The organism is Plantactinospora sp. BB1 (assembly GCF_003030385.1).
Classification (GTDB): domain Bacteria; phylum Actinomycetota; class Actinomycetes; order Mycobacteriales; family Micromonosporaceae; genus Plantactinospora.
The window spans coordinates 1151212-1208882 of record NZ_CP028159.1 but is presented as its reverse complement, the minus strand read 5'-3'; the positions used below and the strand labels follow the sequence as shown (position 1 = coordinate 1208882).

Below are 57671 nucleotides of genomic sequence, written 5' to 3'. Positions count from 1 at the left end.
CGGCGTCTTCTGCGGCATCGGGATCTGCTTCGACTGCCTGGTCGTCTGCAACGGCGAGCCGGGTGTGCGGGCCTGCCTGCGCCCGGCCGAGCCCGGCGACGTGGTGGAGACCGGCGCGGAGCCGGGGGACCCGTCCGGGTTGCGTGCCGGAGAGGGAGTCCGATGACCGGCGGCGGAACCGGCCGGCTGGCCGTGGTCGGCGCCGGTCCGGCCGGACTCGCCGCCGCGTTCGCGGCGGCGGAGGCCGGTGCCGAGGTCACCGTGGTCGACCTGGGCCAGCGGCCCGGCGGGCAGTACCTGCGCCAGCCGACCGTGCGAGGTGTCCGGCCGGCCCGGCATCCGGCCCGCTTCGCCGACCTGCTGCGCCGGGCCGGCACCCATCCTCGGATCACCGTCCGCTCCGGAGACCAGGTCTGGTCCGCCGAACCGGCCGGTGCCGACGGTGGGGCGACGCTGCGGCTCTCCGGCCCGGCCGGGCCGACCACCCTGGCGGCGCCCGTCGTGGTGCTGGCCCCCGGCGGGTACGACCGGGTGCTGCCCTTCCCCGGCTGGGACCTGCCCGGCGTGGTCACCGCCGGGGCCGCCCAGGCGCTCGCCAAGGGGCAGGGCGTACTGGTCGGCCGGCGGGTACTCCTCGCCGGTACCGGCCCGTTCCTGCTCGTCGTCGCCGCCGGGCTGGCCGCGGCCGGTGCCGAGGTCGCCGGGGTGGTCGAGGCGGCTCCGCTGCGCCGCTGGTACCGGCACCCGTTGGCGGTCGCCGGGGCGCCGGGCAAGCTCGCCGAGGCGGCCCGGTACCTCGGCGCGCTGCGCCGGCACCGGATACCGCTCTGGCGCGGCCAGGCGGTGACCGAGGTGGTGGAGGAGGGCACCGGGCTGCGCGCCACGGTGCGCCGGGTGGACGCCGACTGGCGGGCCGGCGAGGTGACCCGGAGCGTGCCGGTCGACGCGGTCTGCGTCGGACACGGCTTCACCCCGTCGGTGGACCTCGCCGTCGCGCTCGGCTGTGCCACCCGGACCGACCCGGCTGACGGCAGCCTGGTGGTCGCCGTGGACGAGCTGGGCCGTAGCGGGGTACCGGGGGTGCTGGTGGCCGGCGAGGCGACCGGGATCGGCGGTGCCGACCTCGCCGTCGACGAGGGGCGGCTGGCCGGACTCGCCGCCGCGCACCGGCTGGGGCTGCTCGACGACGCCGGGCTGGCCCGGGCCGCCGCGCCGGTCGTACGCCGCAGCGCCCGGCAGCGCCGCTTCGCCGCCGCGATGCACCGGGTGCACCGGGTGCCGGACGGCTGGACCGGCTGGCTGCGCGACGAGACCGTGGTCTGCCGGTGCGAGGAGGTCACCGCCGGCCGGCTCCGCGCCGACGTGGCCCGGTACGGCCTGGACGACGTCCGCGCGCTGAAGCTCGTCACCCGGGTCGGGATGGGGCTGTGCCAGGGCCGGGTCTGCGGCCGGGCCGCCGCCTGCCTGCTCGCCGCCGCCTCCGGCCGGGACCAGCCGCTCGAAGACTTCGCCAAGCGTCAGATCGTCATGCCGGTACCCCTGGGTGCCGTCGCCGAGGAAGGACCAGCCCAGTGACAGCTCGCAAACCATGGCAGGGTGTCGTCGTCGCCATCCCCACCCCGTTCCGCGACGACCTCTCCGTCGACTTCGACCGGTTGCAGGAGCACGTCCGGTGGCTGGCCGAGGAGGGCTGTCACGGCGTGACCCCGTGCGGTTCGCTGGGGGAGTACCAGAACCTCTCCGACGCGGAACGGGCCGACGTGGTCCGCGCCACCGTCGAGGCGGCCCCGGCCGGCTTCTCGGTGGTCCCCGGCGTCGGCGGGTACGGCAGCCGGCAGTCCCGGCACTGGGCCGAGCAGGCGCTCGCGGCCGGCGCGCACGCCGTACTGGCGCTGCCGCCGAACACCTACGCGGCCCGGGACGTGGACGTGCTCGCGCACTACCGGGAGGTGGCCGCGGTCGGGCTGCCGGTGGTGGCGTACAACAACCCGTTCGACACCAAGGTGGACCTCACCCCGGGACTGCTGGCGGCGGTCGCCGAGACCGACGGAGTGGTGGCGGTGAAGGAGTTCAGCGGGGACGTACGCCGGCTGCACCGCATCCGCGACCTCGTCCCGCACCTGGACGTACTGGCCGGCGCCGACGACGTACTGCTGGAGCTGGTGGTCTGTGGGGCGACCGGCTGGATCGCCGGCTTCCCGAACGCGCTGCCCCGGCTCTCGGTACGCCTCTACGAGCTGTGCCGGGCCGGCGACCTGGCGGCGGCGCTGCCGCTCTACACCGAGCTGCACCCGATCTTCGGCTGGGACTCGAAGCCGGAGTTCGTCCAGGCCATCAAGCTCGGCATGGAGCTGGCCGGCCGGTACGGCGGCCCGTGCCGGCCACCCCGGGGCGCCCTCGCCGAGCCGGCCCGGATCCAGGTGACCAAGGAGATGGAGCGGGCGTTGAAGGCCGACGCCGATGCGTAGCCGGCTGGTCCTGCATGCCGTCGACTCGCACACCGAGGGGATGCCGACCCGGGTGATCACCGGCGGTGTCGGGGTGCTGCCCGGCGACACCATGCTGGAGCGCAAGCGGCTCTTCGAGCGGGACCGGGACGGGCTGCGCCGGCTGCTGATGTGCGAGCCGCGCGGCCACTCGGCGATGTCCGGGGCGATCCTCCAGCCGCCGACCCGGCCGGACGCCGACGTCGGGGTGCTGTTCATCGAGGTCTCCGGCTGCCTGCCGATGTGTGGGCACGGCACCATCGGGGTGGCCACCGTGCTGGTGGAGACCGGCATGGTGCCGGTCATCGAGCCGGTCACCACGATCCGGCTGGACACCCCGGCCGGGCTGGTCAGCGTGGACGTCGCGGTCCGGGACGGCCGGGCGACCGGGGTGACGCTGCGGAACGTGCCGTCGTTCCTGCTCGCCGCCGACCGGAAGGTCGAGGTGGGCGGGGAGATCGGCACCATCCGCTACGACATGGCCTTCGGCGGCAACTTCTACGCCATCGTGGACGCCGCCGACCTGGGGCTGCCGGTCGAGCCGGCGGCGGTGCCGGAGCTGATCGCGCGCGGGCTGCGGATCATGGATGCGATCAACGAGCAGGCGCCGCCCCGGCACCCCACGATCCCGGCGATCGACGACTGCCGGCACGTCCAGGTGGTGCAGGACGGCACCGACGGCGCGGATGCCCGCAACGCGGTGGTGATCCACCCCGGCTGGGTGGACCGGTCACCGTGCGGCACCGGCACCTCGGCCCGGATGGCCCAGCGGCACGCGCGTGGCCTGCTCGGGCTGGAGACGCCGTTCGTCAACGAGTCGGTGATCGGGACCCGGTTCACCGGCCGGCTGGTCGGCACCACCACGGTCGGCGAGCTGCCGGCGGTGGTACCGACGGTCACCGGCCGGGCCTGGATCACCGGTACCGCGCAGTACCTGCTCGACCCGGAGGATCCGTTCCCGGAGGGCTTCCGGATCTGACCCGCCGGTCCCGGACCGTCCGATTCGGCCGGTCCGGGCGGACGGCTTCGGCAGGTGTCGGAACCGGTCGGGGCACCCGACGACATCTGTAGGGTGACGTCGCGGATCGGGCCGCATAGATTCGCGTCGCGTGATCATGGATGATCGGGCCGGAGGTGTCGGGAGAGGAGCCCAACCGGTGCCACCAGCACGGGGAGGGTGTCCCGCGCACCGCAGTGGAGCGCCGTCGGCGCACCCAGGGAGAACGAGAGGTGACTGGATGCACCTACTGTCCACCAGACGCACCGCGTGGCGGTCGGCGCTGGCGGCGACGCTCGCGGCGGCACTGGTCGCCGGTGTCGCCACGACGCCGGCCTCGGCCGCACCGGGCAACCCGGCCGGCGGCACCGGCCCGTTCGACGTGCTCGACCCGCAGTCCTGGGAGAACCCGGACGGCATGACCTGGGACGACTACGTCACGCCGCCGAACACGAACTGGGCCGACCCGACCGTGGCCGGCTCGGTCCGCAACTTCAAGATCGCTCTGGTCACCCTCGACTATCCGGACCAGCCGTTCGTGGTCACCCAGCGGCCCCGGTCGACGGTCTTCGGCAACCCCCAGTCGACGGCGGCGAACATCCCGCGCGACCAGGTCGCGGGCTTCTACACCGACTTCCTGAACAAGCCCAACGAGCTGAACAAGGGCCACACCCTGCACGAGTACTGGATGCAGGACTCCAACGGCCGGTACGGGGTGGACCTGACCGGCTTCGGCCCGTACGAGATGCCGGCGAAGTCCTACCAGTACGGCATCGACAACGGCTTCAACCCGGGCGCCTGCCCGAGCGGCGAGCAGTGTGCCAAGAACATCCGGACCGACGGGCTGGGCGCCTGGCGGGCGGCGGTCGGCGACGAGGTGGCCGACTCGTTCGAGCTGGTCTTCATCCTCTCCGCCGGGCAGGACGAGTCGTCCACCTGGCAGGAGTTCGGCCAGATGATGTTCCAGACCAAGGAGGACGTGCCGGACGCCTGGGGTCCGCCGGACCCGAACCTGCCGAACTACGCGCGTACCCGGTATGTCGAGTGGACCTCCTGGAAGGCGGCCTCGACCATCTGGCCGAACGCCGGTGGCGGCTCCTCGACCCAGGCCGAGAGCTCCGGCATGGGCGTGTACGCGCACGAACTGAGCCACCTGCTCAGCATCGGCGACAACTACAACAACCCGTACGGCACACCGTTGCGGCGGGCGTACACCGGCATCTGGAGCATGATGTCGCGCGGCTCGTTCAACGGGCCCGGCGGTCCGCACACCCGGTGGCAGATCCCGCCGGTGAACGGCGGTTCGATGGGTTCGCTGCACACCGTCCGGGACAAGATGAAGATCGGTCTGCTCGGTGAGGAGCACCTGCTGCGGCTGAGCCGGGAGGCGCTGGCCACCTCCGGGATGGTGGTGGCGACGGTGACCGCCCGGGCGGTGGACGCCGGTCCGAAGGGGCTCACCGGGATCAACATCGCGATGAACCGGGACCGGTCGCCGGCCTGCGACACCAGCACCGACCCGCTCTGCGACGGCGGCAGCTTCAACAACTACACCGTCGAGGTCGTGGACCGGATGGGTGCGGACTCGTTCACCCCGGACAGCGGCGTGCTGCTCTCCAAGACGAAGAACGCCGACAGCGCTCCCTTCGTCTGGGTGGTCGACGCCAACCCGCAGGACATCGACATGATCGACTTCTACCAGCCGGACGGCACCCCGCAGAAGATCACCATGGGGGACTACCGGCAGCTCTCCGACGCGCTGTTCCACGCCGGCACCCGGTCGGGCAGCGAGTACGAGTACGTGGACGAGGCCAACCGGCTGCACTTCTACGTCCTCGACCTGAAGCGCAACGGCGACGGCGTGCTGTCGTACACGGTGGCGGTGCGCTCGCTCGACGGCGCCGGACCGAGCAGCCACGGCGTGGCGCTCTCGGCCGGCGAGGTGACCACCGCGACCCGGCCGACCAACCGGGGCGTCACCTGCTCGTTCACCCTGACCAACACCGGGGCGTACGCGGCCGGCGGCCAGGCGCACCCGGAGAACGCGACGGCCTACCTCAAGTCGGACGTCTACCGGCTCACCGCGGAGGTGAACGGCAAGGGCTGGCGGGTCGAGGTGCCGAACGCGCTGGCCACGGCCGGGTTCGGCAAGTCCACCCCGGTCCGGGTCTCGGTGGGGGCGACCCCGTCGGCCACCCAGACCGGCGTCGTCAAGCTCACCGCCACCTCGGAGAGCGACCCGACGAAGACCGTCACCAAGCAGTGCCGCGTCCAGAAGTCCTGACGCGCCCGGCGGGACGCCCGGGAGGTGGTGCACCCCGCACCGCCCCCCGGGCACCTCGCTCCGACCATCCCGGAGGAAAGATGCGGCGGGTCCGCTACCGCCACCTGCTGGCGGTACTGCCGCTGCTGCTGCTCGCACCGCTGACCGGGTGCGGCGACGACGAGGAGCCACGGGCCGCGATGACCGTCCGGGTGCTGGTCCGGGACATCAACATCCGGCCCGAGGGCGTCGAGTGCGCCGGCACCGGGCCGTACACCCACTTCCACAACAGGGCGGCCTACCGGGTGGTGGACGGCGACGGCGAGACCCTGGCCGAGGGCGAACTGCCGCCCGGCACGTCGGTCCGGACCTTCGCCGAGGACCTGGAGGTGCCGCGCATCCCGACGTACTGCGAGTTCGCCGTCCCGGTCTCGGTGGCCGACCGGGACGCGTACCGGCTGATCGTCGACGACCGCCGGCCGATCCCGCTGACCAGGGACGACAGCGAGGGGCCCGCGCTGGTCGCGGTGGTGCCGTCGTGACCGCCCGGAAAGCCGCCGAGCCCACCGTCGCCGCGTCGCACCGGGCCGGTCGGCCGCGCCGGGGCCGGCTCGCCGCGCTGGTCGGGGTCGCCGTGACGGTCGCGGTGCTCGCCACCGGCTGCACCGGTGACGGCGCGGACCCCGAGCCGACCCCGCCGGTGGCCGGCGGTGCCGCCGGACTGCCCGGCCCGGTGCCGAGCGACCTGGCGCTGCGACCGGCGCCGACCGACCTGCCGGGCGCCCCGAAGGTCACGGGTACGCTGACCGACGGCAGCGCGCTGGCGGTGGCGGAGCTGTGGGCCGACCGGCCGGTGGTGCTGACCTTCTTCAGCTCCTGGTGCAACACCTGCGCCGGACGGCAGGACGCCCTCGGCGAACTGGCCCGCGAGCACCGCGACCGGGTGGTCTTCGTCGGGGTGGCCGGCGAGGACGACCCGGACGCCCTCCAGGAGTACCTGCGCCGGCACCGGGTGGAATATCCGGTACTGGTCGACGGTGACCAGCGCATAGCGCGGGCGTACGCGGTCCGGGAACCCCCGGCGGTGGTCGTCGTCGCCAAGGGCGGCACGCTGCTGCGGGGCTGGCCCGGCGGGGTGGACGCCGCCACCCTCGACAGCACGCTGCGGAAACTGGTACTCGCCCCGTGACCCACACTGGACCGACGGAGACTGGCATGGACACCGACCAGCCGATGAACCCCTACACCGGCGCGCCGACCGGTCATCCGGTGCCGCACACCGGTACCGACGGACTGGACGCGGTCTGCCGGCTGGCGGCCGCCGCCGCACCCGCGTACGCGGCACTGCCGCTGACCACCCGCGCGGACCTGCTCCGCCGGATCGGCGGCGCGCTGGAGGGCTCCCGGGACGAGATCGTCGCCCTCGGCGACGCCGAGACCGGTCTCGGCACGGCCCGGCTGCACAGCGAGCTGACCCGGACCCGGGTGCAGTTGGAGATGTTCGCCGACGCGGTGGCCGAGGGGTCGTTCCTGGAGGCGGTGATCGACCTGCCCGATCCGGACGCGCTGCCGGCGCCCCGACCGGACCTGCGCCGGATGCTGGTCCCGGTCGGCCCGGTCGCGGTCTACGCGGCGTCGAACTTCCCGCTCGCCTTCTCGGTGCCGGGCGGCGACACGGCCAGCGCGCTGGCCGCCGGCTGCCCGGTGGTGGTGAAGGCCCATCCGGGCCACCCCGGACTCTCCGACCTCTGCGGCGCGCTGGTCGCCAACGCGCTCGCCGAGAGGGGTGCCCCGGTCGGCACCTTCGCGGTGGTCCGGGGGATGGAGGCCGGCCGGGCCCTGATCACCCATCCGGCGATCGCGGCCGGCTCCTTCACCGGCTCCGCCACCGGTGGCCGGGCGCTGGCCGACCTCGCCGCCGGCCGCCCCGACCCGATTCCGTTCTACGGCGAACTCGGCTCGCTGAACCCGACCGTGGTCACCCCGGCGGCGCTGGCCGCCCGGGGCAACACGATCGCCGAGGCGTTCGTCGGCTCGGTCACCCTCGGCTCGGGACAGTTCTGCACCAAGCCGGGGCTGCTCTTCCTGCCCGCCGGCCACCAGCTGGAGGGGGTACTCGGCAAGGCGGTCGGCGCGGCGTCGCTCGGCCCGCTGCTGAACGCCCGGATCCGCGACGCGTACCAGGAGGGGGCCGCCGCCCTGGCCGAGGTGCCCGGGGTGCGGACGATCGTCCCGCCCGCCCCGGTCGACGAGCCCGGATACCGGGCCGGTGCCCAACTGCTGGCGGTCTCGGCCGGTGACCTCGTCCGGCAGGCCGAGCGGCTGCTGGAGGAGTGCTTCGGCCCGGCCGCCCTGCTGGTGGAGTACGCCGACGAGGCGGAGTTGCTGGCGGCGCTGAACGTCGTACCCGGCGCGCTGACCGCCACCGTGCACGGCGAGGGCGCCGACGACCCGGTGGCGGCCCGGGTGGTCGACCTCGCGGCCCGGCGGGCCGGCCGGGTGATCTGGAACGGCTGGCCGACCGGGGTCGCGGTGACCTGGGCGATGCAGCACGGCGGGCCGTGGCCGGCCACCACCGGCTCGCTGCACACCTCGGTCGGGGTGACGGCGGTGCGCCGTTTCCTGCGTCCCGTCGCCTACCAGGGGATGCCCGACGAGCTGCTGCCGGCGGCGTTGCGGGCGGCCAACCCGCTGGGCATTCCGCGCCGGGTCAACGGGGAACTGCTGACCTGACCTCGGGGGCAGACCCGGCCGCGACGGATTGTTCGATGATCGCGGCGAGCCGGGTGGCGGCGGCCGCGCTGTCGAAGAGTGCCACGGCGCGGCGCCGGGCGTTGGTACCCCGGGCCGGCAGGCGTCCGGCCCGGAACTCCTGCCCGGCGGTGTCGAGTGCCGCCTCGAGTGCGGCGGCGTCGTCGGCCGGTACCACCCAGCCGGCGTACTCGTCGACGGTCTCGGGGAGTCCTCCGGCGTCGCTGACGATGCTCGGTACCCCCATCGCGCTGGCCTCGACGACCGCGCCGTGCCCCTCGGAGAGCGACGGGCTGACGCTCAGGTCGGCGGCGGCGTACACCTCACGGACCTCGGTGACCGAATCGGTCCAGGTGACGTCGGCGCGCTCGGTCACCCGGAAGCGCCGGATCAGCTCGGCCCGGTGCGCCCGGCCGGCCTGGTTCCATCCGCCGCCGACCAGCAGCAGGTGGGAGCGGGGGTGGCGGGCGTGGAACCGGTCCCAGGCCGTCAGCAGGACGTCGTGGCCCTTGATGCCCCGGCCCCGGTGGACCAGGTGGCGCGGCGGGTAGACGAAGGCGACCATGACGACCAGCAGCACGTCCTCGGCCACCCCGAGGTCCGCGCGGACCTTCCTGCGCAGCTCCGCGTGTGCCGGCCGGTGCGTGGGCTGGCCGCGCTCGCGCAGCAGGTGGTCGACGCTGAACCGTTCGGTGTCCACCCCGTAGGTCACCACCGGCCGCCGGCCCGGTGGGCAGCCGAGTCGCCCGTAGAGCCGGGAGGTGAACTCGGTGCCGCAGACGACGAGATCGTCCATCCGCCACAGGAGTCGCTCGACCCGCCGGATGATCGGCGATTCGAGGAAGAGCGGTCCGGCGACCATGTGGACCTTGCGGACTCCCAGTCCGGCGGCGGCGAGCCGGATGGCCATCGCCGAGGCGTACAGGTGGTAGTGGACGACGTCGGGCCGGAGGTCGCGCAGCAGCCGGCGCAGCCGCCACAGTGCCCGGAGTACGCCGGGCGCCGGCCGGAACCGGAAGTCGAAGGGGGAGGGAACCACCGCAAAGCCCCGGGCCGCGAGTTCCGCCGTCAGCCGGCCCTGGCCGGGCGGGAGGACGATCCGCACGTCGTGGCCGCGCGCCCGGAGCGCCTCGACCTGCGGGACGGTCCAGAGACCGCCGGTGTTGGTCTTCAACACCACGACGATCCGCAGCCGCGCCGACCCGGCACGTTCGTTGGTCACGGAGATGCTGTCCACCGGCGGCCTCCTCAAGCTACCGTTGGACCATAACGGACGTATATGCGTCTTCCATGCTAAGATGGACAAAACTGGGGCGCGTCGCGTCCGATCGGTTCGACGCCGGTGTGCTCGCCGGGACCAGGAGGGGCCGCAGTGACAGTGCGGGTGGCGCACGTCGTCGGTTCCCTGGACCGGGGTGGCGCCGAGACGGTCTCCCTGGACATCTGCCGTGCGGTGCCCGCCGACGAGTTCGCGCAGACCTTCGTCACGCTGGGCGGCACGGAGGGCAGCCTCGCCCACCTGTTCCGGGTCGCCGGCGCACAGGTCAGGCAGTGTCCACTCCGGCCCGCGCGGCTCTTCCTGCCCAGGCTCTGGCACTGCCTGCGGACCCTGCGCCCGGACGTCGTCGTCGCGCACGTCAGCCTCAGCAGCGCCGTCGTGCTCGGCGTGGCCCGGGTGCTCGGCGTACCGGTCCGGGTGGCCCGGATGTGGAGCGAGGGCGACGGCCGGGCCGACCGGCCGGGCCGCCGGCTGCGCCGGGCCGGGTTGCGGCTCCTGCTGCGCCAAGTCAGCACCGACGTGGTCGGGGTGACCGAAGCGGCCCTCGCGTTCGCCGGGCCCCGCCCCGGCGACCGCCGTTACCGGGTGCTCTACAACAGTGTGGACGTCGCCCGGCTGGCCGGCGCCGACCGGGCCGCCGCCCGGCGCCGCTGGGGCATCGCGCCGGAGACGCCGGTACTGCTGCACCTCGGTCGGGCGGCCGAGGCGAAGAACCGGCCGTACCTGGTCGAACTCCTCCGCGCCGCCCGCCGGATCCGTCCGGACAGCACGCTGCTGCTGGCCGGCCCGGGCGGGGTCGTCGATCTCACCTCGGTCTACCCGGAGTTCCCGGAAGAGCCCGGGATCGTGCTGGCCGGCGAGGTCGACGAGGTGACCGAGGTGCTGGCCGCGGCCGACGTCTTCGTGCTGCCGTCCCGCCGGGAGGGGTTGCCCGGCGTGGTGCTCGAGGCGCTGGCCCTCGGCCTGCCGGTGCTGGCCAGCGACCTGGCGTGCCTGCGCGAGGTCGGTGCCCAGGTGGAGGGTGTCACGCTGCTGCCGCTCGCCGCCGGGCCCGAGCGGTGGGCCCGGGTCGCGCTGGATCTCGCGGAGACCTCCGCGACGCAGCGGCACCGGATCCGGCGCAGCCTGCTCGGTTCACCCTTCGTGCTGCCGCGCGCGGTGGCCGAGTGGACCCGGATGTGGGCCCGCTGAACCGGCTGCGCTCCTCGCCGCTGGTCGGGCTGACCGGTTTCGGCGCGCTGCGCGCCGCGCTGGTGGCCGGCGGTGCGGTGGTGGCGACCTGGCTGCTCGGCCCGCACGACCGGGGCCTGATGGTGCTCGGGGTGACCTTCGGCAGCGTCGCCGCGCTGCTGGTCGGGATGGGCACCGGGTCGGCGCTGCGGTCGCGGATCCCCGGCGCCGACGCCGTCGGGCGGCAGCTCCTGGTCGCCTCGTTCGCCTGGTGGACGGTGCTGTCGGCCGGCGCCGCCGGGGTGCTCGCCGTGCTGCTCTGCGCCCTCTCCGCCCCGCTGATCGGTCCCGAACTGGCCGGACCGGCACTGCTGGTCGGCGTCTTCGTCAACGCCGCCGGTCAGGTGGCGCTCACCCAGCTGCCCGACGCCTGGTACGCGGGTGGCCGGTTCCGCGCCGGCAGCGGTTGGGCGGCGCTGGTGGCGTTGGCCGGTGCGCTGGGCGTCGTCGGCGCGGCCGCCCTGGACCGTACGGCGTGGGCGCTGCTGCTCGGTCAGGGTCTGCTGATGGCGGTGGCCGGCGGCTGGCAGGCCGTACGCCTGCGCGCTGCCGGGCTCTTCGCGCTCCCGTCGCTGCCGTGGCGCCGCCTCGTCGAGCTGCCCGGCGCCGGGGTGCGCGCCCTGGGCATGACCCTGGGGCTGGTGGTGGTGATGCGGCTGGACCGCTACGTGCTCGGTGCGGTCGCCGGCCCGGCCGACGTCGCCGTCTACTCGCTGGCGGTGACGATCAGTGGACTGCCCGCCCTGGTGCCGGCCGCGATGGGGCAGCTCGCGCTCCGGGAGGTGGCGGCGGGCCGTGGCCTGGACTTCGTCCGGCGTGCCGCCTGGCGGGCGGTCCGCTGGGCGGCCGCGTTCAGCGTGCCGGTGGCGGTGGCCGGCTGGGTGCTGGTCGTCCCGGTCTTCGGTCCGGAGTTCGCCCCGGTGCGGTTCCTGCTGCCCGCCCTGCTCGGCGCGGGGGTGATCCTGGCGCCGTTCGAGGTGGCGAGCCGGGGACTGCTCGGTGGCGGCTGGATGGGTACGGCCGGGCTGCTGGGTGCGGCGGGCTGCGTGCTGGCGGTGCTGGCGTACACCTCGCTGGTTTCGCTGCTCGGGCTGGCCGGCGCGGCGCTGGCCTGCTGCGTGTTGTACGCGGCACTCTCCGTCGGAGCCTGGACACTGTTGCGGTGGCGGCTGGTACGACGAGCAGCCGAGCAGCCAGAAAATAGTATAAACATGCTCAAAATCACCGTAAAGGGTTAATAGCGACGGTAGCCTGACGTCGTCAACACTGCCGCTCCCGGTACCTCACCCCTCCGTCCGGGAGCCGGAGACCGAGCGCACCCGTCCAGCGGTGCCGCGCCGGTGGATAGGGAGGGGGCCGTGCGATGCGACTTCTCGTGACCGGCGGAGCCGGATTCATCGGGTCCAACCTGGTCGAGTCCGCGCTGGCCGATCCGGCGATCACCGACGTGCGGGTCATCGACGACCTCTCCACCGGCCGGGCCGGCAACCTGCGCGACCGGGACGTCGAACTCGTCGAGGCGTCCATCCTGGACCAGGCGGCGCTGGACCGGGCGATGGCCGGCCGGGACGCCGTCGTGCACCTGGCGGCCCTGCCCAGCGTGCCGCGCTCGGTGCGGTACCCGCTCGACTCGCACGCCGCCAACGCCACCGGAACGGTGCTGGTGCTGGAGGCGGCCCGCCGGCACGAGGTCGGCCACGTCGTCGTCGCCTCCTCCTCATCGGTCTACGGGGCGAACCCGGGACTGCCCAAGAACGAGTTGGACTGGACCAGGCCGCTGAGCCCGTACGCGGCGAGCAAGCTCGCCACCGAGGCGTACACGCTGGCCTACCAGGCGTCGTACGGGATCGCCGCGCTCGCCTTCCGGTTCTTCAACGTGTACGGGCCCCGGCAGCGGCACGACCACCCGTACGCCGCGGTGATCCCCCGGTTCGTCCACGCGGCACTCTCCGGCGAACCCGTGGTCTTCTACGGCGACGGCAACCAGTCCCGCGACTTCACCCACGTGGACACGGTCTCCGCCGTCCTGCTCGACGCCGTCCGGCGCGGCGTGCGGCACGACCAGCCGGTCAACCTCGCCTTCGAGACCCGGACCAGCCTGCGTGACCTGGTCGCGGCCCTGGAGACGGTGCTCGGCCGGCCGATCCCCCGACAGGTCGCCGCGCCGCGTCCGGGCGACGTGCGGCATTCCCAGGCGGACGGCGCGCTGCTCCGCGAACTCTTTCCCGGCGTCGAGCCGGCACCGCTGCCCGACGGGCTCCGCTCGACGGTGGCCTGGTTCGAGATCGAACTCGCCGGCGGTCGGGGTGTCGCCCCGGCGGCACCGGTGCTGGTGCCGGCTCAGGGCGCGACGGGTGGACAGGGGGCGACATGCATGTAGTGATCATGGCGGGCGGCAAGGGTGTCCGGCTGCGGCCGTACACGACGGCACTGCCCAAGCCGCTGGTGCCGATCGGGGACAGCTACGCCGTACTCGAGATCGTGCTGCGGCAGCTCGCCGCGCGGGGCTTCACCCGGGCGACACTGGCGATCAACCACCTGGGTTCGCTGGTCCGGGCCTTCGTCGGGGACGGCTCCCGGTTCGGCATCGAGGTGGAATACCTGGAGGAACACGTCCCGCTGTCGACGGTCGGCCCGCTGTTCATGATGCGCGACCGGCTGCCGGAGCACTTCCTCGTGATGAACGGCGACATCCTCACCGACCTGGACTACGCCGACCTGCTGCGGGTGCACGCCGACTCCGGCGCCCCGCTCACCGTCGCCACGTTCCGGCGTACCGTCAAAATCGACTTCGGGGTGCTCGCCACCGAACACGGCCGGGTGGTGCGGTTCGAGGAGAAGCCCACCCTCGACTACCGGGTCAGCATGGGCGTCTACGGCCTCTCCGCCGCCGCGATCGAGTCCTACCCGGCCGGACTCGCCTTCGGGTTCGACCAGCTCATGCTCGACCTGATCGCCCAGGAGCGGCTGCCGGCCAGCTACGACTTCGACGGCTACTGGCTGGACATCGGCCGGCCCGAGGACTACGACGAGGCCAACCGGTCGTTCGAGATGCTCCGGCCGCTGCTGCTGCCCTCGACCGTGCCGGAGCCGGTGTGAGCACCGTACTGCTCTTCGGGGCGTCGGGGTTCGTCGGGCGGCAGGTCCGGGCCGTACTCGCCCCCGACGCCGAACTGCGCTGCCCGGGACGCGCCGACTGCGACCTCGGCACCGTCGAACTCCGGGAGCTGACCCGACTGGTCCGGGCGGTCGCGCCGGACGCGGTCGTCAACTGTACGGGCGCGCTGGACGGCACCGACGACCAACTCGTCCTGGCCAACACGCTGGTGACGGCGAAACTCGGCGAGGCGGTCGCCGCCGGCGCGCCGGGCGCCCGGCTCGTCCGGATCGGCTCGGCCGGCGAGTACGGCCCGATCCCGCCGGGTGAGGCGGCCGACGAATCCGCCGCCACCCGCCCGATCGGGGCGTACGGCGTCAGCCACCTGGCCGGTACCCGGCTCGTCGAGCTGGCCTGCCGGGCCGGCCGGGTCGACGGGGTGGTGCTGCGGGTCTTCAACCCGGTCGGCCCCGGCCTGCCCACCGGCAACGTCCTCGGCCGCGCCGCTCTACTGCTGCGCCAGGCGCTGGCCCGGGGCGAGGACCGGATCGTGCTGGGCAGCCTCGACGCCCACCGCGACTTCGTCGACGTCCGGGACGTGGCGCTCGCGGTCCGGGCCGCGGTACGGATCCGGGCCCTGCCGCAACGAATCTTCAACATCGGCAGCGGTCGTGCCGTGCCGACCCGGACCGCGGTGCAGCTGCTGGCCCGGGCCGCCGGTTTCACCGGCCGGATCGAGGAGGAGGCGGGCCCGCCCGGCACCTCCCGGTCGGGCGGGGTCGGCTGGGCGTGTGCCGACATCCGCGCCGCCGCCGACCTGCTCGGCTGGCGGCCCAGCTACGACCTGCCGGCCTCCGTCTCGGCGCTGTGGTACGCCACCGCCGGCATCCAGCTCCCGGACCGGGGCGTGGTCCCGTCCGTCACCCCGCCAGCACAGCCAAAGGAGTCGGCGTGTATCCAAGAATCGGCGTCGTAGGACTCGGTTACGTCGGGCTGACGCTCAGCGCGGTCCTGGCCGAGCGGGGCTACCGGGTCTGCGGCGTGGACGCGAACCCCGAGGTGCTGGAGTCGCTGCGGCGCGGCCGGCTGCACCTCTTCGAGCCCGGCCTGGAACGGATCCTCGGTGCCGCGGTAGGCGACTCGCTCAGCCTGCGGACCGAACTGGATCCCGAGGTCGACGCCGTCATCATCTGCGTCTCCACCCCGGTCGACCCGCACAGCCACCGACCCGACCTGACGAACCTGGCCCGGGCGGCCGCCGACGTCGCCCGCACCTGCGCGCCGGAGACGCTGGTGGTGGTGCGCAGCACCGTGCCGGTCGGGACCTGCCGCCGGGTGGTGCTGCCGGCGCTGACCCGGAGCTGGGGGACCGCCCGCCTGGTGATGGCGCCGGAACGCACCATCCAGGGGCAGGCGCTGCGCGAACTCGTCGAACTGCCACAGGTGGTCGGCGGGCTCGACGAGCAGAGCCTGCGGGCCGGCCAGGACCTCTTCGCCGGGATCGCCCGGCAGATCGTGCCGGTCTCCAGCCTGGAGGCGGCCGAACTGGTCAAGCTCTCGAACAACTGCCACACCGACCTGATCTACGCCTACGGCAACGAGGTCGCCCTGGTCGCCGAGCGGCACGGGCTCGACCCGCTGGAGGTGATCCGGGCCGCCAACCTCGACTATCCGCGCCCCGACCTCGCCCGGCCCGGGTACGTCGGCGGCGGCTGCCTCTCCAAGGACCCGTACCTGATGGTGGAGAGCGCCGGGGACGCGCCGCCCTTCCTGGTCGCCGCCGCGCGCCGGCTCAACGAACGGCTGCCCGGACACGTGGCCGAGACGGTGGTGGAGCTGCTCCGCCAGGAGCGGGGAGAGACCGCCGGTGCCCGGTTGGCCGTGCTGGGCTGGGCGTACAAGGGCTGGCCGCCCACCGACGACATGCGCGGCGCTCCGATCGACACCATGATGCCGATCTTCCAGGCCGCCGGGCTGACCGTCTCCGGGCACGACGCGCTGGTCCCGCCCGAGGTCATCCGGCGGCACGGCGGCGAGCCGGTCAGCCTGGACGAGGCGTTCCGGAACTCCGACGCCGTGCTGGTGCTCACCGACCACCCGGACTACTGCGCCATCCAGGTCGAGAAGCTGCTCGGCGAGGTCCGTCCGGCGGTGGTCTACGACTCGTGGCGGATCCTCGACGAGGCGGCCCTCGTCGCCGCCGGTGTCCGGTACGCGGGGATCGGTTACCGGCCGGCGCGCGGACAGGCCGGCGCCCGGACGCTGCCGACGGTGCCGGCATGAGCCGCGCTCTCGTGCTCGGCGGTGCCGGGTTCATCGGACTGCACCTGACCCGCCGGCTCGTCGCCGAGGGCCACGAGGTGACCTGTGTGGACGACTTCTCCCGGGGCCGCTGGGACGACGAGTTGGCCGAGGTGGTCTCCTCGGCCGGCGTCGAGGTCGTCTCGGCCGACCTGACCCGCCCCTCGGCCTGGGCCGCCCTGCCGCACGGGTACGACCAGATCTACCTGCTGGCGGCGGTCGTCGGGGTACGCAACGTGGCGGCCGACCCGAGCCGGGTGGTCCGGGTGAACACGTTGACCGCACTGCACCTGCTGGACTGGCTGACCCCCGGTGACCGGGTCTTCTTCAGCTCCACCAGCGAGGTCTACGCCGGCGGGGTGACCGCCAGCGTGGTGCCGGTGCCGACCGACGAGCGGGTGCCGGTACTCGTGCCGAACGTGGCCGCGCCCCGGTTCGCGTACGGGATCAGCAAGCTGCTCGGCGAGGCCGCCCTGCTGCACGGCGCCGCCGCGAAGGGCTGCCACCTGGTGATCGGCCGCTTCCACAACGTCTACGGCCCCCGGATGGGTGCCGACCACGTCATCCCGGAGATGGTGCTGCGGGCGCTCGGTGCGGAGAACCCGTTCCGGGTCTGGGGCGCCGACCAGTCGCGGGCCTTCTGCCACGTCGACGACGCGGTCGAGGCGGTGCTGCGGCTGATGCGGCTGCCGGAGGCACCCGGCGTGGTCAACATCGGCAACGACACCGAGGAGACCAACATCGCGGACCTGGCCAAGCTGGTGCTGCGGGTGGCCCGGGTCGACACCGCGCTGGCCGCGCTGCCCGCCCCGGCCGACTCGGTCGCCCGGCGCTGCCCCGACCTCGGCCTGCTGCGCCGGCTGACCGGCTTCGAGCCGGAGGTGCCGCTGGAGGAGGGTGTCCGCCGGACCTTCGAGTGGTACCGCGACCACGTCGGGGCGTCCGCCGGGCCGGCCGAGCCGGGGCCGCGGCGATGAGCCTGCGGAGTCGGCTGGGCGGGATCGTCCGGACCGGGCTGGACCCCCGGCTGACCGCGCTGATCGGCTCCGGCTACCTGTCGGTCCGCGCGCGTGGCCGCTGCGTGCTGCGCCACGACGACGGCGACTGGATCCACCGGTACCGCGACGGGGTGCTGGTGAACACCCGGGTCGGTGGCCCGACACCGGCGATGCAGGACCGGATGACCACCGACGTCTTCCTGCACGACTACCGGCCGCAGCCGGGCGACACCGTGCTGGACATCGGTGCCGGGGTCGGCGGCGAGGTGCGGCTCTTCTCCCGGCTGGTCGGTCCGGAAGGTCGGGTGGTCAGCATCGAGGCGCATCCCCGCACCTTCCGCTGCCTGACCCGCACCGTGGCGGAGAACGGGCTGACCAACGTGACGACGCTGCAGTGCGCGGTGGTCGGCCGGCCGGGGCCGGTGCTCATCGAGGACGATCCGGAGCTGCACATCCGCAACGGGCTGACCTCGGACCCGGCCGCCGGGGTGCTGGTGCCCGGGCGGACCCTGGAGGAGATCCTGACGACGCTCGACGTGCGGCGGGTCGACCTGCTCAAGATGAACATCGAGGGGGCGGAGGCGGCCGTGCTGGCCGGCTCGACCGGGGCGCTGGACCGGGTACGCCACCTCGTGGTCTCCTGCCACGACTTCCTGGCGGACCTGCCGGGGCGGGGCTGGCAGCGCACCTTCGACGAGGTCACCGCGCTGTTGAACGCGGCCGGGTACTCCATCCGGACCCGTCCCCGGGACCCCCGGCCGTGGATCCCGTACTACGTCTACGCGTCCCGGCCGGCGCCGTCCGCGCTCGTCCCGCCGTCGCGCGGTCGCGCGGCGGAACCCGAACCGAGCGGTGGACCGTCGTGAGCCGGCGCGGGTCGCGGGGACGGGCCGGCTCCGGCCGTCGTCCCGGCGCTCCGGCGGCGGTCCGGCGGTGCCGGACGTCGTGGTCCCGGTGATGCCGGGCGGCGTGCGGCGGGCCGCCGCCGACCTCCAGGGCGACCTGCTGCTCGCCGCTGCCCTGGTGGGGACGATCACCGCCGTACTGCTGGCCGTCGAGCCGCTGCTCTGGCATCCGTTCGTCGTCCCGGTCGCCGCCTGCGGGGTGCTGGTCGGCGTGGACGTGGCGGCCTGGCTGCGCCGTCGACTGGACGTCTTCGACCCGCGGGCGATGCTCGGTCTGCTGGGCTTCCACTTCTTCTTCCTGGCCCCGCTGCTGCACGTCATGCTCGACTACTGGCCGGCGACTGTGCAGCCGCCGACGAGCTGGCGGGACGCGCTCGGCGCGATGGCCGTACTGAACTGCATCGGGTTGCTGCTCTACCGGATCGTCCTGGTGCTGCCGGCGTACCGGCGCCGGGCCGGGGGCGGACGGTTCCGGGTGGACGAGAAGCGGCTGGTGCGGGTCGTGGCCGTCGCCGTGGCGCTCGGGGTGCTGGCGTTCGGCGTCGAGATCGCCATGTTCGGCGGATTCAGCGGATATCTGACCGCGATGACCGGTGAGCGGGGCGTCCTCTCCGGGACGGGCTGGCTGCTGATCCTGGCCGAGTCGTTCCCGCTGCTGACCTTCCTGCTCGTACTGCTGCGCTGGCGTCGTACCCTCGTCGGCCGTCCCGGCGTGGTGGCGCTGCTGCTGGTCGGGCTGGCGGTCGTGCAGTTCCTGGTCGGTGGCCTGCGCGGCAGCCGGAGCAACACGGTCTGGCCGGTGCTCCTCGGCCTGATCCTGGTGCACCTGCTGGTCGTCCAGGTCTCCCGCAAGGCGCTGGCGATCGTCGCGCTCTTCTTCGTCTGCTTCATGTACCTGTACGGGATCTACAAGAGCGGCGGTACCCAGGCGGTCGACGCCGTGCGCAGTGGGCGCAGCGTCACGCAGCTCTCCGCCGAGACCGGCCGGGACGTGCCCACGCTGCTCCTGGGCGACCTGGCCCGGGCCGACATCCAGGCGGTACTGCTGGACCGCAAGCGCTCCGGCGTCGGTGAACTCGGCTACGGCGTGTCCTATCTCGGCGACCTGACGACGGTGGTTCCCCGGGCGGTGCTGCCGGAACGGGTGCCGAGCAAAATCGACTTCGGTACCGAGGTGATCGCCGGTCCGGGGGCGTTCGACTACGAGTCGGGACGGTGGGTCAGCCGGGTCTACGGCATCGCCGGGGAGGCGATGCTGAACTTCGGTCCGGCCGGCGCCGTCGCCTCGTTCCTGGTGCTGGGCCTGCTGATCCGCGGGGTCACCTCGCTCTACCTGCGGGCCCGGGACGGTGACCGGCTGGCACCCAGGATCCTGGCGCCGTCGTTGTGCCTGGCGTCCGTGCTCATGCTCACCAGCGACCTGGACAACATCACCATCGTCCTGCTCACCCGCTTCGCGCCGGTGGGCCTGGCGGTGCTCTTCGCCACCACGGTGCTGCGGGCGAAGGCCGGGCCGGTGGGCGCCGCCGCTCAGCGGCCGGCCGAGGCGCCGAGGACGACGGCGTCCCGGACCTCGCGGTAGAACCCGTCGCGGCGGCGGGTGAGTTCCTCGTCCAGGTAGTCCCGGGACCGGGCGAGGTTGCGGGCCGAGGCGGTCGACATCCGGTCGGGCTGCGTCAGGTGCGCGCCGATCAGCCGGGCGAGGCCGGCGACGTCGTCCGCGGCCACCATGTCCTCCGGGGGCAGCAGCTCGGGGATGCCGCCGACCGAGGTGGCGACGGCGGGCAGTCCCCGGGCCATCGCCTCGATGAGGGCCTTCGGCAGCCCCTCCGTGCGGGACGGCATGACGAAGAGGTCGGCGGCGTCGAGTTGCCGGCGTACCTCGGCGGCGGCGCTGATCGTGCCGGCGAAGTGCACCTGCCGGCGTACGCCGAGGTCGGCGGCGAGCCGTTCCAGCCGGGGCCGGTACCGGCCGTCGCCGAGGTGCACCAGCCGGACCGGCGTGCCGGCCGCGGCGAGCCGGGGAAGTGCCCGGATCAGGGTGTCGATCCCCTTGTACATCTGCTCCAGCGAGCCGACCGAGATGAGCGTGTGGGCGTCGCGGCAGCGTTCGACGCCGCGCGGCGCGGGCACGTAGGCCTCGGCCGGAAGGTCGACGCTGGAGTAGTTGGCGGTGACGGCGCCGGGGGCGGCCGGATAGCGGGCCTGGAGGTACGCCTCGGTCACGTACGCCACCCCGGTCGCGGTGGCGCAGTGCTGCCGCATCGCCGCCATGTACCGGCGGCGCAGCAGCGGGCGCAGCGGGTGCTCGACCACCCCGGGAGCGAAGACGTCGAAGGGGTCTCCCACCACCTCGATCGCGTACGGCGAGCCGATCCGTCGGCGGGCCGAGACCAGCAGGGTGCCGATCGGCGAGGGGGCCCGGACGATCACCGCGTCGGCGCTGGCGGCGGCCTGCCGGACGGCGCGGAGTACGGCTGCCCGGCGGCGCAGGTACTGCCGGGGGCCGACGTAGTACGGCACCGGGCAGATCGAGACGCCGTCGCCGTCCACCCGGTGGGCGTCGTCCGGCGGCGCGGTCACCTCGGCGACCCGGGCCAGCACCCGGACCTGGTCGAAGCCGGAGAGGTATCGGGCGAAGAATCGCCGGGTCGGACCGCCGTTGGTCCAGACCGCCCCGTCCGGGGTGCGGACGAAGCGGGATTCGGTGGAGACGATCACCTTCACTGGCATTCCTCGCTGTCGCGGCCCAGCCGTGCCGGCTCTGGTCCGACCAGTGCCAACTTTACCGCGTTTGTCGCTTTTGAACCTCGGTACGGGTGGCTGAACCTGTCGCGGAGGCGAAGAACCGGACCTTTGGGATGGAAAGCTCCGAACCCCACCCGCGACCTCCGGAGCATCGGATAAGAGATTTGTAGCAGATTGCCCGCTTACTGCCCGGTCGGGGCCTTCGTCCGACGGGTGCGGGTCGGTCGCCTTTCCGCAGCGAGGAGCCCAGATGCAGCCCACCGAGGACCCGTACCGGTCCGAACCGGTAGGCCGGTCCCGACCGGTACGCCGGTGGCACGCCGTACCACTGCCGGCGGTGGACGCCGCCGGCTGGATCCTGGGGATGACCTGCGCCGCCTGGACCAGGTACGAGTTCGACCTCACCGCCGGCCGGCTGGGCAGCGTACTCGGTGCCGCCCTGCTCGCGGCCGCCATCCACGCCGTACTCGCCGGGCTCTGCGGCAGGTACTGGGCCCGGCATCCGGACGGCAGCCTCCAGGAGGCCCGCACCCTGACCGCCGTCGCGACCGGTACCGCCCTGGTGCTGCTCGGCGCGCTGCTGCCGATGGACGACCGTCCACTGCCGGCCAGCGCTCCCGTGGTGGGTGGTGCGCTGGCCCTGCTGCTGATGTTCGCCGTCCGGGCCGGACACCGGTACCGGCTGGACCGCTCGCTGCGCCCCGGCGCGGGTTCCGCCACCCGGGTGCTGATCTTCGGAGCCGGGCTCGCCGGCCAGCGGCTGCTCCGGGCGATGCTCACCGATCCGGACGGCCGGTACCTGCCGGTCGGGCTCCTCGACGACGATCCCGACAAGCGCCACCTGCGGGTGGACGGCGTGCGAACCCACGGCGGCCGGGGCGACATCGCGACGGCGGTGACCCGGACCGGCGCCGGTACGGTGATCTTCTCCGTCGCGAACGCCGACGCGGAGCTGGTCCGTACGGTCCGGGCCGGCACCCTGGCCGCCGGGGCGGCATTCAAGATCATGCCGCCGATCCGGGAACTGGTCGACCACCGGATCAGCGTGACGGACGTCCGCGACGTGCGGATCGACGACCTGTTGGGCCGCCGGCAGGTGGTCACCGAACTCGGCCGGCCGGAGGCCGTGCTGACCGGCCGGCGGGTGCTGGTGACCGGTGCCGGCGGTTCGATCGGCTCCGAGCTGTGCCGGCAGATCCTGCGGGCCGACCCCGGCGAGCTGATGATGCTGGACCGGGACGAGTCGGCCCTGCACGGCCTGCAACTCTCGCTCTCGGGTCGGGCCATGCTGGACGGGCCGGAACTGATCCTCGCCGACCTGCGCGACGCCGAGGGGATCGACCGGATCGTCCGGGCCCGCCGCCCCGACGTCATCTTCCACTGCGCCGCGCTCAAGCACCTGACCCTGTTGCAGCGGCACCCCGGCGAGGCGGTCAAGACCAACGTCTGGGGCACCCTGGCCGTCCTCAACGCGGCCCGGGACGTGGGCCGGTTCGTGAACATCTCCACCGACAAGGCGGCGGACCCGGTCAGCGTGCTCGGGTACTCCAAACGGATCACCGAACGCCTGACCGCGCACGCCGCGGCCAACTCACCCGGTACGTTCCTCAGCGTGCGGTTCGGCAACGTGCTGAGCAGCCGGGGGTCGGTGGTCACCGCCTTCCGGGCGCAGATCGAGGCGGGACTGCCGATCACCGTCACCCATCCGGACGTCACCCGCTATCTGATGAGCGTGCAGGAGGCGGTGCAGCTGGTCCTCCAGGCCGCCGCGATCGGGAACGACGGCGAGGCGCTGGTGCTCGACATGGGCGAGCCGGTCCGGATCGACGACCTCGCCCGGCGACTCGCGGCGCAGGTCCCCGACCCGCCCGCCATCGTCTACACCGGACTGCGACCCGGCGAGAAGCTGCACGAGGACCTCTTCGGCGCCGCCGAGGCCGACGTCCGGCCCCGGCATCCGCTGATCTCGCACGTACCCGTTCCGGCACTCAGCCCCGCCGAGGTCGCGGCGCTGGATCCGTTCGACGACCCGGAAAAGATCATCGCGCACCTGGCCCGGCTCTGCGCCGAGCCGGGCCAGCCGGCCCGGCCGGTCGAGATGGTGCCGACGGTCCACCGGGCCTGACCCCGCCTGCCGCCCGGGGTCGACGGCGCTCAGCCGGCCGCAGTGGTCGAGGCCGCCGTCGACACCGGGACGGCCCCGAGGGCGGCCCGCAGGTCAGGCAGCGGCCCGATCCGCTGGGTGGTGTCGCCGCCCTGCGGTGTGCCGGTGCTCTTCAACAGGCTGCTCACCGCCGTGGCGGTCAGCACCGGTCGGCCGGTCGCCTTCAGGTAGGACTGGATCGCCACCACCGCACCGGTGACGATCGGCCCGGCGCCGGAGGTGCCGCCGAACGACCGGGTGTAGCGGATGTCGCGGTTCGCCGGGCTGGTGCCGCCCTGGAGGTTGCCGTTGCTGCCGGTGGTGGTGATGTTCTGCCCCCAGCCCTGGAGGTCGAGCCGGGAGCCGTAGACCGAGAAGTTCAGCCGGGACCGGTTCGTCGACGAACCGGCGCCGACCATGATGGCGCCGGAGTCGCGTACCGACCGGTCGAACCGGCCCTGGAACTCCGGAGCGTCGAGGTTCTCGCCCCCGTTGCCGCCGGTCGCCACCACCACCGCACCGAGCCGGGTGAGCAGCACCGTCGCGTCGAAGACCGACTGCACCCACTCGGCCGGCACGTACCGGGTGCCGCCGTTCGGGCCGGAGGTCTGCTGCTCGATCAGCACCGCGTCGCCGGGCCGGAGGAACTGGGCGAGGTGCGACAGCGCTGCCGCCGGCCGGTAGCTGGTCTGGCCACTGCTGAGCCGCTGCATCGGCGAGATGCCGAACATCTCGGCGTCCGGTACGCCACCGGTCACCCCGTAGCCGTTCTCCCGGGCCACGAGTTCGCCGAAGACCGCCGTGCCGTGCTCGTCGGCGAAGCTGGTGTTGCGGGGGAACTGGGTGCCGCCGAGGTCGCTGGACCAGTCGAGTTGAAGGTCCTCGTGGAAGGGGTTCCAGTCGTATTCCAGGTCGACGATCCGGATCCCCGCGCCCCGGGCCCGGGGGTCCTGCCGGGCGTGGTCGGCGTCGACGCCCTGCGGCGCCGGCCGCTGGTAGCCCTGCATCGAGGTGAAGTCGGGGGTGGCGGGCGGTGGTGCCGGCTCCGGCGCCGGATAGGCGTACGCCACGTCGGGCAGGGCCCGCAGGTCGCGCAGTGCCGCCGACACGTCCGCCCCGGCGGGCAGGGTCAGGTGATACCAGGAGGCCATGTCCGGAACGGCCCGGCCGGAGCGGGCTCGCGCCGTCGCCGCCGGGCCGGCGAGCCTGGCCAGTGTCTGCGCCGGCAGCAGCGGGCTGAGTTCGACGGCGCGGTGCCGGTCCAGGACGGTCCGGACCGGGGCGAGGTCGCGACCCCGCTCGCTGCGCAGGGCGCGGTCCGTGCCGCGTACCGCCGCCGTCTCCGCGAACTTGACCTCGAGTACGACGGCGGGCGCCACGCCGTCCGAGCCGCGTACCGACCGGCCGTCGGGGAGTCGACCGGTGACGGTCAGCGCGGTGCTGTCGGCGCCGAGCTGCCCGGTGCTCCGCAGCACCTCCTTGTCGAAGAAGAGCCGCAGATCCGGCCGGCCGTCGGCGTTCACGTCGGTCACGGTGCTGAGGAAGCCGCCGCCGACCCAGCGGGCGACCGTGGCGCCGCCGTTGTCGACCGACCCGGCCGGGCCGAGCCGTACCGTTCCGGGGTCGATCCGGCTGGCGTCCACGGTGGCGGTGCTGACCAGGGTCACCGCCAGTTGTCCCTGGCCGGCCAGGTTGGGGGCCTCGGGCGCGACCATCGGAAGGTCGACGGTGCCGGCCGGGGGACCGTCGGCATGTGCGCCGGTGCCGACCCCCTGACCGGATACGACGAGGGCGCCCACGAGGAGCGCGGTCAATCGCCTGGACATGCCGGACCTCCGAGATGGACCGATAGCGGGCAGCAGTGAAAAGCTACTGACTACAGTGAAGTCGGTCTATCTACAGGTGTCGTGACATCGACGATCCGGCGTCGAACTCCTGTTGCAGGGCGCCGCTGGCCGGGCCAGCCCGACCAGCGGCGACCAGTCCCGCTACGACCCGACGGACCGGGCCGGGGCTCGCGCTTCCCGTACCCGGGAGAAGTGCGCGGCCAGCAGGAAGACCGCGAAGATGACCAGGTTGAGTATCCAGCGAGGGTCGTCGACGTGCAGGGCCGAGCCGAGCCGCTCGCGTTCCGCCTCGGTCAGCGGCGTCGTGGAGCGCTCCGTCTCGGCGAAGTCCAGCCGGGCGGAGGAGAAGACCAGATAGGTCCAGACCCGGTGTACGAAGTACAGCGCCGCGGCGACGACGACGAGGATCCGCCGCCTTCCCGGTCGCCAGCCGAGGACGAGCAGCATCGGAATGACGACCAGTTCGGTCGGGACGTTCCCGAGGATCGCGACCGGGATGCTCGGCAGGAACATCAGCACCAGGGTCTGCCCGGTCAGCGTGGGGCTCTCCAGTGCGGCGTCGAGCATCAGGAGTCCGGCCGCACCGCCGAAGGCGAACAGCGCCATCGTCACGACGCCGAGGGCGACGAGGCCGTCCTCCAGCCAGGCGGCCAGCGTCGCCCTGCCGCGCAGCCAGGTGGCGAGCAGGCCGATCCCGACCCCCCAGCCGAGCGCGACGAGCAGCGCGACCGGGACCGGAAGGAACTCCACCAGGGAGAGTCCCTCGACGACGGCGACGAACGCCACGGCCAGCGCGAGCGGGGGCAGCCATTTCCGGGTACTCCCGACGGGGGTGACCGTCCTCATCGCGGTCCTCCCGTCCCGTGCCCGGGTGGTGGCGCCGACCCGACGACGACGGCGGCGGCGCGTCCGGAGGTCTCCGGCGGGCGTGCGGGGGGCTGGCTCGGCTCGGCATCGCGTCTCATGGTGGTGGCGGGCTCCTCGTCTTCCGGTCACTCGGAGCGGTCGCGATCCGCCTCGGCGGACCGTGCTCCGGTGGGATCGAACGCAGGGGCCCGACGCTAGGCAGCCGACGGTCTGGACCGCGTCTGCCAAATGGCCATGCCGGGGGTTCAGCGGGGGTTTATTCCGTCGTCGACCCGGTCCAGCAGGCCCGCCTGGCGGGCGTGCAGGACCGCCTGGAGCCGGCTCGCCGCCTCCAGCTTGCGGAAGATGCGGTTGAGGTGTGCCTTGACGGTGCCGGGCGCGACGTACAGCGCGTTGGCGATCTCCCGGTTGGAGCGGCCGGCGGCCAACTGGGCCAGCACCTGAAGTTCCCGCTGGCTCAGCGGCTCCACCGGCAGCCGGCGGGACGAGCCGTCCGGCGGTACCGGTCCGGTTGCCGGCGCCTCGGCGGCGTCGCCACCGGCCGGCGGCACGGAGGTCTCCCCGGCCGGAGCGGATCCGTCGTGCCGGACGGACGGCGCCGCCGAGGGCCGGACCGCCCCGTGCGGCCGGCTGCTGGACCGGGCGACGGTCGGGACGGCGCGTACGGCGGCCAGCGCGACCAGCGGGACGAGCAGGCCGAAGGGGAGCATCAGCCACCAGTGCCGGGCGCCGCGCTCGACCAGGGCGAAGGAGAATCCGACCACGACCATGACCCAGACGAAGCAGCCGGTGAGTACCGCGGTCACCAGTACGGCCCGCCGGACGCTCGGCACCCGGAGCCAGTCGACGATCCGCTCACCCGCCCGCCCCCACCGGGAGCGGCCCGCCGTCTCGAACACCGACGCTCACCCCTCGTTCCGTCGTCTGGTCCGGCTCCGCCTGAAGCGACCGGCCGGAACGCCCCCGAACCACGACAGCCGGGGGAGGGGCGGCCGGGAAACGCACCCGGCACACGGACCTGTCGTCGCCCGCACCACACATCATGCCGATCCCGACTGGCATCCGGTACCGCGACCCGCGCCGGCCGGTGTCAGGGCCGGCCGGCCTCGGTCAGGGCCGGCCGGCCTCGGTCGGGGCCGGTCCGGTGGACTGCCGGACGGTGAGGTGGGTGGGGAGCACCACCGAGCGGCGTGGCGGGTGCGGGGTGCTCCGCTCGGCGAGCCGGGAGAGCAGCATGGCCACCGCGACCCGACCGGCCTGGTCGATCGGGGCGGTCAGGGTGGTCAGCGGCGGGTTGCAGAAGTCGGCGCCGAAGATGTCGTCGCAGCCGACCACGCTGAGGTCCTCGGGTACCCGGACGCCCCGGTCACGCAGCCGGGTGAGCATGCCGATGGCGAGCAGGTCGTTGAAGGCGATGCAGGCGGTGGCCCGGGTGTTGACCACGGCGTCGGCGGCGGCGGACCCGGAGGGCCGTTCCGGCGGGAAGGGCCCGACCCGGCGTACCTGGAGGCCGTGACCGGCGGCGGTGGCCCGCATGGCCTGCCAGCGGGCCTCGCTGGGCCAGGAGCGTTCCGGGCCGGAGACGTAGACGATGTCGCGGTGCCCGAGCGAGATCAGGTGCTCGACCGCCTGACCGATCCCGGCCGGGGTGTCGATCACGACGCTCGGCACCCCGCGCGCCTCCCGGTTGATGGTGACCAGGGGTATCTCGGCGGCGAGGCCGATCAGTTCCCGCTCGGAGAGCCGGGACGCGGCCAGGATCGCGCCGTCGAGGGACTGCCGCATCCGGTGCAGCATCTGGGTTTCGAGTTCGCCGGAGTCCTCGACGTCGATCAGCAGGTGCGCGTACCCGGCGGCCTTCAGTTCCTGCTGGGTGCCGCGGATGATGCCGAAGTAGAACGGGTTGGTCACCCCGGAGACGAGTACGGCGATCGTCCGGGTCCGGCCGGAGGTCAACGCCCGGGCCTGCGAGTTCGGTACGTAGTTGAGCTGCCTGGCCGCCGCCTCGATCCGCTCCCGGGTGACCGGGTTGACCCGACCGGGCCGGGTGAGGGCCCGGGAGACCGTGGACGGCGCCACACCGGTGAGCGCGGCGATGTCGGTGATGGTGACCGGGCGGCTGCGCTTGGCTGGCCGAGGACTGTCCACGGAGCACAGACAAGCACAGGTGGCAAAAGTTGGCAAACGATTGCCACCAGATTGCCAGACTGTTACGGTCGCCCTAGTCCGTCGCCGATGTAAATACCTGAATGCCCGCTTCCGTCGCGGCGCATTCCGGCTATCTGCATTTCCTCACGAGGAGCAGGCAACATGACAGCGAAAAGAATCCTCGGCGCGCTGTCCGGCGCGGTCGTCCTTGCCGCGACGTTGACCGGCTGTGGTTCCGACAGCGGCTCGACCAGCGGGGGAGAGACCCTCAACGTCCTCATCGGGGCCAACACCATCTATCCGGAACAGCAGCGGAAATGGTTCGGCGACATCTCCGCCGCATTCGAGCGCGAGTCCGGGGCGAAGGTGAACTTCGAAACGTTCGCCACCCCCAACGACGAGCTGACGAAGATTCAGACCTCCGTGCTCTCCGGGCAGGGCCCGGACATCTACGCGATCGGCACCACCTTCACCCCCACCGTCTACGCCACCGGGGCGTTCCTCGAACTGACCCCGGACGACTGGACCAGGCTCGGCGGCCGGGACCGGTTCCTGCCGGCGACGCTCGGCATCTCCGGCCCCGACCGGGACCACGAGGTGGGGGTACCGTTCACCACCCGGCCGTTCGTGATGGCGTACAACAGGGAACTGCTGGCGGCGGCCGGGATCGACAGGCCGGCGGAGAGCTGGGACGGGCTGCGTGAGCAGGCGAAGCGGCTCACCACCGGCGGCCGTCACGGGATGGCGGTCGCCTACGCCGACAGCTACGACCCGTGGAAGTTCATCTGGGCGATGAGCCTCCAGGCGGGTAACCCGCTGGTCGACGACGGCAGGGCCCGGCTCGACGACCCCGTGGTGCGTACCGCCTACCAGACGTATCTCGGCTGGCTGGCGACCGACAAGGTGGTCGACCCCGCCGCCGTCGGCTGGAAGAACGCCCAGGCGATCGCGGCCTTCGGCGCCGGAAAGGCCGCCTTCCTGCCGATGGTCTCGGCGACCTCCAAGGTCACCCTCGACGCCTCCGCCGTGGCCGGCAAGTACGGCTACGCGGTCATGCCGACCGTCCCGCCCGGCGCCACCACCCGGCCCGCCGGCGGGCAGGACGCCACCAGCATCCTCTCCGGGGACAACCTGGTGGTGGCCAAATACACCAGACACCGCGACCTGGCCCTGGCGCTGGTGAAGCTGCTGACCAGCCCGGAGCAGCAGCGCCGCTACTACGAGACCTTCGGCGAGCTGCCCACCGACGCGAGCGCGGCGGCGGCGTTGCAGGCCGACCCGGCACTGGCCGCGATGGTCGACTCGTCGGCGAGGTCGGTGGCGACCCCGTTCAGCGGGGCGTGGAGCCAGGTGCAGTTGGCCCTGGTCAACGTGGTGGTGCAGTCCGTACCCGGGCTCTCGGCCGGCCGGGTCGACGACGGCCGGCTCGACACCCTGCTGGCCCAGGCGCAGTCGTCCGCGCAGGCGGCGCTCGACAAGGCGAAGTGATGCCGGCAGCCGCCCCGCCACACCGCAGGGTGCGGCGGCACCGTCCGCTGTGGATGCTCGCACCCGGGGCGGTGTTGACCATCCTGGTGGTCGTGGTGCCGCTGGCGGTGGCGCTGCACATCTCCCTGCTCGACCTCGACCAGTACTCGTTCCGGCAGTGGGTGCGGGCGCCCTTCGTCGGGCTGGGCAACTACACCGAGGCGGTACGCGCCTCCGGGGCGGTGCACGCCATCGTGCTCAGCACCTCGTACGCGGCGCTCGTCACCGTGCTGACCCTGCCGATCGGAGTCGCCGCGGCACTCGCCAGCCAGGACCGGTTCCGGGGTCGGGGACTCGTCCGCTCGCTCTTCCTCGTCCCGTACGTCCTGCCGGCGTTCGTGGTCGGCACCGTCTGGCGGATCATCCTCCAGCCCGACGGGGTGGCGAACGCAATGCTGGCCCGGCTCGGCGTCGACGGCGGGCTGTGGCTGAACGGGCCGCGCAGCTTCTGGGCCCTGGTGGTGGTGCAGATCTGGGCGAGCTGGCCGCTGCTCTACCTGCTCGCCCTCGCCGGCCTCCAGGCGGTCGATCCGGTGCTGCACGAGGCCGCCGCGCTCGACGGGGCCGGCTGGTGGACCAAGCTGCGGTACGTGATCTTCCCGCACCTGCGGGGGCCGGTCTCGCTCGCCGTGATCATCGCGTTCCTGCACAACATCAACAACTTCACGCTGCCGTTCGTGCTCTTCGGCGTGCCGAGCCCCCGGGACGCGGAGGTGCTGCCGGTGCTTACCTATGTGGAGAGCTTCCAGAACTTCCGGTTCGGGCTCAGCGCGGCGATGGCGGTGCTCTCCCTGGTGCTGATCGCCGTCCCGCTCGCCGTCTACCTGCGCGCGGTCCGGCTCGACGTCGGCACCGACGGCGCGGCCGAGGGGAGCCGGGCATGACGGTCCGGGAGGAGACGACGACCCGGGGCGCGGTCGCCGCGACACGACGTCCCGGTGGCACCGCCGGGCCCCGGCGCCGCCCCGGTGGTGGCAGCGGCGCGGTCCACCGGCTGCTGCCGGCGCCGCTGCGGGTACTCGTCCTCGCCGTACTGCTGGTCGTGGTCCTCGCCCCGGTGCTCTACATGGTCTTCGCCTCGGTCAGCTCCGACCTCTCGGTGGCCGAGGGCTCCTTCCTGCCCAGCAGCCCCGACCTCGGCAACTACCTGCGGATCTGGTCGACCGTGGAGCTGGGCCGGGGACTGGTCAACAGCCTGCTGGTGGCCGGTGCGGTGGCCACGGCCTGCGCGTTCGTCGCGCTCGGCAGCGCGTACGTGCTGGTCCGGTACGCCTTCCGGGGCCGGCTGGCCATCCTGCGCGGCCTGCTCGCCCTACAGAGCATCCCGGGCACCCTGATGCTGTTGCCGGTCTTCGTGCTCTTCGCCAGCGCCGCGCAACTGCTCGGGGTCCCGGTCATCGGCACCCGGTGGGCGCTGTTCGTCACCTACCTGACCTTCGCGCTGCCCTTCTCCACCTGGGTCATGGTGACCTACCTGCGCGGGCTGCCACCGGAACTGGACGAGGCCGCCCGGGTCGACGGCGCCTCCGCCTGGCAGGTGCTGACCCGGGTCATCCTGCCGCTGAGCTGGCCGGGCCTGGTGGTCGCCGGCATCTTCGCGCTGCTGCTCGGCTGGAACGACGTGCTCTTCGCGTCGGTGCTGACCAACCCCGAGACCCGCACGGCGGCGGTGGCGTTGCAGGTGTTCGGCGCCACCCAGGAGGGCGGGGCCATCCCGGTGTACGGCCAGCTGATGGCCGCCGCGCTCGTCTGCGCCGCCCCGGTGGTGCTGCTCTACCTCGTCTTCCAGCGCTACCTGATCAGCGGACTCACGGCGGGAGGGGTCAAGTGACGACCAGACGTACCGGTGCCGGCGCGGAGCCGGGCGCGAGCCTTCCGCCGATCCCGGTCGCCATCGTCGGCGGCGGTGTCATCGGGCGCAACCACGCCGCCGCCATCCTCCGGCACCCCCGGCTGCGGGTCGGCTGTGTCGTCGACCCGGCGCCGCCGGCCGGTCGCGCGCTCGCCGAGCGGGTGGCGGCGGAGAGCGGCGCCGAGCCGCCGGCCCGGTACGAGTCGCTGACCGACGCGCTCGCCAAGCAGGAGATCGGGCTGGTCGTGGTCTGCACCCCGAGCGGTACGCACGCCGGTCTCACCGAGGAGGCGCTCGGCGCCGGCCGGCACGTCGTGATCGAGAAGCCGTTGGACGTCTCCCTGCCCCGGGCCCGGCGGCTCGCCCGGCTGGCCGCCGAGGCCGAGACCCGGGGACTCGTCTGCTCGGTGATCAGCCAGCACCGCTTCGACCCGGCCAGCCTCGCGGTGCACCGGGCGGTGACGGCGGGCCGGCTCGGCCGGATCACCTCGGCGGTCGCCTCCGTCGCCTGGTGGCGCAGCCAGCGCTACTACGACTCGGCGGACTGGCGCGGCAGTTGGGCGCTGGACGGCGGCGGCGCGCTGATGAACCAGGCGGTGCACACCGTCGACCTGCTGCGCTGGCTGCTCGGGCCGCCGACCGAGGTGTTCGGGTACACCTCCCGACTCGCCCACCAGCGCATCGAGGTCGAGGACGTGGCGGTGGCGACCGTCCGGTTCGCCTCCGGCGCCCTCGCCGTACTGCACGCCAGCACCGGTGCCTATCCGGGGCTCTCGGCCCGGCTCCAGATCCACGGCACCCGTGGCTCGGCGGTCCTCGACGACGACCAGTTGGAGTATCTGCACGCCGCCGACGGGACCGGCCCGGACGGATCGAGCGGCCCGGACGAACCGGCCGAGCCGGGCAACCAGGCGGCCGGGGTGCTGCCGGCGGCGGAGCTGCGCGGCGCGGCGAAGCCGCCGGACAGTTTCGTCCTCGGTCACCTGCGGCAGTACGCCGACATCGTCGCGGCGATCGACGCCGGGCGCCTGCCGAGCATCCGGGTCGAGGACGGGTTCGCCGCGCTGGCCCTGGTCAGGGCGGTCTATCTCGCCGCGACGCTGGGCCGGCCGATCTCGGTCGACGAGGTGGCCCGGGGAGCCTTCGACGACGTACCGGTGACGACGGGGCCGGTGGGCGGCCCGGCCGGGTCGGCGTTGGCCTCCTCGGTCGTCCAGCCCGCCGGTGCGCCGGCGCAGCGGCCGGGGTGGTCGGCGGAGTCGATGGGAGAGCAACGGGAGTGGGAGAGCCGGCGATGAGGTTTTCGGTCTTCACCGCGTCGACCCCGGAGTGGACGCCGGCCGAGGTGACGGCGATCCTCGCCTATCAGGGCTGGGACGGTGTCGAGTGGCGGATCACCGACCAGGACGACGCCCCCGATCCCGGCTTCTGGGCCGGCAACCGGGCGACCTGGCCGCTGACCGGGCTGGAGGAGAGCCTGCCGGCGATCGCCCGGCTCACCCGGGAGGCGGGGCTGGACTTCTCCGCCCTGGGGGGATACGTCCCGTGCCACGATCGGCCGGGCGTCGAACGGATGCTGGCCGCCACCGCGCGGCTCGGCGCCGGACGGGTCCGGGTGACCATGCCGGCGCTCTCCCGGGCCGACTACCGGGAGCTCTTCGCCGCCACCCGTCGGGACCTGGAGTGGGTGGCCGGACGCGCCGCGCGGCACGGCGTCACGGCCCTGGTCGAGCTGCACCACCGCACCGTCGTCGCCTCGGCCTCCGCCGCGATCCGGCTGGTCGACGGGCTCGACCCGGCGGCCGTCGGCGTCATCCACGACCTCGGCAACCTCGTCGTCGAGGGGCGGGAGGACTACCTCGCCGGCTTCCAGATGCTCGGCCCGTACCTCGCGCACGTGCACGTCAAGAATGCCGCCTGGCACCGTACCGGCTACACCCCGGACGGCTCGTCGATCTGGACCGAGGAGTGGGCGACGCTGCGCGACGGGCAGGCCGACGTCGAGGCGTACCTGCGGGCGCTGCACCGGCACGGCTACGACGGGTGGGTGACCGTCGAGGACTTCTCCACGGTCCTGCCGTTGGAGGACCGGCTCCGGGACAACCTCGCCTACCTGCGGGCGATCCGGCAGCGCCTCGGCTGACGTCCGCGCTGTCGTCGTCGAGTACCGAGCCCGATCGGCCGCTTACTTGATTAGTTACTTATGCCAGATTTGTCGCGATTAGAATCGTTGCGGTGCGGAGCAAACGGGTGGTGCCACGCTCGACGACCACCGGACCAGGCAGACCGAGCGTGCTGACCATCGCGGCAGCGGGGCGGCCGTGAGCGGCCCGACCGTCTCGGTGCTGCTGGTCACCTGGAACAGCCGGGACGAGACCCGTCGCTGCCTCGACGCGCTCTGGGCCGCCCGCACCGACGCCGTCCCGATCGAGGTGGTCGCGGTCGACAACGCCTCGACGGACGGGTCCGCCGAGCTGCTGGCCGGGGATCCACGGGTACGGCTCATCCGCAACGAGCGCAACGTCGGCCACGCCGCGGCGGTGAACCAGGCGTACCGGCAGGCCGGCGGGGAGCTGATCCTGCTGCTCACCAGCGCCGTCAGACTGCACCCCGGCGCCCTGGACACCATGGTCGGCTTTCTCCGTGACCGCGCCGACGCCGCCGGAGTCAGCCCGCGTTGTCTGCACCCGGATGCCACGCAGCGGCAGCACCACCTTTGGGTGCCGAGCTTTCCCGCCGTACTCGCCCTCGGCACCCCGCGACGTCGGCTCCCGGGTTTCCGCTCGGCGCTCGACCGGCCCCGGCCGGAGGCCGACGACCTGTCCGGGGCCCGGCCGTTCGGCACCCCCGGTTGCCTGCTACTCCGCCGCCAGGTGCTGGAGCCGGACGGGATTCTCGACGAACGCTTTCCGCTCTACGGGAACGACCTGATGCTCGCCCGCTCGCTGTGGGACGCCGGGCACCGGCTCCGGCTGGTCCCCGAGGCGGTCGCCACGCGCGGCCGGGGCGCCTCCGATCGGCTGCTCGGCACCGCGACACGCACCCGGCACCGCATCGGCGGACTGGTCCGCTACCTGCGGTCGACCGAGCCCCGGCACCGACTGGCGGTGTTCCGGCTCGTGCTGCTGGCCGACCATCTCGGCAGCGGGCTCGCCCGTCGTCCGACGGCCCTGGGCCTGCGCGAGCTGGGCGCGGCACTGCGCGGCGACGTCGGCGTACTGCCCGACGGCGACACCCGGGCGTGGTCGGTGCTCTCCGGCGACGGCCAGTGCGCCGCCGAGCACTACTTCCGGATAGTCACCGGGCAGCGAACGCACGACCAGCGGACCCTGCTGGTGCACCGGCCACGCCGGTTGCGCGGTCGACGGCTCCGCGTCCAGTTCGACGGCGCCTCGGTCTGGCACGCCACGCCGCCGGTCCTGCTCTCCTTCGGTCGGAGTCTGGCACCGGTACGCCGAATCAACCGGTGGTACGCCGCCGCCACCGTCCGACGCTGGCTGCACGACCGGCCCGGGGTCCGGATACTGCGGCTCGACGACACCAGTCGCTACCTGCTCGGCCGGATCGGCGAGGACGAGGTCGTCCCCGCCACGGCGACCCGGTTGCCGGCGCTTCCCGCCGACCGGCGCGGCCGGCTCCCCGGGCACGCCCCGCTTCCGGGTGCCGAAGACCCGCTGCCCTCCGCCCTGACCTGAGCGCCCCCCGCGCCCGAACACCGCCGAGCGGACCACCGAGCGCGGAATCGCCGGACAGGACACGCTCTGCGCATGCCGCCGGCCGTTACCCGGTTAGGAATTCCGGTGCAGCCCGACGCGGGCCCCGGGATGGCTGCATCCCGGGGCCCGCGACGTCTCCGGCTCCGCTCAGCCGACAGCGTGCCCGCTGCGGCGTCGGCGGCCGAGCAGCAGCAGGACGACCCCGAGAGCCGTCACGGCGGCGCTGACCCCGACCAGCGAGATCACCGGATCACCGGTGACGGGGAGCGCCCCGACGTACCGGAAGAAAAGCGTGTTGGAGACGCCGCCCGGCGTGCCGACGGTGATCGCGGCGTCCCCGGTCGGGCAGGCCGGAGTGCGGAACGTCAGCGAGGTGCCGTCCGGGGAGACCGTCACGGCGCTCGCCGGGATGGTACGCCCGCAGATGGTCACCGTCGTCTGCCCCGGTACGAAGCCGCTGCCGCCGACGGTCACGACCGTTCCGCCCGTGGCGGGCCCCTGACCCGGGTCGACCGTCTCGATCACCGGTACCACGGCCTGGTAGGTGAAGCCGTCCTCGGCGACGGCGTCCTCGCCGGGCAGCAGCACCGTCACGTCCACCGTGCCGGGTGTGCCGGGCGGGGCGGTGACGGTGAGCGAGGTACCGCTCGGGTCGACCACCAGGTCGGTGCCGGGGTTGCCGCCGAAGTTGACACCGGTCGCCCCGCCCAGGCCGGTACCGGTGACCGTCACCCGGGTTCCGCCGGTGCTCGGCCCGGTCGGCGGCGACACCGAGGTGATCGTCGGCCCGACGTAGTCGAAGGTGCCGGCGTCGGCGGTGCCGGCCGGGAAGGTCAGGGCGACCTCGGCCGGCCCGGCGGCGTTCGGCGGGGTGACGACGGTGATCGTCGTCCCGGCCGGGTTGACGGTGAAGCCGGTCCCCGGGACGCCGTCGAAGGTGACCCCGGTGGCTCCGGTGAAGCCGGTGCCGGTGATGGTGACGGTGGTGCCGCCGGTGGTGGGGCCGGACGTCGGGTCGAGCCCGGTCACCACGGCGTCGCTGCCGTCGGCCAGGTAGGTGTAGTCGAGCGGTGCCGCCGAGCCGCCCGGTGTGCTGACCACGACGGCGGCCGGGCCGACCGCGTTGGCCGGGGTGACGGCGGTCAGCGAGGTACCGCCGGGGGCGACGGTGACGTCGGTCGCCGGCACCCCGTCGAAGGTGACGGTGGTGTCACCGGGAACGAAGCCGGTACCGGTGATGGTGACGGTCTGGCCGCCGGACTGTGGCCCGGAGTCCGGGTCGATCGCGGACGCGGTCGGTGCGACCGCCTGGTAGGTGAATCCGTTGGGAGCGACCGCGTCGGCCCCGGGGATCAGCACGGTGACGTCGACCGGGCCGGGTGCGCCGGGCGGGGTGGTGACGGTGAGCGAGGTGCCGCTCGGGTCGACCACCAGGTCGGTGCCGGGGTTGTCCCCGAAGGTGACCCCGGTGGCTCCGGTGAGGCCGGTACCGGTGATCGTCACGCTGGTGCCGCCGGTGCTCGGGCCGGTGTTCGGAACGATCGAGGTGATCGTCGGTGCGACGTAGCTGAAGGTCGGCGCGGTGACCCGGCCGGCCGGGAAGACGACCTCGACCAGGGCCGGGCCGGCCGGGTTCGGCGGGGTGACGACGGTGATCGTCGTCCCGGCGGGATCGATGGTGAAGTCGGTGCCGGGCAGGCCGTTGAAGTCGACCCCGACGGCGCCGGTCAGGCCGGTGCCGGTGATGGTGACGGTGGTGCCGCCGCTGGTCGGGCCGGAGGTCGGGGTCAGGCCGGTGATGTCGGCGTCGCTGCCGTCGGCCAGGTAGGTGTAGTCGAGCGGTGCGGCCGAGCCGCCGGGGGTGGTGACCACGACGGCGGCGGGGCCGACCGGGTTCGCCGGGGTGACGGCGGTCAGCGAGGTGCCGCCGGGTGCCACCGTGACGCCGGTGGCGGGTACTCCGTCGAAGGTGACCGTGGTCTCGCCGGGCGCGAAGCCGGTACCGGTGATGGTGACGGTCTGGCCGCCGGACTGTGGCCCGGCGTCCGGGTCGATCGCGGACGCGGTCGGCGGCGCGGGTGCCGGCGGGCGTTCACAGGTTGCCTGGGCCACGATCACGGTGCCGACCGGGATGGTCACCGGCTCGCCGAGCACGGTTCCGGTCAGGGTGAGCGTGGCCAGGATGGCGGTCGCCGCCGCGCCGGCCGCGGTGGTGGTCTCGGTACGGGTCAGCGTCGCGTTGAGGGTGGCACCGAGCAGTCCCGGTACGGTCACCCCGGCGCTGCCCTGCACGCTCGGGCCGTTCGCCGTCAGGACCACGGCGGTGCCGAAGAGCGAGAGGCCGGCGAGCGTGGTCCCGGCGGTCTGTGCGCCGACCAGTGGGCAGATGGCGGTGGCGCTCGCCTCTCCGGCGTCGAGCACGTCGATGCCGAGCACCGTCAGGTTCAGGCCGTTGACGCTGGAGAAGGCGGAGGAGGCGGTCGCGCCACGGGTGGCGGTCACCTCCTCGACGGTGCCGTCGGCGGCCACCCCGGTCGCCCCGGTCAGTGAGATGTCCACCAGGGTGGAGGTGTCGGTGCCGCCACCGGCCGGCGCGGTCGCGCTGCCGATCGTGGCGTCCGCGTCGATGACCACGATGCCGGCGACGTCGGCGGAGAGGTCGACCACCAGCCCGCGGGCGTTGGCGGAGCCCGGCTGGGCCAGGGCGGGTGCCGGCAGGTGCAGTACGGCGCCGGCGGCGACCAGTGTCACCGACAGCATGGACAGCGTTCTCCGAATGGACGTCACGTTTCCCCCGTGGAATTTCAGGCGCGGTACCGGTGGAGGGCAGACGCGGAGTCCCGCCCTTACCTCCGAAGAACGAGACAAATTGGGACGGGTTACGCGAAACCTCACAGAAGGTACTTAAGCGATGACACTCTGTCATCGCTGGATCCCGGGAGAGCGGGCCTCGGCCCCGACCCGTGCCCGTCTCACCTTCAGCAGGACGTGGCACTGTATGGTTTTCGCACCCGCTGGCAACCCCGGGCCGGCACGCCGAGACGTCGAGGGTGACATGGAGTTCTTGAGCAGCCCCGAGCTGTGGGTGGCGTTCGCGACGCTGCTGCTGCTGGAGGTCGTACTGGGCATCGACAACGTGGTGTTCATCTCGATCCTGGCCGGCCGGTTGCCCGAGCACCAGCAGGCACGGGCCCGCACCATCGGCCTGTCCCTGGCCCTGATCACCCGGCTGCTGCTGCTCGCCTCACTGTCCTGGGTGATCGGACTGACCGCACCGCTCTTCACGGTTCTCGGGCAGGAGATCTCCGGCCGCGACCTGATCCTCTTACTGGGTGGGTTGTTCCTGCTCGGCAAGGCGACATATGAGATCCACGAGCATCTGGAGGGTGCGGAACACGGCCGCTCGGCCCGGGCCACGTCCTCGTTCGCCGCCGTGATCGCCCAGATCCTGGTCCTCGACATCGTCTTCTCGCTCGACTCGGTGATCACCGCGGTCGGCATGGTGGACCAGTTGTTCATCATGGTCGCGGCCGTCGTCGTCGCGATGGTGATCATGCTGGTCTCGGCCGGCGCCGTCAGTCGGTTCGTCAACACGCATCCGACGGTCAAGATGCTGGCCCTGTCGTTCCTGCTACTCATCGGCGCCAGCCTGATCGCCGAGGGCTTCGACCAGCACATCCCCAAGGGATACGTGTACGGCCCGATCGCGTTCTCCATCTTCGTCGAGTTCCTCAACCTGCGGGTACGGGCCCGGCAGCAGCGCAGCGCGGCGCAGCCCGTGCACCTGCACCCCACCTACGTGAAGTCGTCCGAGACGAAGTCGTCCGGGACGGAGAACTCCGGGACGAAGTCCTCCGAGACGGAGAACTCGACCCCGTCGGGCGGCTGAGGAGGCCGCCCGGAGCCGGCGCCCTTCGGGGACCTTCGCCGGTCGGTTCCGCCTGCCGCTTGTACAGTTTCCACAGCGCCGGACGAGGCTAGGAGGTGCACCGTCGACGCGACCTTGTTGCGGATCGGGGAGGTGGCCGCGCAGGCCGGCGTCTCACCGCGCACCGTCGACTTCTACACCAGCCTGGACCTCATCGCCCCCGCCGCCCGCTCCGGCGGGAACTACCGGCTCTACCACCCCGAGGTGATCGAGCGGATCGCCACGATCCGTGCCCTGGAGGCGCAGGGTGTGCCGTTGCAGGAGATCGCGGCGGCGCTGCGTCAACCCGTGGCCGAGGACCTCGACGCCAAGCTCGACCAGCTCGACAGCGCCCTGCACGCCCTCCAGGCCGCCGCCCGGCACAGCGACGAACATGCCCACGGCCTGCTCACCGCGCTCACCGCCCGCGCACACGCCCTCATCGCGACGGCCCTCGACCTCACGTCCGGGCTACCCCCGGTCTGACCGGTCCGCCCACCGCACGGTGAGCCGGCCGGCGTCGGGCAGCCGGGACCCGGGCCGACCCTGGGGCGGCCTGTCCCGTCGACTGTGGACAGCCGGAGCCGCAAGACGGGTGCCCGGAAAACCAGGCGGCGATCCACGGCCCGGCCGCTAGCGTGGGGCGATGAACCCTGACCCGGTGACGCACAACCGAGCCGCCTGGGACCGGCAGGTCGAAAAGGGCAACGAATGGTCCCGCCCGGTCTCGGCGGAGACCATCGCCCACGCGCGGGCCGGGGACTGGTCCGTCGTACTGATCGGCTACCAGCCGGTCGACCGGGCCTGGTTCCCGGCCGACCTCGCGGGCGCGGACGTGCTCTGCCTCGCCTCCGGCGGCGGCCAGCAGGGCCCGACGCTCGCCGCCGCCGGCGCCCGGGTCACCGTCTTCGACAACTCACCGCGCCAGCTCGAACAGGACGAGATGGTGGCCGGCCGGGACGGCCTGGAGTTGCGGACGGTCCTCGGCGACATGCGCGACCTGTCGGTCTTCGCCGACTCCTCCTTCGACCTGGTCTTCAATCCGGTCTCGAACCTCTTCGTACCCGAACTCGCCCCGGTGTGGCGGGAGTGCTTCCGGGTGTTGCGCCCCGGCGGCGCGCTGCTGTGCGGTTTCGTCAACCCCGACGTCTTCCTCTTCGACCACGAGGCGTTGGACCAGCGCGGCGAGCTGGTGGTACGCCACCGGCTGCCGTACAGCGACCTCACGCACGTCCCGGCGGAGGAGCGTGAGCGGCTCTGGGGTACGGACGCGCCGCTGGAGTACAGCCACACGCTGGCCGAGCAGATCGGCGGACAGCTCGCCGCCGGCTTCGTCGTCGTCGGGTTCGCGGAGGCACCGCACCACTCCGACGCCACCGCCGGCTGGCTGCCCGGCTACTTCGCCACCCGGGCGGTCAAGCCGGCTCCGCACTGACCAGCCGAGAACGGAGCCGCGCAGCTCCGCCCGACCCAGGCGCGGACCCGGCCCACCTCAGGGGTTGGTGGCGAGGAAGAGGAACGCGGCGCAGACGGAGACGTGCACGGCGCCCTGGAGTACCGTCGCCCGGCCGGGCATCACGGTCAGGATGCTGACGGCGGCGGTCAGCGCCAGCAGCACGATCTGGGTCGGGCCGAGGCCGAGCAGGAGTGGACCGTCGAGCCAGATCGAGGCGATCGCGATGGCCGGGATGGTCAGGCCGATGCTGGCCATCGCGGAGCCGAGGGCGAGGTTGAGGCTGATCTGGACCCGCCTGCGGCGGGCGTTGCGGGCCGCGGCGATGGTCTCCGGCAGCAGGATCAGCAGGGCGATGAGCACGCCGACGACCGCGTGCGGCAGGCCGGCGCCGGTGACGGCGTTCTCGATGGTGGTGGACTCCACCTTGGCCAGGCCGACCACCGCGACGAGGGCGGCGACGAGCAACCCGAGGCTGGCCAGCGTGGTACGCGTGGAGGGCGCCGCCGCGTGCTCGTCGTCGTCCGGGTCGGTGTCGTCCGGGTCGGCGTCGGGGAGCGGCGGCACGGGCTTGCGGCGCCGCTGGGCGGGTGCGTCCTCGACCGGCAGGAAGTAGTCCCGGTGGCGGACGTTCTGCACCACGACGAAAAGGGCGTAGAGGACCAGCGACGCCACCGCGGCGAACGCCAGTTGGGCCCCGGTGAACTCCGGCCCCGGCGTGCTGGTGGTGAAGGTGGGCAGGACGAGGCTGAGCACGGCGAGGGTGAGGACGGTGGCCAGCGCGGCGCCGGTACCCTCGGCGTTGAACGGCGTCACCCGGCCGCGCGCGGTGGCCACCAGCAGCGACAGCCCGACGATGCCGTTGCAGGTGATCATGACAGCCGCGAAAACCGTGTCCCGGGCCAGCGACGCCGTGCCCGGGCCTCCGGAGATCATGAGCGTGATGATCAGGCCCACCTCGATGACGGTCACGGCGACCGCCAGGATCAACGAGCCGAACGGCTCTCCGACCCGGTGTGCGACGACCTCCGCATGGTGCACCGCGGCGAGCACCGAGCCGGCCAGCAGGAGCACCACGACGACCTCGACCGCGACGGGCAGGTCCCGCCCCCAGACCGCGACCAGCGCCAGCACCGCGAGCAGCGGGAGAGCCGTGGCCGAGCGGTTGATCGACTTGCCCGACGTGGTGGCCGGTGGCGGTGTCAATGCAGTCCCTTCCGGTGGCGGTCGACGCCCGCTTGTGCCGGCACGACGGCCACTTTACCCGGTGGCCTCGCCGGCCATGACCAGCACGGACCTACCTCCGGTAGATCGACTGGGGACCGTGGCCGTCGGGGCGGTGTCGCCGTCGGCGCGGCCTCGGGGTGGTGGTCGAGCGGACGCGGACGCGGCTTCCGTCGTCCGTCCACTCGGGCGCCGTCGCGCCTGGCCGGGGCCGGGCGGCCCACCCGGGCGACGGATCGCGGTCCCGGTCGGCCGGTGGGCCCGGCCGGCGCCTTCCGCCGCCGGCAACGCCCGGTGCCGGCTCTCCTCCCGGGTACGTCCGCTGCCGGGCTGCCGACGTACCCCTTGGGGACCGGGCCGACCCATTGGCCGGTAACGGCATCCGCCGTGCGAGACTCCCCACCTCGACGTGTTTGGCCGATGGCGCAACGGGTAGGCGGCGAGCCGCTGTCGTCAGTACGCGTCCGCACGCTGCCGGGAGGCCAGATGACCGTCGTGATGCCCGCGATCACGTTGCCGTCGGGCCGGACGATGCCGGTGCTCGGCCAGGGAACCTGGTATCTGGGGGAGAGCCCCGGGAAGCGGCAGGACGAGATCGCGGCGCTGCGCACCGGGCTGGACCTCGGGATGACGATGATCGACACCGCCGAGATGTACGGCGGCGGCTCCGCCGAGGAACTCGTCGCGTCGGCGATCGCCGGGCGCCGCGACGAGGTGTTCCTGGTCGACAAGGTGCTGCCGGTGAACGCCACCCGCCAGGGCACGGTACAGGCGTGTCGGCGCAGCCTGCGACGGCTCGGCACCGACCACATCGACCTCTATCTGCTGCACTGGCGCGGCAGCCATCCGCTGGCCGGGACGATCGAGGCGTTCGCCGAGCTGGTGGCGGCGGGCGACATCGGGCAGTGGGGGGTGAGCAACTTCGACCTGTCGGACATGGTCGACCTGATGGCGGCGGGCGGCACCGACTGCGCGGCGAACCAGATCCTCTACAACCTGACCCGGCGCGGTCCGGAGTACGACCTGCTGCCGTGGCTGGCCGAGCACCGGATCCCGGTGCTGGCGTACTCGCCGATCGAGCAGGGTCGACTGCTCGGCGACGGCCAGCTCTCGGAGGTCGCGGCCCGGCACCGGGTCACGCCGGCACAGGTGGCGCTGGCCTGGGTGCTGCGGCAGGACTCGGTCGCCGCCATTCCCCGCTCGTCGGATCCGGGGCACACCCGGGAGAACGCCGGAGCACTCGAACTGCGTCTCGGCGAGGAGGACCTGGCCGCACTCGACGCGGTCTTTCCGCCGCCGAGCGGCCCGCAGCCGCTGGAGATGCTCTAGCCTCCGCCGCCGGTGCTCAGCGCTTCCACTGGGCCGAGCCGGCGTCCCACTCGGTGTACGTGTACGGGTTGTCCCGCACCTTCGTCTCCGGGACGTCCGGGTTCATGCCCTTCGCCCAGGCGTCCCGCCCCATCGACTCGATCAGGTATTCGACGGTCCGCTCCACCGCGCGCCGGGCCTGACCGAGGTCGACGCCGACCAGCCGGTGCCGGTGCTTGACGAGCCGGCCGTCGACCAGGACGGTGTGCACGTCGCCGCGCTGCGCCTGGAAGGCCACGTGGCCGTACGGGTTGAGGATCGGGAACATCACCGGCGAGTCGTCGTTCTTGATCAGTACGATGTCCGCCTTCCTGCCCGGTGCCAGGCTGCCCACCCGGTCGTCCAGGCCGAGGGCGCGGCTGCCGCCCCGGGTGGCCCACTCGACCACCTGCTCGGCACGCAGGTGGCAGTGCGTGATGGTGTCCTGCCGGCCGTGCGCCTCCAGGTGTTCCCGGGAGCGGTCCGCGCCGAGGGTGGCGCGCATGGCGGTGAAGAGGTCGCCGCTCCACCAGACGCTGGTGTCCATGGAGAGCGAGACCGGGATGTCGTGGTGCCGTAGCTGCCAGGTGGGCGGGTAGCCCTGGCCGGCGCTCTGCTCGCTCTCGGTGGAGACCGAGACCGAGCCGCCGGTGGCGGCGATCCGGTTGTACGAGTCCCGGGTCAGCGTGGCCGCGTGCACGTAGACGCTGGCCGGGGTCATGAAGCCGTTCTCGTGCATCAGCCGGATGCCGTCGTCGTTGGTGGCGCCCCAGACCCCGGCGTGGGTGGTGACCGGTACGCCGAGTTCGCGGGCGACCTCGAAGGCGGCCCGCTCCGGAAAGGCGGGGTCGCCGGTGACGTCGAAGGCCATCTGGAAGCCGAGCATGTCGCCCCTGCCGGCGATGCGCCGCTCGACGAAGTCGCGGAACTCCGGGCTGGTCGCCCACTCCCACGGCCCCTGCTGGATGTTGCCGTAGGCGAGGACGAAGCGGCCGGGTACCGCCTCCAGGGCGTCGACGGCGGCGTCGGCGTGCTGCGGGGTCTGTAGCCCGTGCGACCAGTCGACGGTGGTGGTGACCCCGGCGTCGATCGCCTCGATGGCGGCGAGCAGGTTGCCGGCGTAGATGTCCTCGGGCCGGAAGAGCTTGCCGGACTCCAGGTAGTACCAGACGAAGTACTGGGTGAGCGTCCAGTCGGCGCCGTAGCCGCGCATCGCGGTCTGCCACATGTGCCGGTGGGTGTCGATCATCCCGGGCATCACGATGCCGCCGCTGGCGTCGATCTCCAGCGCGCCGTCCGGGGCGGTCAGCCCGACGCCGACCTCGGCGATGCGGTCGCCGACCACGAGTACGTCGCCGCCGGCCAGCACGGTGTGCGCGTCGTCCATGGTCAGCACCAGCCCGTCGCGCAGCAGCACCGGGCGGTCGGACTCGGTCGTGGCCATCGCCAACTCCCATCGGCGGAGTGATCTACGCGGACGATCGTCCGTATAGCGGGCGCAACAGGTGGCGCAATTATTGTCCCGGCGTTTCGCGCCTGTCAACGAGCAGTATTCGTGCCCGGAGGTTGACAGCGGTGGTTGGCCGCGAACAGACTTGCGAGCACGGACAAACGTCCGCGAGACGGACGGAGGCAGGAGCATGGCGGATCAGCCGGGTACCGGTGACACGCCGGGACCGCTGGCCGGACTGGTGGTGGCGGACTTCTCCCGGATCCTCGCCGGCCCGTACGCCACGATGCTGTTGGCGGACCTCGGCGCCGACGTGATCAAGGTGGAGGGACCAGCCGGGGACGACACCCGCACCTGGATGCCACCGGTCCGGGACGGGGTGGCCACCTACTACCTCGGAATCAACCGGAACAAGCGGTCGATCACCCTCGACCTGCGGTCGCCGGAGGACCTCGCCGTGGCCCGCGCCCTCGCCGCCCGCGCCGACGTGATGATCGAGAACTTCAAGCCCGGCGGCATGCGGCGGTTCGGCCTCGACTACGAGTCGGTGGCGGCGGAGAACCCCGGCATCGTCTACGCCTCGATCAGCGGCTTCGGCACCGGAGCCGGCGCCGCGCTGCCCGGCTACGACCTGATGGTGCAGGCGATCTCCGGACTGATGAGCCTCACCGGCGACCCGGACGGCTCGCCCTACCGGGCCGGCATCTCGGTCTTCGACGTGATGGCCGGGATGCACGCCAACATCGGCATCCTGGCCGCACTGCACCACCGGACGGCCAGCGGTCGCGGTCAGCACGTCGAGGTCAACCTGCTCTCCTCGGCGCTGTCCGGACTGGTCAACCACAGCAGCGGCTACGTCGCCGGCGGGGTGGTGCCGTACCGGATGGGCAACGCCCACCCGAGCCTCTTCCCGTACGAGCCGCTGCCGGTCGCCGACGGGGAACTGATCGTCATCGCCGGCAACGACGGCCAGTTCCGCAAACTCTGCGAGGTGCTGGGGCTGCCGGAACTGGTCGACGACCCCCGGTTCGGACGCAACCAGGACCGTACCGCCAACCGCGAGGAACTCCGCCCGCTGCTGGTCGAACGGCTGCGTACCCGGACCCGGGACGAGTGGTTCGCCGACCTGATCGCCGCCGGGGTGCCGTGCGCGCCGATCAACACCATCGACCGCGGGGTCGCCTTCGCCGAGCAGGTCGGCCTCGACCCGGTGGTGACGCTGGGGGAGGGGGCCGACGCGGTGCCGATGGTCCGCAACCCGATCACCTTTTCGGCCACCCGTCCCCGGTACGACCTGCCCCCACCGGGGCTCGACGAGCACGGCGAGGAGATCCGCGCGTGGCTGACGAAGAACTGAGCTTTCCCACCTCGATCGGCACCTCCGACGCCGACAGCATCCGGCTGCTCGGCCACGACCTCGCGACCGAGCTGATCGGCCAGGTGGGCTTCGGTGAACTCGCCTTCTGGCTGGTCGCCGGGCGCCGACCCACCCCGGCCCAGGTACGCGTCTTCGAGGCGGTGCTCGTCTCGCTCGCCGACCACGGTTTCACCCCGACCGCGATCGCCGCCCGGGTCACCTACCAGAGCGCGCCCGAGGCGTTGCAGGGGGCGCTCGCCGCCGGACTACTCGGCGGCGGCTCCCGGTTCCTCGGCGTCACCGAGGACTGCGGCCGGTTCCTCGCCGACACCCTGGCCGGGCTGACCGGGCTGACCGACCTGACCGAGCTGCCGACCGACGACGCCGGCTGGGACACCCTCGCCCTGGCCACCGTCACCCGGGCCAGGGCCGAACGCCGGCTCGTCCCCGGACTCGGGCACCCGGTGCACAAGGTGCACGATCCGCGTACCCCGGTGCTGATCGCGCTCGCCGAGCGGGAGGGGCTGCGCGGCCCGCACCTGCGGCTCTTCGAGGCGATCGGCCGGGTCCATTCCCGGGTGCTCGGTCGTACCCTGCCGTTGAACGGTGCCGGGGTCTGCGGCGCCGCCCTGGCCGACCTCGGGCTGCCGCCGGAGCTGCTGCGCGGCTTCGCGCTACTGGCCCGGGCCGCCGGGCTGCTGGGCCACCTGGCCGAGGAGCGCCGCACCGGCATCGGGATGGAGATCTACCGCACCGTCGACCGCAACGCCCGCTACACACCCCCCGACCCCGCCTGAGAGGAGCCGCGATGGCCACCATCGCCGCGGTGATCGCCTCCACCCACCATCCGTTCTACTACCGGGCCAGCACCGCGCAGGGCGAGGACCGGCCGCCCTTCGCGGACGAGTGGGTACGCAAGATCCTGGCCTTCCGGGAGACGCTCACCCGAGCCAACCCGGACGTGCTGGTGATGGTCGGCTCCGACCACTTCCACCAGCTCTGGCTGGACAACATGCCGCAGTTCCTGATCGGCAAGGCCCCGTTCTACGACGCGAACTGGTACAACGAGGAACGCGAGTTCGGGCTGCCCCGGATGCTGCTGCGGGGCCAGGAGGAGCTGTCGGCACACCTGCTGCGCCAGGGGCTGGACGCCGGCTTCGACCTGGCGTTCAGCAACGAGCTGCGGATCGACCACAGCATCACCTGCCCGATCATCACGCTGCGTCCCGAGGCGGACCTGCCGATCGTGCCGATCTACACCAACATCTTCGCGCCGCCGCTGCCGCAGCCGAAACGGTTCGTGCAGCTCGGCCAGACCGTCCGGGAACTGGTCGAGTCCTGGCCGAGCGACCTTCGGGTGGCGATCGTCGGCACCGGCCACCTGTCGCTGGAACTCGGCGGTCCCCGCCAGTTCGGCCCGCACGGCCCGGACCCGGAGTTCGACCGGAAGGCGGTGGAGTGGATCGCCACCGGCGACCTGGAGCGCTGCCTGGCCGAGGTGACCCTGGAGAGCCTGCACTCGCCCGGCAACGCCACCCACGGCTTCATGGACTTCATGCTGATGATGGGGGTGGCCGGGGCGGGCGCCAAGGCGGACCACGTCGACACCCTCGACCTGTTCCACACCATGGAGGCGTACTTCACCTGGTATCCGAACGGGGTGCCGGGCGGGACGGGGGTGGCGTCGTGAGCAGGTACCTGCTGAACAAGTTCCTCTACACCGTGGACCGGGACGCCGAACTCGTCGAGCGGTACCGGGAAGACCCGCGCGGCACCGTCGCCTGGTGGGAGGCCGAACGCGCCAACGCGGTGCTGAACTGCCACACCGGCGAGGCGAGTACCTGGCTGCGCTTCACCGACACCGAGCGGGAGGCGCTGGCCAGCCACGACTACGTCAAGCTCTTCGAGCTGGGCGCGCACCCGTTCCTGACCCTGACCCTCTTCATCGCGATGTTCGAGCGGGACCACCCCGAACCGCTCGCCTTCCAGAAGCACTACGCGGCCCGGCTGGCGCACTTCGCGCTGCCGTACCCGGACATCGCGACCTGAGCCGCGCCGCCGCCACCGCCGTTCGGGTCAGTGCCGGGCGGCGGTGGCGGCGTCGGCCACCTCGACCTGCGGCCGGGACTGCCAGCGGGCCCAGTCCGCGCTGATCGCGCTGGCCGCCCGGATGAGCTGGGGCAGATGCTGCTCGACCAGCACCTTGACGCTGGTCTCGGCCGAGTTGACGGTGACGTTCATCGCGGCCCGGACCGCACCCTGGCCGTCCCGGATCGGCACCGCCACCGAGCGGATCCCCGGGGCGAGTTCGTCGTCGGCGAGCGCCCAGCCCCGGGCCCGGACCTCCCGGAGCATGGCGTCCAGCGCGGTACGGCTGTGCCGGACCTTCGGCTGCACCCCGGAGCGGCTGGGCTGGGCCAGCGCCGTGTCGAGCGTCTCCGGGTCGAGCGCGGCGAGCAGCACCTTGCCCTGCGAGGTCACGCTCGCCGGGAAGCGGGTGCCGATCTGCACCCGCAGTGCGATGATCTTCGGTACCGCGACCCGGGCCATGTAGACGATGTCCGAGCCGTCGAGCTGGGCCATCGAGCTGGATTCCCCGGTGGCGGCGACCAGGTCCTGCATGTGCGGGCGGGCGATGTCCCACAGCGAGAGCGCCCCGACGTACGCCATGCCGAGTTCGAGTACCCGCGGGGTGAGTTCGTAGCTGCCGGCCTCGGCGCGGACGTAGCCGAGTTCCTCCAGGGTGAGCAGGAAGCGTCGGGCGGTGGGTCGGGCCAGTCCGGCGGCGGTGGCGACCTCGCTGAGGGTCAGCCGGGGATGGTCGGCATGGAAGACCGTGATGACCTTCAGTCCTCGGGCCAGGGCCTCGATGAAGTCGGGTCCTTCGCCACGCTGTGCCATCGTCCGCCTCTATCCGTCGTCGCCGTCTCGGTGCCATCGCCCGGGTCGCCGGGCCGACCGGCGGGCGAGCGCCCACCAGTTCACCATGCGCCGAACCGGGGCGCCGGACGGTGCCCCCCGGCCCGGTCCGGCTCGGACGCGGCGGCTTCGGTGGCTCGCTCGCGCAGCATCTGACCGTCAAGCGAACACCAGTCCGGAGCCAGGTGCAAATGTTTCTACCCTGAGTCTTGACATCTTTCAGGCACCGGCGGAGATTGTGATGTGCGCCGCGTCCGTCCAGCGGACGGGCGTCCGCAAAAGCGGACGCTCAGGGCTCAGTCCTCGGAGGAGCAAGTTATGGCGCCGCCGACCGCAGTCCCAGATCCCGCTCCCACCGGTCCCGTCCGGCTCCGACGGTCCGCCGGCCGCGCTGCCCGGTCGGCCCCCGCCGCCCGGACCGGCCGGCCGTCCGCGCCGGGTTCGGCAGGTGCGGCGTGAACCTCGGGCTGCTGCTGCTCCGGCTGCTCCTCGCGGCGCTGCTCTTCGGGCACGCCAGCCAGAAACTCTTCGGCTGGTTCCGTGGCCAGGGTCCCGCCGGCACCGGCGCCACCTTCCACACCTGGGGCTTCCGGCCCGGCCGGCAGATGGCGCTGCTGGCCGGCGCCGCCGAACTGGTCGGGGCGGCACTTGTCGCGCTCGGCCTGGCCACCCCGCTCGGCGCGGCGATCGTGCTCGGCACCATGGTGGTGGCCGCCTCGGTCAACCTGCCCAACGGGCTCTGGGCGCACCTCGGCGGCTGCGAGGTGGCCGCCGTCTACGGTGCGCTGGCCGTCGTGCTGGCATACACCGGGCCAGGTGCCTGGTCCCTCGACCACCTCGTCGGGCTGGACGGGTTCGCCGGCTACGGCTGGGGCACCCTCGCCCTGGCCGTCGGGCTGCTCGGCAGCGTACCGCCGTTGCTGCGGCGGCGACGGGCCCTCGCCGCCGGCGACTGACCACCCCGCCGACCGGACCACACATCACGGGCGCCGATCCGGCGCCGGCCGGCACCCCGGCCGACAAACGAGGTCGGCGACCCCGGCCGTACCCGCGCCGACCGTTCCCGCGAAGCTACGAAAGGTACCCGACAATGCGCAGGCGCTCCCTCGCCGCCGTCGCCACCGTCCTGGCGCTCGGCGCGGCGGCCACCGGATGCGGCAACGGCTCCGGATCCGGCTCCACCGACGACCCGATCGTGGTCGGCTCGACCCTCTCCCTGACCGGGGCGTTCGCCGCCACCGGCCAGATCCACAAGATCGCCGGTGAGGCGTACGTCGCCCGGCTCAACGCCGCCGGTGGACTGCTCGGCCGCCAGGTCGAGTGGAAGGTCGTCGACGACCAGTCCGACCAGTCCAAGGTCAGCCAGCTCTACGAGCGGCTGATCAGCCAGGACCGGGTCGACCTGGTCATCGGCCCGTACGCCACCCCGAACATCCTCTCCGCGATGGCGGTCGCCCAGCGGCACGGGTACGTGATGCCCCAGCACACCGCCGTACTCGCCCCGCAGCTCACGTACGAGTGCCAGTTCCCCGCCTGGTCGATCGGGCCCACCCCGAACCGGTTCATCCCGACCCAGCTCTTCGACGCGCTGGCCGCCCAGCCCGGGCCGCCGAAGACGGTCGCCGTACTGACCAGCCAGAGTGGATCGGCCGCCTTCGTCTCGGACGGCTACGGCGATGACAAGTCCGGCGCGCTGAGCATCGCCCGGGAGCGTGGCCTCGACGTGGTGGTCGACGTGCACTACCCGCCGACGACGACCGACTGGGCGCCGATCGCCACCCAGGTACGCGACGCCGACCCCGACCTGGTGATCAACAACGGGCTCGGGGTGGACGCGGTGAACATCCTCCAGGCGATGGCGCAGCTCAACTACCGGCCGAAGCGGCTGTTCAGCCTCTTCCCGGCGCCCGGACCCCTGCTCGACCTCGGCGAGGTCTCCGAGGGCGTGCTCTCGGTGTCGATGTTCGAGCCGAACAAGCCGACCCTGGACCGGCTCGGTTCGCCGGCCACCGAGATCGTGGACGACTTCACCGCGCGGGCGAAGGCGGCCGGGCTGCCGTACCCGGTCTTCGAGACCCAGGCCGCCGCCTCGTGGAACGCCTGGGAGATCCTGACCGCCGCCGTCCGGGACACCGGCGGCACCGACCACCGGAAGATGTGCGACTCGCTGCACGGCAAGGGCGCCGACACCACCTTCAGCGGGCACCTCAGCTTCGACCCGAAGGTGCAGAACTTCTGGCCGACCACCCAGGCCATCAAGCAGATCCAGAAAGGTGACTGGGTGACGGTGTGGCCGGCCGACCGGGCCGCCGCGCCGTTCGCCCCGGCCCGTTCCTGATCGCGCGTCCGGGCCTCGGCGCCCCCGTCCGGGCCCGGACGCGCCCACCCTGACCGCGTCGTCGCACCGTCGGCCGTACCCTCCGGCGGCCCGCCGACCCGACCAGACCGAGGCGATGCCCCGCATGAACGTCATCCAGGCCGCCCTCACCGGAGCGCTGATCGGTGGCCTCTACGCCCTGATGGCCACCGGCCTCTCCGTCACCTGGGGGGTGCTGCGCGTCATCAACCTGGCCCACTTCGGCCTGATCCTGCTCGGCGCGTACCTCACCTTCCAGATCGCCACCTCGTGGCGGCTCGACCCGATCCTCACCCTGGTGGTGACGGTGCCGCTGATGTTCGTGGCCGGCGCCGCGATCCAGTGGCTCTTCGACCGGCTGCGGCTGAGCGAGTTCAACTCGCTGCTGGTCAGCTTCGGGCTGCTGAGCATCACCATCCAGTTGGTCAGCAACGTCTGGAGCGCCGACTTCCAGCGGATGCCGGCCACGGTCAACCCGTACGCCACCGGGTCGGTCGCGCTCGGTCGGCTGGTCTTCCCGGTCACCACCCTGCTGGCGTTCGGCCTCGCCGTGGCGGTGGTGGTCGGCGCACACCTGGTGCTCCGGCGTACCTTCGTCGGCCGGGCGATGCGGGCGATCGCCCAGGACCGGGCGGTCGCCGGTGCCTTCGGGGTCGACCACCGCCGGCTCAGCGTCCTGCTCGGCGGGGTGGTCGGGGCCACCGCCGCGCTGGCCGGGATGGTCTTCGCACTGGCGAACGCGCTCACCCCGGAGACCGCGTACGAGTGGTTCGGCACCGTCTTCGCGGTGGTGATCCTCGGCGGGATCGGCGAGGTGGTCGGTACCTTCGCCTCCGGCATCCTGGTCGGGGTGCTCTCCGGCGTCGTCTCGACGGTCTGGTCCCCGGCGGCCGCGCCGTTCGTGCTCTTCTCGGCGATCATCCTGGCCCTGCTGCTGCGCCCGCAGGGACTCTTCGCCGCCGGGGGCGTCCGGTGATCCGCCGGGGTGGCGTCGGGCTGCTGGTGGCGTTCCTGGTGCTCGCCGTGCTCGGCGCCTCCGCCGACCGGCTCGGGATCGGGTCGTTCTATCTGGTACTGCTCGGCTCGATCTGCTTCTGGATCGCCCAGGCGACGAGCTGGAACCTGCTCTCCGGCTACAGCGGCTACTTCAGTTTCGGCCAGGCCGCGTACGTCGGGATCGGCGCCTACACCACGGCGGTGCTCAGCGGGCGGCACGGCGTCGACTTCTTCCTCACCCTGCCGATCGCGGCCGTCCTCTCCGGACTGCTCGCCCTCGGGGTCGGCGCGGTGGCGTTCCGGCTGGGCTCGCTGCGGGGTGAGATCTTCGCGCTGCTGACCCTCGCCGTGCCGTTCATCCTGGCCGCGTTCGCCCGGATCAACCGGTCGATCGACGGGGGACAGGGAGCGAGCGTCCCGGTGCCCACGCTGCCGGGGCCGGTCAGCTCCTTCCAGCAGTTCCAGTTCCTGCTGGCGCTGCTGGTGGCGGCGCTCGCGGTCGCGGTCGCCTACGTCGTCCAGCACACCCGGTCCGGTTCCGCGCTCGCCGCGATCCGGGACGCCGAGGACGTCGCCGAGGTGACCGGGGTGGCGACGTTCCGGTACAAGATGCTGGCGATGCTGCTCAGCGGGGTGCTGGGTGGGGTGGCGGGGAGCGTCTACGCGCTCCAGATCGGCTTCGTCACCGTGGAGAGCGTCTTCGGGCTGACCATCCCGCTCTTCGTGATCGTGATGGGGGTGCTCGGCGGCCGGAGTCACTGGCTCGGTCCGGTGATCGGCGCGGTGCTGATCGTGACGCTTCAGGACCGGCTCTCCTCGTACGGCCTGGACGCGTACAACATGATCATTCTGGGTGGCATCCTCGCCCTGCTGGTCGCGCTCGCCCCCGACGGGCTCTACGCGCGGCTGCGGGCCCGTCCGCTGGTCGCCCTCGGCACCCTGGTCGGGGTGAGCGGCGGCCTGGCGGTGCTCCGGGTCTGGGGCGAACTGCTGGACTGGCTGGTCGTCGGGATGCTCGCCGCCAGCCTGGTCGCCATCGTGCTCGGCTCGCCCCGGATCTCCGCCCGACTCGGACTGCGCCCACCGGGGCGCCGGACCGAGCCGCCGAACCCGACCACTCCGGCCGACGCCAAGGTGGCCGACGCCGGGTCGGTCGACCCTGCTCCGGCTGACGTCGCGTCGCCCGAACCCGTTCCGGCGGATGTCGCCGCGACCGGTCCCGCCGCGACCCACCTGCCCACCGTCATGGACACCCGTCGGATTCCGGTCCAGGTGGCCGGGGCGCGAGGGGGCGAGTCCGGCGCGGTACTGGTCGAATGCCGTGCAGTGGCCCGGTACTTCGGCGGGGTGCACGCGCTGGAGGACGTGAGCCTGGAGATCCGGGAGGGTGAACTCGTCGGTCTCGTCGGCCCGAACGGCTCCGGCAAGACCACCCTGGTCAACCTGCTCTCCGGGACGATCCGGCCGACCAGGGGCACGATCCGGATCGGCGGGCGGGACACCACCCGGCTGGCGCCGCACCGCATCGCCCACGTCGGGATGGCCCGGACCTACCAGATCCCCCGGCCGTTCGACTCGATGACCGTCCGGGACAACGTGGCGATGGCGATCATGTTCGGGCGTACCCCGATGTCGCTGCGCCGGGCCCGGCCGATCGCCGAACGGCATCTGGAGACGGTCGCGCTGGGGCACCTCGCCGACGCGTACCCGAACGGTTTGAACCTGCACCAGCGGCAACTGCTGGAGATGGCCCGGGCGGTCGCCGCCAACCCCCGGGTGCTGCTGCTGGACGAGGCGCTGGCCGGGCTGAACCCGGCCGAGGTGGACAACGCGGTCCAGGTGGTCCGGCGCATCCACGACAGCGGGATCACCATCGTGATCGTCGAGCACCTGCTGCGGGTGCTCAACCAGCTCGCGACCCGGCTGGTGGTGCTCGACCGGGGCAGTTGCCTGGCCGACGGCGACCCGCAGACCGTGCTGAACGACCCGGCCGTGGTCCGCGCCTACCTGGGGAGGCAAGCGCATGTCTGAGCCGCTGCTACGGGTCCGCGACCTGGAGGTGCGCTACGGCGACGCGCAGGCGCTCTGGGACGTCACGCTGGAGGTGCGCGAGGGGGAGACGGTCTGCGTCGTCGGCCCGAACGGTGCCGGCAAGTCCACTCTGGTCAACGCGGTCGCCGGGATCCATCCGGCGCACCGGGGGCAGATCAGCGTCGGCGGTACCGACATCACCCGGCTGCGGGGCCACCGGGTCTGCACGCACGGGGTGGCGGTCGTCCCGGAGGGGCGGCGGATCTTCCCCCGGATGACGGTGCTGGACAACCTGATGCTCGGCGCCTACCGGCGGGAGGCCCGCCGGGAACACCGGGGCACCCTGGCCGAGGTCTACGAGATCTTCCCCCGGCTCGCCGAACGCGCCGGCCAGGGCGCCGGCAGCCTGAGCGGGGGAGAGCAGCAGATGCTGGCGATCGGCCGGGCGCTGATGGCCCGGCCGCGCCTGCTGCTGCTCGACGAGCCGTCGCTGGGGCTCGCGCCGGTCCGGGTCGACGAGGTGTACGACGCCATCGTGCGGATCAACGCGGGCGGGGTGAGCGTGCTCGTGGTGGAGCAGGACGTGCAGCGGGCCCTGGACGTGGCGAGTCGGGCGTACCTGCTCGGCGAGGGGCGGGTGGTGTTGACCGGCTCGGCCGACGAGTTGCGGGACAGCGCCGAGGTACGCCGCAGCGTACTGGGGTTGTGAGCGGGCGGCTCCCACGCCGGTAGGACCCCGATCGAACAGCACGCGTCGCATAGCCGGAAGCCTCGCTGGTGCACTCGCCGACGCGACAGTGATCCTCGGCAATACCGCCGGTGTACCGTCCAGGGTGGGCGGGCGTCGAAGTAGCGGATGGCGTTCCGCCGCCCAGACCGCTAGCTGGGAGTCGCGATGCAGACCACCATCGGCGAGCACCTCGCCCGGATTCGCCGCCGCGCCGAGCTGACACAGGAGCAACTGGCCGAGGCGTCCAGCGTCTCCGTCGAGACCATCCGCGCCCTGGAACAGGGCAAGCGTGCGTCTGCCCGGATGGCGACCCTGGCCCGGCTGGCCCGGGCGCTCGGCGTACCCACGTCGGCTCTGCTCGGCAGCGCCGCGCGGGCCGCTGCGTTACGCGAGCCGGGAGCCCGTCCGTTGGGACTGGTCGAGATCCGGCGGGCGCTCACTCCGGTGCGAGGGCTGGATGGGCAGCCGGTCGATGACCGGGCCGAGCAGCAGCCGCCGTCCGCCGCCGGGCTACTGGCATCGATCCGGGAGACCGGCCGGCTTTACCACGCCAACGACTACGCCGCGATGCTCACCGCGATGCCCGGTCTGCTCGGCGAGGCTGGCGCGCTTGTCGCCAACACGGAGGGGAAGGCCCAGTGCGAGGCGTACGGATTGCATGCCTACGCCCTGGGGCTGGCGGGACGGCTGATGATGCAGCTTCGCCAGAGCGACCTGGCGCATGTCGCGCTTGCTGCCGCCGTCGACTCCGCTGCACGGTCCAGCGATCGGGTGATCGGGGCGACGGTGGTCCGTTCGCTGTGTCGGCTGCTGCTGCGCCAAGGGCGTGTCGTCGAGGCAGAGCGGCTGGCGGTCCGGACCGCCGACGCGATCGAGCCCCGGATGTCCCGGGCGCGGCCGGAGGAGTTGGCGGTCTGGGGCGATCTGCTGGTGAGCGCCGCTGCGGCGGCTGCCCGGGACAACCGGGACGACGATGCCCTGGAGCAACTCGATCTGGCGGAAGCGGCGGCGGTACGACTTCGCGGCCGGCACCACGATCTGCTCAACATCGCCTGCACGGACCTCTCGGTGGCGTCGGTGGCGATGATGCGGGTCGAGGTGGCGGCGGTCGCCGGCCGGCCGGACCGGGCGCTGTCCCTGTCGACCGGGGTGCAGCCGTCTCCGGTGGTCGCGCCGTCGTCGTACCAGCGGCACCGACTCGACGTGGCGTCGGCGTACGTGCAGACGGGTCAGTACGGCGACGCGACCGATGTCCTTGTGGACCTGCGGGACCGGGCGTCAGCCTGGCTGCGGCACCAGCGGTACGCCCGCGACATCGTGACCGACCTGGCCGCGGCTCGACGTCGGGCGATGACAAAGGAGCTGGCCGAGTTGGCCGATCTGGTCGGCTGCTGACACCGGTACGTCTCGTACCACTCGCCGTGCCGAGCGGTCCTTCTGGTACGCCATCAACCTTCACCGTACGTAGTCGTGGCTGCACTCTTGGGCAGGGATGCCGACCGGTTGTACGGCCGGCCGGTGTCCCGGCCGGTCGGGCCGGTCATCCCCCGTGGGCGGCCCGGCCGGTGCCCGACATCCGCCCATCTGAGCGGCGCTCCGTGACCTGTGCTCTGGAGCGTCGTGGCGCATAGGAGCCCGCCATGGACCAGGAGCAGCCCCGGGAACAGACCCAGCGGCAGATCGATGAGCAGATCGCGGCCCAGCATCTGGCCGGCGACCGGTGCGAGGAGTGCGCGCCCCGGGGTGGTTGCATGCGGATGCTGGCGGTGTGGCGCCGAGGTGAGGCCCGCGCCGACCTCGCGGTGGCTTTCGTCGAGCGGACCGAGGTCGCGGGGTGGTGATCCGGATGGTGCGGCGTTGGCTCACCATTGCCTGGCCGGTCCCCGTGGAGTGTGCGTTCGCCCGCCTCGTCCTCGGCACGCACGCGTTGCGGGAGTGCGCGCGGTGTGGGCCGGACGGCTGTTCGCTGTGGTCGTGGGCGGTCGAGGTGCACCGGCGGGAGCATGCGGTTCGGGTACTGCTCGGCGGGACGCTGCCGGCGGCGGTGACGGCCGGAGATGTCCGCACGGCCCTGGAGCGGCTGTCATGAACGGGCCGGAATCTCCGCCGGGTCCGGCGGTCGACTGGGCATGGGCGTCGATCGTCGCGCACGCCCAGGGGGAGGAGTGCGGCGGCTGCCGAGATCGGTGCTGTCCGACGGTCGAGTGGGCGTTGTGGGTGGTGATTACGGACCGGCTTGTGTCGCCCGATCCGGAGCGGCGGCGGCTCGTCACGACGGTGGCGCGGCAGGTGATGCTGGCGCACTGGCCACGGACGGCCCACGGCTGCCGGCCCTGTGGGTCGGTGGAGTGTGGGCGGATGGTGCTGGCGGCGACGTGGTTGGAGGTGGTGGGCGAGCCGACGGTGCCGGACAGCGTGTTGATTCTGCGGCCGTCGGCAACCCCGAGTGTCCAGCAACTGCGTCGACTCACCGGTATGGGTTGACGAGGGAAATGGTCCCGCCGCCTGCGCTACCTGATCGGCGACGACCCGCCAGGCGGCAATGCGGCACCACCCACGGCGCATCCTCCATCGGCAGGTCGCTGACGCGTTGGCTCGCCCAGTGACGCCGCCTCAAGCGCGGGTCGTCATCCGGGCCGCCGACCGGTGACCTCCGCGACCCGCTCCACCGCATCTGCCGGAGTACGCCGGTACGCGAGCCAGCCCATTGCCACGAACCAGGCGTGAAGTTCGAGGATGCCGATCC

51 protein-coding genes (2 of these 51 only partly in view) are annotated in these 57671 nt (G+C 72.9%); 40 read left to right on the top strand and 11 right to left on the bottom strand.

Features of this window, described 5'->3' with window-relative positions:
- The 8 genes from C6W10_RS05210 to C6W10_RS05180 all read left to right on the top strand — a co-directional run.
- Positions 1–166 carry the final stretch of a (2Fe-2S)-binding protein gene (locus tag C6W10_RS05210; RefSeq protein WP_234359413.1) on the top strand. It extends 167 nt beyond the left edge of the window, so 166 of the gene's 333 nt are visible here — the last part of the coding sequence; the start codon falls outside the window, past its left edge; the stop codon is at positions 164–166.
- Positions 163–1575 (top strand): NAD(P)/FAD-dependent oxidoreductase, encoded by a 1413-nt coding sequence (locus C6W10_RS05205; protein WP_107257002.1) that lies wholly within the window; start codon positions 163–165, stop codon positions 1573–1575. Before C6W10_RS05210 ends, C6W10_RS05205 begins: the two co-directional genes overlap by 4 nt.
- Complete coding sequence (locus tag C6W10_RS05200; protein ID WP_107257000.1) at positions 1572–2468, top strand: dihydrodipicolinate synthase family protein; 897 nt, start codon at positions 1572–1574, stop codon at positions 2466–2468. Before C6W10_RS05205 ends, C6W10_RS05200 begins: the two co-directional genes overlap by 4 nt.
- Entirely contained in the window at positions 2461–3465 is a 1005-nt protein-coding gene (locus C6W10_RS05195) for a proline racemase family protein (protein WP_107256998.1), read from the top strand. The genes C6W10_RS05200 and C6W10_RS05195 overlap by 8 nt, the downstream gene beginning before the upstream one ends.
- A 259-nt stretch (positions 3466–3724) precedes the next feature.
- Positions 3725–5767, top strand: coding sequence for a M6 family metalloprotease domain-containing protein (locus tag C6W10_RS05190; protein ID WP_107256997.1), 2043 nt, complete (start codon positions 3725–3727; stop codon positions 5765–5767).
- A gap of 80 nt (positions 5768–5847) precedes the next feature.
- On the top strand, positions 5848–6288 hold the full coding sequence (locus C6W10_RS37140; protein ID WP_159104472.1) for a hypothetical protein: 441 nt from the start codon (positions 5848–5850) through the stop codon (positions 6286–6288).
- Positions 6285–6935, top strand: a complete 651-nt coding sequence (locus tag C6W10_RS37135; RefSeq protein WP_159079251.1) for a TlpA disulfide reductase family protein — start codon at positions 6285–6287, stop codon at positions 6933–6935. Before C6W10_RS37140 ends, C6W10_RS37135 begins: the two co-directional genes overlap by 4 nt.
- A gap of 26 nt (positions 6936–6961) precedes the next feature.
- Positions 6962–8479 carry an aldehyde dehydrogenase (NADP(+)) gene (locus tag C6W10_RS05180; protein ID WP_234361625.1) on the top strand — a complete coding sequence of 506 codons (1518 nt, stop codon included), beginning with the start codon at positions 6962–6964 and terminating at the stop codon, positions 8477–8479.
- Here the strand turns inward: C6W10_RS05180 and C6W10_RS05175 are convergent.
- Positions 8457–9734: a glycosyltransferase gene (locus tag C6W10_RS05175; protein ID WP_234361624.1), complete on the bottom strand. Its 1278-nt coding sequence runs from the start codon at positions 9732–9734 to the stop codon at positions 8457–8459. The genes C6W10_RS05180 and C6W10_RS05175 overlap by 23 nt on opposite strands.
- A gap of 135 nt (positions 9735–9869) precedes the next feature.
- Between C6W10_RS05175 and C6W10_RS05170 the strand changes: the two genes are divergently transcribed.
- The 9 genes from C6W10_RS05170 (at position 9870) to C6W10_RS05130 (ending at position 19889) form a co-directional block, all read left to right on the top strand.
- Positions 9870–10967 carry a glycosyltransferase gene (locus tag C6W10_RS05170; RefSeq protein ID WP_159079250.1) on the top strand — a complete coding sequence of 366 codons (1098 nt, stop codon included), beginning with the start codon at positions 9870–9872 and terminating at the stop codon, positions 10965–10967.
- Positions 10943–12244 (top strand): lipopolysaccharide biosynthesis protein, encoded by a 1302-nt coding sequence (locus C6W10_RS05165; RefSeq protein WP_159079249.1) that lies wholly within the window; start codon positions 10943–10945, stop codon positions 12242–12244. The genes C6W10_RS05170 and C6W10_RS05165 overlap by 25 nt, the downstream gene beginning before the upstream one ends.
- 125 nt (positions 12245–12369) lie before the next feature.
- Entirely contained in the window at positions 12370–13386 is a 1017-nt protein-coding gene (locus C6W10_RS05160; RefSeq protein ID WP_107256990.1) for an NAD-dependent epimerase/dehydratase family protein, read from the top strand.
- Positions 13377–14105: a sugar phosphate nucleotidyltransferase gene (locus tag C6W10_RS05155; RefSeq protein ID WP_107256988.1), complete on the top strand. Its 729-nt coding sequence runs from the start codon at positions 13377–13379 to the stop codon at positions 14103–14105. The genes C6W10_RS05160 and C6W10_RS05155 overlap by 10 nt, the downstream gene beginning before the upstream one ends.
- Positions 14102–15079: an NAD(P)-dependent oxidoreductase gene (locus C6W10_RS05150; RefSeq protein WP_234361623.1), complete on the top strand. Its 978-nt coding sequence runs from the start codon at positions 14102–14104 to the stop codon at positions 15077–15079. Before C6W10_RS05155 ends, C6W10_RS05150 begins: the two co-directional genes overlap by 4 nt.
- Complete coding sequence (locus C6W10_RS05145; protein WP_107256987.1) at positions 15055–16386, top strand: nucleotide sugar dehydrogenase; 1332 nt, start codon at positions 15055–15057, stop codon at positions 16384–16386. The genes C6W10_RS05150 and C6W10_RS05145 overlap by 25 nt, the downstream gene beginning before the upstream one ends.
- Positions 16383–17381, top strand: a complete 999-nt coding sequence (locus C6W10_RS05140) for an NAD(P)-dependent oxidoreductase (RefSeq protein ID WP_107256985.1) — start codon at positions 16383–16385, stop codon at positions 17379–17381. Before C6W10_RS05145 ends, C6W10_RS05140 begins: the two co-directional genes overlap by 4 nt.
- Complete coding sequence (locus C6W10_RS05135; protein ID WP_159079248.1) at positions 17378–18268, top strand: FkbM family methyltransferase; 891 nt, start codon at positions 17378–17380, stop codon at positions 18266–18268. The genes C6W10_RS05140 and C6W10_RS05135 overlap by 4 nt, the downstream gene beginning before the upstream one ends.
- A 67-nt stretch (positions 18269–18335) precedes the next feature.
- Entirely contained in the window at positions 18336–19889 is a 1554-nt protein-coding gene (locus C6W10_RS05130) for a hypothetical protein (protein ID WP_159079247.1), read from the top strand.
- Here C6W10_RS05130 and C6W10_RS05125 read toward each other — a convergent pair.
- Positions 19838–21034 carry a glycosyltransferase family 4 protein gene (locus C6W10_RS05125; RefSeq protein WP_107256980.1) on the bottom strand — a complete coding sequence of 399 codons (1197 nt, stop codon included), beginning with the start codon at positions 21032–21034 and terminating at the stop codon, positions 19838–19840. The genes C6W10_RS05130 and C6W10_RS05125 overlap by 52 nt on opposite strands.
- Before the next feature lie 271 nt (positions 21035–21305).
- On the opposite strand from C6W10_RS05125, the gene C6W10_RS05120 reads away from it, so the two are divergent.
- Positions 21306–23180: a nucleoside-diphosphate sugar epimerase/dehydratase gene (locus C6W10_RS05120; protein ID WP_199853870.1), complete on the top strand. Its 1875-nt coding sequence runs from the start codon at positions 21306–21308 to the stop codon at positions 23178–23180.
- Between the two features lie 29 nt (positions 23181–23209).
- On the opposite strand, the gene C6W10_RS05115 is transcribed toward C6W10_RS05120, so the two are convergent.
- From C6W10_RS05115 to C6W10_RS05100, 4 genes are all read right to left on the bottom strand, one after another.
- Positions 23210–25024 (bottom strand): S8 family serine peptidase, encoded by a 1815-nt coding sequence (locus C6W10_RS05115; protein ID WP_159104471.1) that lies wholly within the window; start codon positions 25022–25024, stop codon positions 23210–23212.
- A 162-nt stretch (positions 25025–25186) separates the two neighbouring features.
- Positions 25187–25891, bottom strand: a complete 705-nt coding sequence (locus C6W10_RS05110; RefSeq protein ID WP_107256976.1) for a hypothetical protein — start codon at positions 25889–25891, stop codon at positions 25187–25189.
- A gap of 266 nt (positions 25892–26157) precedes the next feature.
- The gene (locus C6W10_RS37895; RefSeq protein ID WP_234361622.1) at positions 26158–26811 is read right to left on the bottom strand and encodes a response regulator transcription factor; all 654 of its coding nucleotides are present in this window, start codon (positions 26809–26811) and stop codon (positions 26158–26160) included.
- Positions 26812–27022: 211 nt separating this feature from the next.
- Positions 27023–28060, bottom strand: coding sequence for a LacI family DNA-binding transcriptional regulator (locus tag C6W10_RS05100; RefSeq protein ID WP_107256975.1), 1038 nt, complete (start codon positions 28058–28060; stop codon positions 27023–27025).
- 162 nt (positions 28061–28222) lie between these two features.
- Between C6W10_RS05100 and C6W10_RS05095 the strand changes: the two genes are divergently transcribed.
- The 6 genes from C6W10_RS05095 (at position 28223) to C6W10_RS05070 (ending at position 35134) form a co-directional block, all read left to right on the top strand.
- Positions 28223–29548, top strand: coding sequence for an ABC transporter substrate-binding protein (locus C6W10_RS05095; RefSeq protein WP_107256973.1), 1326 nt, complete (start codon positions 28223–28225; stop codon positions 29546–29548).
- A complete protein-coding gene (locus tag C6W10_RS05090) occupies positions 29548–30471 on the top strand; it encodes a carbohydrate ABC transporter permease (RefSeq protein ID WP_107256972.1) in 924 nt (307 codons plus the stop codon). Before C6W10_RS05095 ends, C6W10_RS05090 begins: the two co-directional genes overlap by 1 nt.
- Positions 30468–31418, top strand: coding sequence for a carbohydrate ABC transporter permease (locus C6W10_RS05085; RefSeq protein ID WP_107256970.1), 951 nt, complete (start codon positions 30468–30470; stop codon positions 31416–31418). Before C6W10_RS05090 ends, C6W10_RS05085 begins: the two co-directional genes overlap by 4 nt.
- The gene (locus tag C6W10_RS05080; protein WP_107256968.1) at positions 31415–32737 is read left to right on the top strand and encodes a Gfo/Idh/MocA family protein; all 1323 of its coding nucleotides are present in this window, start codon (positions 31415–31417) and stop codon (positions 32735–32737) included. The genes C6W10_RS05085 and C6W10_RS05080 overlap by 4 nt, the downstream gene beginning before the upstream one ends.
- Entirely contained in the window at positions 32734–33582 is an 849-nt protein-coding gene (locus tag C6W10_RS05075) for a sugar phosphate isomerase/epimerase (RefSeq protein WP_107263672.1), read from the top strand. The genes C6W10_RS05080 and C6W10_RS05075 overlap by 4 nt, the downstream gene beginning before the upstream one ends.
- A 178-nt stretch (positions 33583–33760) precedes the next feature.
- Positions 33761–35134 (top strand): glycosyltransferase family 2 protein, encoded by a 1374-nt coding sequence (locus C6W10_RS05070; RefSeq protein ID WP_107256966.1) that lies wholly within the window; start codon positions 33761–33763, stop codon positions 35132–35134.
- Between the two features lie 168 nt (positions 35135–35302).
- On the opposite strand, the gene C6W10_RS05065 is transcribed toward C6W10_RS05070, so the two are convergent.
- The gene (locus C6W10_RS05065) at positions 35303–37915 is read right to left on the bottom strand and encodes an IPT/TIG domain-containing protein (protein ID WP_107256964.1); all 2613 of its coding nucleotides are present in this window, start codon (positions 37913–37915) and stop codon (positions 35303–35305) included.
- A 295-nt stretch (positions 37916–38210) separates the two neighbouring features.
- On the opposite strand from C6W10_RS05065, the gene C6W10_RS05060 reads away from it, so the two are divergent.
- From C6W10_RS05060 to C6W10_RS05050, 3 genes are all read left to right on the top strand, one after another.
- Positions 38211–39044, top strand: coding sequence for a TerC family protein (locus C6W10_RS05060; protein ID WP_107256962.1), 834 nt, complete (start codon positions 38211–38213; stop codon positions 39042–39044).
- Positions 39045–39176: 132 nt separating this feature from the next.
- A complete protein-coding gene (locus tag C6W10_RS05055) occupies positions 39177–39548 on the top strand; it encodes a MerR family transcriptional regulator (protein ID WP_199853869.1) in 372 nt (123 codons plus the stop codon).
- A 160-nt stretch (positions 39549–39708) separates the two neighbouring features.
- The gene (locus C6W10_RS05050; RefSeq protein ID WP_107256959.1) at positions 39709–40497 is read left to right on the top strand and encodes a class I SAM-dependent methyltransferase; all 789 of its coding nucleotides are present in this window, start codon (positions 39709–39711) and stop codon (positions 40495–40497) included.
- Between the two features lie 57 nt (positions 40498–40554).
- Here C6W10_RS05050 and C6W10_RS05045 read toward each other — a convergent pair whose 3' ends face one another.
- Entirely contained in the window at positions 40555–41721 is a 1167-nt protein-coding gene (locus tag C6W10_RS05045; RefSeq protein WP_234361621.1) for a calcium:proton antiporter, read from the bottom strand.
- A gap of 504 nt (positions 41722–42225) precedes the next feature.
- Here C6W10_RS05045 and C6W10_RS05040 point away from each other — a divergent pair.
- The gene (locus tag C6W10_RS05040) at positions 42226–43068 is read left to right on the top strand and encodes an aldo/keto reductase (RefSeq protein WP_107256957.1); all 843 of its coding nucleotides are present in this window, start codon (positions 42226–42228) and stop codon (positions 43066–43068) included.
- Positions 43069–43084: 16 nt separating this feature from the next.
- Here the strand turns inward: C6W10_RS05040 and C6W10_RS05035 are convergent, their stop codons facing one another.
- The gene (locus tag C6W10_RS05035) at positions 43085–44530 is read right to left on the bottom strand and encodes an amidohydrolase family protein (RefSeq protein ID WP_107256955.1); all 1446 of its coding nucleotides are present in this window, start codon (positions 44528–44530) and stop codon (positions 43085–43087) included.
- 196 nt (positions 44531–44726) lie between these two features.
- Between C6W10_RS05035 and C6W10_RS05030 the strand changes: the two genes are divergently transcribed.
- The 4 genes from C6W10_RS05030 to C6W10_RS05015 are packed head-to-tail and all read left to right on the top strand — an operon-like array spanning position 44727 to position 47942.
- Positions 44727–45893 carry a CaiB/BaiF CoA-transferase family protein gene (locus tag C6W10_RS05030; protein WP_107256953.1) on the top strand — a complete coding sequence of 389 codons (1167 nt, stop codon included), beginning with the start codon at positions 44727–44729 and terminating at the stop codon, positions 45891–45893.
- Positions 45875–46690: a citryl-CoA lyase gene (locus C6W10_RS05025; RefSeq protein ID WP_107256952.1), complete on the top strand. Its 816-nt coding sequence runs from the start codon at positions 45875–45877 to the stop codon at positions 46688–46690. The genes C6W10_RS05030 and C6W10_RS05025 overlap by 19 nt, the downstream gene beginning before the upstream one ends.
- A gap of 11 nt (positions 46691–46701) precedes the next feature.
- Positions 46702–47583, top strand: a complete 882-nt coding sequence (locus tag C6W10_RS05020) for an extradiol ring-cleavage dioxygenase (RefSeq protein WP_107256950.1) — start codon at positions 46702–46704, stop codon at positions 47581–47583.
- Positions 47580–47942: a hypothetical protein gene (locus C6W10_RS05015; RefSeq protein WP_107256948.1), complete on the top strand. Its 363-nt coding sequence runs from the start codon at positions 47580–47582 to the stop codon at positions 47940–47942. The genes C6W10_RS05020 and C6W10_RS05015 overlap by 4 nt, the downstream gene beginning before the upstream one ends.
- 27 nt (positions 47943–47969) lie before the next feature.
- Here the strand turns inward: C6W10_RS05015 and C6W10_RS05010 are convergent, their stop codons facing one another.
- Complete coding sequence (locus C6W10_RS05010; RefSeq protein WP_107256946.1) at positions 47970–48794, bottom strand: IclR family transcriptional regulator C-terminal domain-containing protein; 825 nt, start codon at positions 48792–48794, stop codon at positions 47970–47972.
- Positions 48795–49267: 473 nt separating this feature from the next.
- Here C6W10_RS05010 and C6W10_RS05005 point away from each other — a divergent pair, with 473 nt between their 5' ends.
- The 8 genes from C6W10_RS05005 to C6W10_RS04970 all read left to right on the top strand — a co-directional run bounded on the left by C6W10_RS05005 (position 49268) and on the right by C6W10_RS04970 (position 57014).
- Positions 49268–49768 (top strand): DoxX family protein, encoded by a 501-nt coding sequence (locus C6W10_RS05005; protein ID WP_107256944.1) that lies wholly within the window; start codon positions 49268–49270, stop codon positions 49766–49768.
- A gap of 134 nt (positions 49769–49902) precedes the next feature.
- Entirely contained in the window at positions 49903–51150 is a 1248-nt protein-coding gene (locus C6W10_RS05000; protein WP_107256942.1) for an amino acid ABC transporter substrate-binding protein, read from the top strand.
- A gap of 124 nt (positions 51151–51274) precedes the next feature.
- Positions 51275–52144, top strand: a complete 870-nt coding sequence (locus C6W10_RS04995; protein WP_159079245.1) for a branched-chain amino acid ABC transporter permease — start codon at positions 51275–51277, stop codon at positions 52142–52144.
- Positions 52141–54195: an ATP-binding cassette domain-containing protein gene (locus tag C6W10_RS04990; RefSeq protein WP_159104470.1), complete on the top strand. Its 2055-nt coding sequence runs from the start codon at positions 52141–52143 to the stop codon at positions 54193–54195. The genes C6W10_RS04995 and C6W10_RS04990 overlap by 4 nt, the downstream gene beginning before the upstream one ends.
- Entirely contained in the window at positions 54188–54904 is a 717-nt protein-coding gene (locus tag C6W10_RS04985) for an ABC transporter ATP-binding protein (protein WP_107256936.1), read from the top strand. Before C6W10_RS04990 ends, C6W10_RS04985 begins: the two co-directional genes overlap by 8 nt.
- A gap of 186 nt (positions 54905–55090) precedes the next feature.
- Positions 55091–56320 carry a helix-turn-helix transcriptional regulator gene (locus C6W10_RS04980; RefSeq protein ID WP_107256934.1) on the top strand — a complete coding sequence of 410 codons (1230 nt, stop codon included), beginning with the start codon at positions 55091–55093 and terminating at the stop codon, positions 56318–56320.
- Between the two features lie 245 nt (positions 56321–56565).
- Positions 56566–56766, top strand: coding sequence for a hypothetical protein (locus C6W10_RS04975; RefSeq protein ID WP_107256932.1), 201 nt, complete (start codon positions 56566–56568; stop codon positions 56764–56766).
- Between the two features lie 5 nt (positions 56767–56771).
- Complete coding sequence (locus C6W10_RS04970; RefSeq protein ID WP_159104469.1) at positions 56772–57014, top strand: hypothetical protein; 243 nt, start codon at positions 56772–56774, stop codon at positions 57012–57014.
- A gap of 538 nt (positions 57015–57552) precedes the next feature.
- Here C6W10_RS04970 and C6W10_RS04960 read toward each other — a convergent pair.
- A protein-coding gene (locus tag C6W10_RS04960; protein WP_159104468.1) for a DUF998 domain-containing protein crosses the window boundary here: on the bottom strand, positions 57553–57671 show its 3' portion. The gene runs 631 nt beyond the window's last position; 119 of the gene's 750 nt are visible here — the last part of the coding sequence; the start codon falls outside the window, past its right edge; it ends in the stop codon at positions 57553–57555.

Coding starts and splice junctions, on each gene's coding strand:
- C6W10_RS05205 (WP_107257002.1), top strand. CDS start 163: ATGACCGGCGGCGGAACCGGCCGGCTGGCCGTGGTCGGCGCCGGTCCG.
- C6W10_RS05195 (WP_107256998.1), top strand. CDS start 2,461: ATGCGTAGCCGGCTGGTCCTGCATGCCGTCGACTCGCACACCGAGGGG.
- C6W10_RS05190 (WP_107256997.1), top strand. CDS start 3,725: ATGCACCTACTGTCCACCAGACGCACCGCGTGGCGGTCGGCGCTGGCG.
- C6W10_RS37140 (WP_159104472.1), top strand. CDS start 5,848: ATGCGGCGGGTCCGCTACCGCCACCTGCTGGCGGTACTGCCGCTGCTG.
- C6W10_RS05180 (WP_234361625.1), top strand. CDS start 6,962: ATGGACACCGACCAGCCGATGAACCCCTACACCGGCGCGCCGACCGGT.
- C6W10_RS05160 (WP_107256990.1), top strand. CDS start 12,370: ATGCGACTTCTCGTGACCGGCGGAGCCGGATTCATCGGGTCCAACCTG.
- C6W10_RS05155 (WP_107256988.1), top strand. CDS start 13,377: ATGCATGTAGTGATCATGGCGGGCGGCAAGGGTGTCCGGCTGCGGCCG.
- C6W10_RS05140 (WP_107256985.1), top strand. CDS start 16,383: ATGAGCCGCGCTCTCGTGCTCGGCGGTGCCGGGTTCATCGGACTGCAC.
- C6W10_RS05135 (WP_159079248.1), top strand. CDS start 17,378: ATGAGCCTGCGGAGTCGGCTGGGCGGGATCGTCCGGACCGGGCTGGAC.
- C6W10_RS05120 (WP_199853870.1), top strand. CDS start 21,306: ATGCAGCCCACCGAGGACCCGTACCGGTCCGAACCGGTAGGCCGGTCC.
- C6W10_RS05115 (WP_159104471.1), bottom strand. CDS start 25,024: ATGTCCAGGCGATTGACCGCGCTCCTCGTGGGCGCCCTCGTCGTATCC.
- C6W10_RS05110 (WP_107256976.1), bottom strand. CDS start 25,891: ATGAGGACGGTCACCCCCGTCGGGAGTACCCGGAAATGGCTGCCCCCG.
- C6W10_RS05095 (WP_107256973.1), top strand. CDS start 28,223: ATGACAGCGAAAAGAATCCTCGGCGCGCTGTCCGGCGCGGTCGTCCTT.
- C6W10_RS05090 (WP_107256972.1), top strand. CDS start 29,548: ATGCCGGCAGCCGCCCCGCCACACCGCAGGGTGCGGCGGCACCGTCCG.
- C6W10_RS05085 (WP_107256970.1), top strand. CDS start 30,468: ATGACGGTCCGGGAGGAGACGACGACCCGGGGCGCGGTCGCCGCGACA.
- C6W10_RS05075 (WP_107263672.1), top strand. CDS start 32,734: ATGAGGTTTTCGGTCTTCACCGCGTCGACCCCGGAGTGGACGCCGGCC.
- C6W10_RS05065 (WP_107256964.1), bottom strand. CDS start 37,915: ATGCTGTCGGTGACACTGGTCGCCGCCGGCGCCGTACTGCACCTGCCG.
- C6W10_RS05060 (WP_107256962.1), top strand. CDS start 38,211: ATGGAGTTCTTGAGCAGCCCCGAGCTGTGGGTGGCGTTCGCGACGCTG.
- C6W10_RS05050 (WP_107256959.1), top strand. CDS start 39,709: ATGAACCCTGACCCGGTGACGCACAACCGAGCCGCCTGGGACCGGCAG.
- C6W10_RS05040 (WP_107256957.1), top strand. CDS start 42,226: ATGACCGTCGTGATGCCCGCGATCACGTTGCCGTCGGGCCGGACGATG.
- C6W10_RS05035 (WP_107256955.1), bottom strand. CDS start 44,530: ATGGCCACGACCGAGTCCGACCGCCCGGTGCTGCTGCGCGACGGGCTG.
- C6W10_RS05030 (WP_107256953.1), top strand. CDS start 44,727: ATGGCGGATCAGCCGGGTACCGGTGACACGCCGGGACCGCTGGCCGGA.
- C6W10_RS05020 (WP_107256950.1), top strand. CDS start 46,702: ATGGCCACCATCGCCGCGGTGATCGCCTCCACCCACCATCCGTTCTAC.
- C6W10_RS05010 (WP_107256946.1), bottom strand. CDS start 48,794: ATGGCACAGCGTGGCGAAGGACCCGACTTCATCGAGGCCCTGGCCCGA.
- C6W10_RS05000 (WP_107256942.1), top strand. CDS start 49,903: ATGCGCAGGCGCTCCCTCGCCGCCGTCGCCACCGTCCTGGCGCTCGGC.
- C6W10_RS04995 (WP_159079245.1), top strand. CDS start 51,275: ATGAACGTCATCCAGGCCGCCCTCACCGGAGCGCTGATCGGTGGCCTC.
- C6W10_RS04985 (WP_107256936.1), top strand. CDS start 54,188: ATGTCTGAGCCGCTGCTACGGGTCCGCGACCTGGAGGTGCGCTACGGC.
- C6W10_RS04980 (WP_107256934.1), top strand. CDS start 55,091: ATGCAGACCACCATCGGCGAGCACCTCGCCCGGATTCGCCGCCGCGCC.
- C6W10_RS04975 (WP_107256932.1), top strand. CDS start 56,566: ATGGACCAGGAGCAGCCCCGGGAACAGACCCAGCGGCAGATCGATGAG.
- C6W10_RS04970 (WP_159104469.1), top strand. CDS start 56,772: ATGGTGCGGCGTTGGCTCACCATTGCCTGGCCGGTCCCCGTGGAGTGT.